Here is a 55,387-nt window from a genome sequence, read left to right as displayed (position 1 = left end):
CTGCGTCCTTGATCTTGCGCAAACTGCAGATCGTCACTCGTGCGGGCGCGAGACGGGGTGAGATGGTACCGGTGCGGTGCGGAACGGTCGGAAGGTGGCCTTCTTGATCCACAGTTTCAGCGCCTGCCAGTGGATCAATGCAACCGCCCGCCGCGCGCCAAACGGGCGTCGCAGCAGCGAACGAAGGATCGCGCCATTGGTGAGAGGTTTCCGGACGCCCGTGAGCGTGGCAATCAAACCGCCCCCGTCGCGGCCGTAGTCGATCCAAACCCCGACCCGGTCCGGGCGCAGGTCGAACCGGAAAGTGTAGGTGCCCTCGATCTTTTGAAACGGCGAGACATGCATCACTTTGGTCGCGGAAATCCGGTCAGAGGGAGCGATCACGTCAAACCCCGGCTTGTGGCAGACATAGCTGTGCCGCGTTCCATGAGTGTTGGTGACCTCGGCCACCACGGCAAACAGTGCGCCTGCGTCATTCAGGCAAAACCAGAAACTGACCGGGTTGAATACGTGGCCCAGCACCCGGGGTTGGGTCAGCAACAGGACCTGCGCGGGTTGGGGGATTTGCATCGCCCGCAGGCTGTCGCGGAGCCACGGGGCACCTCGACCAACACCGGGCTCCCCTCCATGATCGCGGGTCCGCCAGCCGGTGAGGTTGGGTTTATCCACCGAAAACAACGCGGGCGTGTGCGATGCCTGTTCGGGATCCAGCAGGATGTAGTCGACCGAGTAGCGAAAGGCGTTCGCGATCGCACCTTTCCGTCCGTGAAAGGTATGGGCCGGAACGAAGTCGATTTCTGGCATGGGCGGACTGATCTTTTCTAGCGGTCAACATTCTGGATCGGCTGGGTTTTTCAGCGAACATCCATGGTCATGATACGAAAAAAACGCGCGACCGGATCAAAAATCTCGGTCAGGCGTGATCCGACTTGGGTGCGGCAGCGTAATACAGTTATGTTTACCGAGATGGACACCGTTGTTCAGGACGATGTCGCGACCGCCCCGGCGGCGCGGCCGGCTGGGCGCGGAACGAAACGAACCAAGGGATCGTCGGTGAACGGTACGAAGAACAATGGCGCGGCAAAGTGCGAGTGGGTGTCCCACGTCAAACGCATCCGGCAGTCGCAGGATCAGGCGGCATTTGCCGAGCTGTTCCAGCACTTTGCCCCTCGGGTCAAAGCGTTCCTGATCCGGTCGGGTTCGGACGCGACGTTGGCCGAGGAGTGCGCGCAGGAAGTCATGGCCACGTTGTGGCACAAGGCGCATCTGTTTGATCCGTCACGGGCCACCGTGGCGACATGGGTCTTTACGATCGCGCGGAACAAACGCATCGACGCCATTCGCAAACAGCGGCGTCCTGAACCGGAAGAACTGACATGGGGTCCCGAAGCGGAACCCGAACAGGAAGACGTAATCGCGCTGCAACAGGAAACGGCGCATCTGAAGACGGCCCTGCTGCAATTGCCCGAGGCACAGCGGGAACTGATAGAGAAGGCATATTTTGGTGACCTGAGCCATCGCGAGATCGCCTCGCAGACCGGGCTTCCGTTGGGCACCATCAAATCAAGAATACGGCTGGCGCTGGACCGCTTGCGCCACGCGATGAACTGAGATGATAGAGATGAGCCACGAGATCAAACATCACCTGACGGACGACCTGCTGATGGCCTACGCCTCGGGCACACTGCCCGAAGCGTTCGACCTGATGGTCGCGACCCACCTGTCCCTGTGCGACCATTGTCGCGCCCGCGCCGAGAGTTACGACGCGGTGGGCGGACACATGCTTGAGGACCAGGTCGAAGCCGCGCCTTTGTCCGCAGATGCCCTGTCATCAACAATGGCTCTGATCGCGCAGGGTGCGCCGACCCCCAAGCCCGCGCGCGCGAAATGCGACGTGCTGCCGGCCCCGTTGCAGGATTACGTCGGCGGTGACGTGAACAGCATCCGCTGGAAGCCGATTGGCATGGGCGTCAAGCAGGCCATATTGCCAACCTCGCGCGATGCCACGGCGCGCTTGTTGTTCATCCCGGCCGGTGCGGCGGTACCGGACCACGGCCACAAGGGCATGGAACTGACCATGGTTCTGCAAGGCGCGTTTTCCGACGAGGTGGATCATTTCGCCCGCGGCGATGTCGAGATCGCAGACGAGGACCTGGAACACACGCCCGTGGCCGACATGTCCGAAGATTGCATCTGCCTGGCGGTGACCGACGCTCCGCTGAAGTTCAACAGCCTGATCCCACGTTTGGTGCAGCCCTTCCTGCGAATCTGAACGGTCCCTCGGTTGTGCTAGGCTTGGAGCCGGGAATCACCGGGAGGATATGCAGAATGTTGAAACAAGCTCTGGCAGCCCTGTTCATTGCCGTTGTGGCCTTGCCCGCCTTGGCCCAAAGGACAGCCGAGGTGAGATTCCAGCCCGGAAACTTCGGGACGATGGTCAACGGCACCATTACGGGTGATGAATATTCCGACTACGTGCTGGGCGCGAAAGGCGGGCAGGAATTGTTTGCCGAGCTTCAGGTCAGCGATACCAACGGCAGCGGCGTAGTCTATTTCAACATCCTGCCGCCGGGCAGCGACGGGGTTGCGATCTACAATGGCTCGGTCAACGGCAACACAGCCCGCATCACCCTGCCCGAGGACGGAGACTATACCATCCGCGTCTACCTGATGGGCAACGACCGCGATACCGGGAAGACCGTCGGCTACAATCTGGACCTGTCGATCCAGTAGGCCTCAGCCCTCGGACTTGCCCAGCGGCACCACGTTGGCGCGGTCTTCGGGGGCCAGTTCCTCGAAATCGAAATTGTCCAGCCGCTGCGCCCGGCGACCGGCCTTTTCGGCGCTGATCTTGATTTCCGAGATATCCTTGGCCGCCTGCCCGAAATGCCGGTCGAGATTGGCCACCCGGTCGCCCAGACGCTCCACATCCTTGTGCAGCATGCCCAGTTCCTTGCGGATCGCGCCCGCCTGTTCGCGCATCCGCGCGTCCTTGAGGATCGCCCGCATCGTATTCAACGTGGCCATGCAGGTGGTCGGCGAGACGATCCAGACCCGTTTCGAGAAACTCTCCTGCACCAGTTCTGGGAACTTGGCGTGCAGCTCGGCATAGACCGCCTCGGAGGGCAGGAACATCAGCGCCCCGTCGGCGGTTTCGCCGTCCAGGATGTATTTCGTCGAGATGTCGGTGATGTGCTTGCGCACCGTGCTACGGAACATCTGCACGGCCGCCTTCAACTCCATGTCATTGCCCGCGCCCACCAGCGCCTCATAAGCCTCCAGCGGGAACTTGCTGTCGATCACGATAGGCCCCGGCGGGTTGGGCAGGCGGATCAGGCAGTCGGCGCGTCTGCCGTTCGACAAGGTCGCCTGCAGCACATAGCTGTCCGAGGGCAGCGCCTTGGACACGATGTCGTTCAACTGGATCTCGCCGAAGGCGCCGCGGGTCTGCTTGTTCGACAGGATGTCCTGCAGCGACAGCACGTCGCCCGAAAGCTTGGTGATGTTGTCCTGCGCCTTGTCGATGGCGGCCAGCCGTTCCTGCAACTGGGTCAGCGAGGTCGCGGTCTGTTTCGAAGACCCATGCAGGGTTTCCTTCATCCGCTCCTGCATCTCGGCCAGCGCGCGGGCGGATTTCATGGCGTTGTCGGCCAGCCTGTCGTTCATGTGCTGCTGCACCGCCGACAGCCGCGCCTCGACCGTCTGGATCACCTGCACCTGCGCATTGGCCTGCGTGTCCGAGACATGCTGCAACCCGCCGCGCAATTGCTCCTGCCCCTGCCCCAACTGCTGCACATGCTGGCCCAGATAGGCCAGCTGCTGCGCCAGCGGCTCGGCCATCCGGGCCGAGCGGTTGGCCGCGCGCAGGGCCAGAAACAGCAGGACGAGGATCAACAGAACCACCCCCGCCCCGATCAGGGCGGCCATCACCATGGGGTCTTCCAGCGAATATCGGGTGCCTGCAATCTCGATCATCTCAACCTGCGCGTTCTTGTTTTGTTTCTTCTTTTCTACCGCCGACCGGCGGCCGGATCAACTGCGGCCGAACAACCGTTCGATATCGCTCAGCTTCAGCTCCACGTAAGTGGGCCGCCCGTGGTTGCACTGGCCGGAATGGGGCGTGGCCTCCATCTCGCGCAGCAGGGCGTTCATCTCTTCGGCGCGCATCCGGCGGCCCGAGCGGACCGAGCCATGGCAGGCCACCCGGCTGAGGATCGCCTCGATCCGCGCCTGCACCGTCTGGCTTTCGCCCTGATCGGCCAGCTCGTCCAGAATGTCGAGGATCATCGCCCGCGCGCTGACCTCGCCCAGAATGGCTGGGGTCTCGCGCACCGCCACCGCGCCGCCGCCGAAGGGCTCGATGGTCAGGCCCAGGCGCGACAGGTCGTCGGCCACCGCGAGCAGGCGGGCGCAGTCGCCCTCGGACAGTTCGACGATCTCGGGGATCAGCAACGCCTGCGCGGCCACGCCGTTCTCGGCCATCTGTGTCTTGAGTTTCTCATAGACCAGCCGTTCATGCGCGGCGTGCTGGTCCACGATCACCATGCCGTCGGCGGTCTGGGCGATGATGTAGTTTTCATGCACCTGCCCGCGCGCGGCCCCCAGAGGTAGGTGCTCGGGCGGGGTCTGGTCGGGCTGCTCGGCTTCGGCCACGGGCTCGACCACGCTGCCGCTGTAGGCATTGGCCAGATCGGCAAAGCCGGGCGCCTGCGCCTGATAGGCCATGGCCCGCGCCGCGGGCGAGGGCCGGTCCATCTGATAGACCCGCGCGGGTATCGCGGGGGCCGGCTCGGGCCGCATCGCACCCAGCGTTGCGTTGGCCACGGTGGTCGAGGCGCGGTGCCCCGCCTCGGCCAGCGCGTGCCGCAGGCTCGAGACGATCAGCCCGCGCGCCACGCCGGGATCGCGAAACCGCACCTCGGATTTCGCGGGGTGCACGTTCACGTCCACCAAGGTGGACTCGCAGTCGATGAACAGCGCCGCCGCCGGGTGCCGGTCGCGGCTGAGGAAATCGAAATAGGCCGCGCGCAGGGCGCCGGTCAGCATCTTGTCGCGCACCGGTCGGCCGTTGACGAACAGGAACTGCGCCACTGCGGCGCCGCGCGAATAGGTCGGCAACGCGGCATATCCGTACAGCCGGATCCCCTCGCGGGTGGCGTCGATCCGCAAGGCATTCTCGGCAAACTCGCGCCCCAGGATGCGGGCCAGCCGGGCGTGCAGCGCGTCGAACAGGTCTCCGTTCTCGCGGTCGGCGCGGAACACCACGCGCCCCTCGCCCCCACCCGAGACATCGCGCAGGGTGAAGGTGATGGAGGGTTCCGCCATGGCCAGCCGCTTGACCGTGTCCGAGATCGCCTGAGCCTCGGCCCGGTCGGTGCGCATGAATTTCAGCCGCGCGGGCGTGGCATAGAACAGGTCGCGCAGCTCGACTACGGTGCCGGCGCGCAGGGCGGCGGGCTTCACCGGTTCCATCTTGCCGCCGGCCACGCGGATCTGGGCCGCCTCGGCCCCCGGCGCGCGGCTGGTGATGGTTAGACGCCCCACCGCGCCCAGCGAGGGCAACGCCTCGCCCCGGAACCCGAAGGTGTGGATGTTGAGCAGGTCCGACCCGTCGATCTTGGAGGTCGCGTGGCGCGACAGGGCCAGCGGCAGATCCTCGGGCGCGATACCGCATCCATCGTCGGTGACGCGAATCAAGGTCTTGCCGCCATCGGCGATGTCGATGGCGATCCGGGTCGCGCCGGCGTCGATCGCGTTCTCCACCAGTTCCTTGACGGCGGAAGCGGGGCGTTCGACCACTTCACCGGCGGCGATGCGGTTGATCGCGGCCTCGTCGAGTTGCCGGATTACCGGGCGATTTTCGCTGATATTGGGGTTTGCCTGCGCCATACCGCTAGACCTAGCACAATCGCACGCGATTCTGCCACCGGTTTACGCTGCTTTGGTATAGGGGGTCGGATCGCCCGGCCAATCGAGATGCACAACCCGAATTGGTTGCCATAAGTTTCACGATTGCCCGGACGATCCGTGGTGAGTGGAGGTCATTAACGATGTAATGGCGCGGTGTCTAACACGGTGCGTTGGACAAATCTGCTTAAGGTTCGCTTGCCCCGTTTGGTGGGCAAAGTTTGGCCGATCACCGACCGGACCGGGTGGCGGGAACACGCCGGATCAGCCCGGACCCGGCGCTGCTGCGCGCATCCGGCAGGGGCCAAACACGGCCGCGAAAGCCAGAATCAGGCCGGACATGGTGGCAATCATCCCGGCCGCACTGACGGCGTCCGACCCGCCCAACCACAGCGGGCCATATCCAGCCAGGATATAGCCGGACACGGCGGATAGGATGGCGAAGACAACACTCCAGGCAATCTGGGTCTCAAGCCGGTCGGTCATCATCCGGGCGGCGGCCGGCGGGCAGATGAACATTGCGATCACGATGATCGAGCCGACGGCATCAAACGCGGCCACGGCTGCAATCGCCGCCGCAATCACCAGCGCCATTCCCAGCGCCCCGGTTCGAATTCCGATCGTCCGGGCAAAGCCTTCGTCGAAGGTCGAGATCTTGAGCGGCCGCCAGAACAGCCAGACGAACAGGCTGACACCCACCAATGTCAGGGCGATCCGAGCAAGCTCGGGCGGCAGACCGGCCAGCGCGACCGGATCCAGCAGCGAGGACCAGCCAGTCGCGTCAAGCCAGATCAGGCTTTCCAGGCTGCCATAGAGTGCGTGTTCGACATCCAGATGAACGCTCGAGGTGTCGGTCTGCTCCAACAGCAGCACCCCTCCGGCGAACATGGTGGTGAACACGACGCCCATTGCGGCGCCCGGTTCGATCTGGCCCAGCCTCCGGATGGTCTCGATCAGCACAACGGCGACAACCGCCGCGCCGGCGGCGCCCAGCATCATCGGCCAGGTTGAGATCGCGCCGGTGACAAGAAAGGCCACGACGATCCCGGGCAGAACCACATGGCTGATGGCGTCGCCGATCAGTGCCTGTTTGCGGAGCACAAGGAAATTTCCTGGCAAGGCGCAGGCGATGGCCGCGAAGGTCCCGATCAGCAGCGGCGTCAGGGACAAGGGAACGAATTCTTCACCGCTCATGGGCGAACCTCCCGTGGTCTGCCGATGCGGCGGTCGATGTCGTCGATCTGGTCCCGGGTCAGAACCGTTTCGATGTCGCGTAACCCGTCATACAGGGCGGCGGCTGCCTCGTGCGCATTGTCGGCGCGTACGATTTCCCAGCGTTTCTCGTCGCGCAACGCCTTGGCCGCCTGCGCTCTGCCGGCGTCCGTAGCCACCCCGTCGGGCCGGGCAAGTCCGGCCTGACGCAGCAGGCGCAATGTGTAGGGCTCATAGATGTTCTGGCCTTGTGCAAGCGCCAGCAACCCCTGTCGGATGTGAACCCGCCGCTGGAACCGCAGATGCCGCACGATTGCGGCCAATACGCCGCGCACCGGAGCCAGAAACAGCGATACGACAAAAAAGCCAAAGCTGAACAGGACGATGATCGGTCCGGTCGGCAAGTTGGGCGCCGAGGCGGACACCGCCGCACCCAGATAGCCCGACAACCCACCAATGACCCCCGACAACAGCACCACATGGTCGGACCGGTCCGACCAGAACCGCGCCGTGACGGCGGGTATGATCAGCAAAGCCACGATCAGGATCAATCCGACGATCTTCAGCCCGACAACCGTGACCGCCATGACAAGTCCCATCATCGCAAGGTCGATGCGATGCACTGGCAGCCCCAAGGCGGCCGCATATTCGGAATCGAACGCCACCATCATCATGGGGCGGCGGATGATCATGACGAGCAGCAGCGTTGCAGCGCCGCCGATCGCGATGATCAGAGCGTCAGACCACAGCATCCCGGCCGTCGACCCCAGCAAGAACCCCTCAAGCCCGGCCTGTCGGCCCACTCCCATGGTCTGGATGATTGTCAGCAGAACGATACCAAAGCCGAAGAAGACTGACAGGACCGCCCCGATCGCTGCGTCCTCGGCCAGACGGGTGCGGCGGATCAGCCAATTCATGCACAAAAGGCCCACGGCGGCCGAAATCGCGGAACCGGACAGCAGTCCGATCAGGTTTCGCCCGGTTCCGCCCAGCGCCACTAAAACCATAAAGGCGATGCAGACGCCCGGAAGCGTCGCGTGACTGATGGCGTCACTGACCAGCGCCCTCTTGCGCAGAAACAGAAAGGTGCCTGTCACGCCAGCCGAAAAACCAAGCAGCGTGGCCCCGATGGCAACCAAGGTGGCGTTGTACCCCAATTGCAGGGTCAGAGCGTCCCACAGCATGTGTCAGCCCGCAGTGCCCGAGATCTGGTTGATCTGGGCGGTGGCAAGCCGCCCCCCGTAGGCGGCCTGAAGAGTCTCGGCGGTAAAGGCCTGCTCGACCGGGCCCTCGGCGACCTTGCGGGTATTGATCAGGAACACGTGGTCGAAATAATCTGCGACCGTGGCAAGGTCATGGTGGACCACGACCACCGTTTTGCCGGCTTCCTTTAGGGATTTGAGGACCGAGATGATGGCTTTTTCGGTGGCGGCATCGACCCCGGCAAACGGTTCATCCAGCAGGTACAGATCGGCATCCTGAGCAAGTGCGCGCGCCAGGAACACCCGTTGCTGCTGACCACCCGAAAGCTGGCCGATCTGGCGGTCCGCAAACTCATGCATCCCGACCCGATGCAGACACTCCATCGCGTGGGCCATGTGTCGCATCCGGACCCGGCCCAGCAAGCCCAGTTCCCGCGACAGGCCCATCAGGACCACATCGATGACCCGCGTCGGGAAATCCCAATCGACGCTGGCGCGCTGCGGCACATAGGCGATACGGGCCCGCTGCCGGTCCAACGCCTTGCCGAACACCAGCACCTGACCCGACAGCGGCTTGACGATGCCCAGCGCCGCCTTGAGCAGCGTCGATTTGCCCGCGCCGTTCGGTCCGATGATGGCCGTCATGGCCCCAGGCTGCACCGTCATATCTACCGAGAAAATGGCCGGTTTCTGGCCGTAGGATACCGTCATCCCCCGGATCACAAGCGGGCTGTCCTGCACCGTCAGGTCCCCGTTTGATGACGATTTTCCAGCCGCAAGCTCCAACATGGTCAGAGCCCCGCCGACAGCTTGCCGGACATGCCGCGTTCGGGCACATCCGCACCCAGGCCTCGCGCGATAACCGTGATGTTGTGATCCAGCATCCCGATATAGGTGCCCTCATAGGTGCCCGGCTCGCCCATGGCGTCCGAATACAACTCACCCCCGACCGAGACGGTATGACCCTTCGCCGACGCACCCTCGATCAACGCCCGCATCGACCGATCCGAGACCGAGCTTTCGACGAAGACGGCGGTCAGGTCGCGCGCGACCAAAGTGTTGACCAATTCTCCGATCCGGTTCAGCCCCGCCTCGGACTGGGTCGAGATACCCTGGATCCCCAACACTTCGAACCCGAATTCCTCGCCGAAATAGGCAAAGGCGTCATGGGCGGTGACCAGCACCCGGTTGTCTTCGGGCACCTGGGCCAGCACCTTTTTCCCATAAGCGTCCAACTGGTCGATTTCAGCCAGAAAACGCTGGGCGTTGGCGGCGAAGTAAGCGGCGGAGTCCGGCCGCACGTCGGTCAGCGCCTTTTGCACCTCGACCACGACGTCTTTCCACAGAACCGGGCTCATCCACACATGCGGATCGTATTTGTCGGCATAGTCGGCATGTGCACGCAGTTTAGACTTGTCGATGGCATCCGCCACGGCAACGACTTTGCGTTTGCGCCCGAGGTCGTGGAAGAAGTCCTCCATCTGCGCCTCAAGATACAAGCCGTGCCACAAGACCAGGTCGGCCCTTGTCGCGGCAACGATATCGCTGCGGGTCTGGCGATAACCGTGCGGGTCGACTCCGGGCCCCATCAGCCCTTTGACTTCGACCTGATCACCGCCGACCTGCTGCACGGCGTCCGCAATCATTCCGGTTGTCGCCACGACCTTCAGCGGCGCCTCGGCCCACGCCGCCAAGGGCAGCGCGGCACCAAGAGCAAGGGCAAAAAGAAAACTGCGGCGAATCATATGTGACCTCGTTCCGAGTACCAGTTGAGAATGAATATGCGAACCATTCGCAACTAAGTCAACCGTGTTGCGAATTACTCGCAAGAAAAAGCCGGATTTGTCCATTTGGTCAAAAAAGTGGCCAAAGGCGTCCAGTTTGCCTTTCCTTTGGCCGTTTCCCGTGCGATTTTGGCGCAAACCTCCCAAAGGACGTGACAATGGATACGCAGAGCTCAGAAAGCCCCGTGCGCACCGCGCATCTGCCGCAAGTGACCGAGCCCCGAAACCCCGGCATGGATCTGGACCTGGACTGGGTGCGCGCCGTGCAGGCCAACACCTCGGCCATTGAACGCCGGGCCGCGACCCTGCCCGGGCGCCGGTCGGTCAAGAAAGAGCATCAGGCCGCCTGGCTGCTGAAGGCGATCACCATGATCGACCTGACCACCCTGTCGGGCGATGACACCGAGGGCCGCGTGCGCCGCCTGTGCGCCAAGGCCCGCCAGCCCGTGTCACCCGCCCTGCTGAGGGCGCTTGACATGCCGCCGATTACCACCGGCGCGGTCTGCGTCTATCACGACATGATCGAAACGGCGGTGGATGCGCTGACAGGCACCGGCATTCCGGTCGCGGCCGTATCCACCGGGTTTCCGGCGGGCCTGTCGCCCTTTCACCTGCGCGTGGCCGAGATTGAGGAGAGCGTGAAGGCCGGGGCCGAGGAGATCGACATCGTGATCTCGCGCCGCCATGTGCTGCAGGACAACTGGCAGGCGCTGTATGACGAGATGAAGGCGTTCCGCGCAGCCTGCGGCGAGGCGCATGTAAAGGCCATCCTCGCCACCGGCGAGCTGGGCAGCCTGCGCAACGTGGCGCGTGCCTCGCTGATCTGCATGATGGCGGGGGCCGATTTCATCAAAACCTCGACCGGCAAGGAAAGCGTCAACGCCACCCTGCCCGTGTCGCTGGTCATGATCCGCGCGATCCGTGACTACTATGACCGCACCGGCTATCGCGTGGGCTACAAGCCCGCCGGCGGGATTTCCAAGGCCAAGGATGCGCTGGTCTACCTGTCGCTGATCAAGGACGAACTGGGCGACCGCTGGCTGCAACCCGACCTGTTCCGGTTCGGCGCGTCGTCCCTGCTGGGCGATATCGAGCGGCAGTTGGAACATTTCGTCACCGGGGCATACTCGGCCGGTTACCGGCACCCGATGGGCTGAGGACAGGAACAATGACAGTCAAAGAGATTTTCGAGACCATGGAATACGGACCCGCCCCGGAAAGTGCCGCCGAGGCCCTGGCATGGCTGGTCGATCAGGGCGACAAGTTCGGCCATTTCATCGACGGCGCCTTCACCAAGCCCGGCAAAGGGTTTGAAAGCCGCAACCCGGCCACGGGCGAGGTTCTGGCCAAGCTGACCCAGGCCACGCAGGCCGATGTGGACGCCGCCGTCGCCGCCGCTCGCAAGGCGCAACCCAAATGGGAAAAGCTGGGCGGCCCCGCCCGCGCCCGATACCTATATGCAATCGCGCGGCTGATCCAGAAACACGCCCGCCTGTTCGCGGTGCTGGAGACGCTCGACAACGGCAAGCCGATCCGGGAATCGCGCGACATCGACATTCCACTGGTGCAGCGGCATTTCTACTATCACGCGGGTATGGCCCAGCTGATGGAAACCGAGCTGCCCGACGCACAGGCGCTGGGGGTCTGCGGCCAGATCATCCCGTGGAACTTCCCGCTGCTGATGCTGGCGTGGAAGGTGGCCCCGGCGCTGGCCATGGGCAACACGGTGGTGTTGAAGCCTGCCGAATACACTTCGCTGACGGCGCTGCTGTTTGCCGATATCTGCATGCAGGCCGGTCTGCCCAAGGGCGTGGTCAACATCGTCACCGGCGACGGCGCGGTGGGCGAGATGATCGTGAAGGCAGACGTGGACAAGATCGCCTTTACCGGCTCGACGATCGTGGGGCGCCGCATCCGCGAGGCCACCGCCGGGTCGGGCAAGGCCCTCACGCTCGAGCTGGGCGGCAAGTCGCCCTACATCGTCTTTGACGATGCCGACATCGACAGTGCCATCGAAGGTCTGGTCGATGCGATCTGGTTCAACCAGGGCCAGGTCTGCTGCGCGGGCTCGCGCCTGCTGGTGCAGGAGGGCATCGCCGAGCGGTTCTATGCCAAGCTGCGCGCCCGCATGGACACGCTGCGCATCGGCAACCCGCTGGACAAATGCATCGACGTGGGCGCCGTGGTGGACCCGGTGCAGCTGCAGACCATCAAGTCGATGGTCGAGGGCAACGCGGTAGGCCAGGTTTACCAACCCGCCTGTGAGTTGCCCGCGAACGGCTGCTACTACCCGCCAACGCTGATCACCGGACTCGAGACCTCGGACCCGCTGATGCAGGAGGAGATATTCGGTCCGGTTCTGGTCTCATCAACCTTCCGCACCCCGGCCGAGGCGGTCGAGCTGGCCAACAACACCCGTTACGGGCTGGCGGCCACGGTCTGGACCGAGAACGTCAACCTTGCGCTGGACATCGCACCCAAGCTGGTCGCGGGCGTGGTCTGGGTCAATGCCACCAACCTGTTCGACGCGGCCGCGGGCTTTGGCGGCGTGCGCGAAAGCGGCTTTGGCCGTGAAGGCGGCTGGGAAGGGCTGAGCGCCTATTCCAAGCCCAAGGGCAAAGCCAAGCCGCTGGCCAAGATCGAACCTATTGTGGGCGAAGGCGGCCCAGTCGATCCGGTCGACCGCACGGCCAAACTGTATGTCGGCGGCAAGCAGGCGCGGCCCGATGGCGGCTATTCCCGCTCGGTCTGGGGCAAGGCGGGGCTGCTGGGCCATGTGGGTCTAGCCAACCGCAAGGACGTGCGCAACGCGGTCGAGGCCGCGGCCGGCGCGGCGGGCTGGTCGAAAACCACCGGCCATCTGCGGGCGCAGATCCTGTATTACATCGGTGAGAACCTCTCGGCCCGCGCCGATGAGTTCGCGCATCGCATCGACGCGATGACCGGCCGCAAGGACGGTACGAAAGAGGTCGACGCCGCAATCCAGCGCCTGTTCACCGCAGCCGCCTGGGCCGACAAGTATGACGGCCAGGTGCATGGCGTTCCGATCCGGGGCGTGGCGATTGCGATGAAGGAACCGGTGGGCGTGATCGGCGCGCTTTGCGCTGACGAAGCGCCGCTGCTGGGTCTGGTCTCGGCCATGGCCCCGGCGATCGCGATGGGCAACCGGGTGGTTCTGGTGGCGTCCGAGCCCTATCCGCTGGCGGCGACCGATTTCTATCAGGTACTGGACACCTCGGACGTGCCCGCAGGCGTGGTCAACATCCTGACCGGCAGTCATGAGGAACTGGCCAAACCGCTGGCCTCGCATCTGAACGTGGATGCGGTCTGGTCCTTCTCGTCGTCGGACCTGTCAGCACAGATCGAGGTCGTCTCGGCCGGGAACCTGAAACGGACCTGGGTCAATAACGCGACGGCATTCGATTGGGGCATGGACCACACCCGCCGCTTCCTGCAGGCTGCGACCGAGATCAAGAACATCTGGGTGCCCTACGGCGAGTAGGGCCCCTCCAAAGCGGGAGGCTCTACATGGACTTTGCAGGAAAGACGGTCATCGTCATCGGCGGGACCAGCGGTATCAATAGGGGCATCGCCGAGGCCTTCGCGGCCTCGGGCGCCAAACTGGCCGTGGCCAGCCGCTCGCAGGAGAAGGTGGACGACACCATCGCCGCGCTGAAGGCAGCCGGCGCGGCCGAGACCATCGGCGCGGCCTTCGACGTGCGTGATGCCGAGGCGGTCGCCGCGGGGCTGGAACAGTTCCACGCGGCGCTCGGTGATTTCGACGTGCTGGTTTCGGGGGCGGCGGGCAACTTCCCGGCGCTGATGGCGGAGATGTCGGTCAACGCCTTCCGCACCGTGGTCGAGATCGACCTGATGGGTACTGTGCATGTGCTGAAAGGCGCCTATCCCTATCTGAAACGGCCCGGCGGCAACATCATCAACATCTCGGCCCCGCAATCCTATCTGCCCTACGAGGGCCAGGCCCATGTCTGCGCGGCCAAAGCGGGGGTCGATCAGATCACCCGCACCCTGTCGATGGAATGGGGCGTGGAAGGCATCCGGGTGAACTCGGTGGTGCCGGGTTTCATCGAAGGCACCGAGGGCGCCAAGCGTCTGGCCCCCACCCCCGACGCGGGCGAGCAGCTGCGCCGAGACGTGCCGTTGGGCCGCTGGGGCACGCCTCAGGACGTGGCCAACGCCTGCCTGTTCCTGGCCTCGGACATGGCCAGCTATATAAGCGGCACGGTTCTGGCCGTGGACGGGGCGCTGTACCAGCGCGGCTCGGGTCAGTTCGGCCAGATGATGGGGCAGATGCTGCGCAGCATGAAAAAGGGGTGATCCGCGTCCGACAGGCTCGGCCGGCCTTGCCGAACACAGGCAGGGCTGTAGCCGCTTGGCAAACCGCCCCTACTGCAACTGCAGGATATCCGGGATGCAGAGCTTTCTTTGTGCCGGCATCTGGTCTGCACCATCCGACCGCTTCAGCCTTTTCGGGCCGTCCTTGACTTTGACCTTGGGCTCAGCGAGCGCGCCCTTCAGTGTCACTGGCCACGGGCTGCGCGCAAGTGGCTCGCCAATCTTTCTTGGCTGGATGTTCAGGTCCAACACCTTGTCCGTCAGGTCGACAGCGCCAAAGACAACGACCTGAACATGATCTGTTTCCAGCGTCGTCTGTTTCGTCTCAATTTTTCCGTTGGAAATGCTGATCGGAGCGCGCAGGCACACGATTGGCGCCACTTTCTGTTTTTCCTTGGTAAATACCCACGGAAGAATACCCAGCCCGGCCAGATCCAGAAGCTGGGTTTCGATCGAACCGTCGCGCATTGAAACCGTGGCATTGCCACTCATGCTGCCGACGAATTGCTTGACGGTATCCGTGCCCCCCGTAACCGAGAAATCTGCGTACACCGTGCCGCTGGCGCCTTTCTTGAAGTTCAGGTTTTGCAGAAGGTCATCCAACTGCCATCCGCCCGCCTTTCCGGTCAGGGTCAGCAGATGTGCCTCATTCGAAAGATCCATTTGCCCGCTGACGTCGAAATGACCACCTCCGTATTCAAACTTCAGAGGTCCGGCCCGTAGCTCGTTTTCGTCCAGAGTCAGTTCGCTCTGCAGGCTGCTGATGCCCTTTGCACCCTCAATGTGACGCAGGTCTATGTCGACATCTACATTCACACCCGACAGCAAAATGGCCCGCCCGATGGGTTTGAGGGTCACATCCCTCAACGGACCTGTGTCACCGTCGCCTTGCTCGGCATCTTCCTGCTCCGGCGGTGAACCACCTATCTTGCGCAGTTGGGCGGCCGCCTGAACGATGGTCCGGATTTGATCGATTTTTATCAGATCGCTCTCGATCGACCCCTGCAGCACGGGATCGCTTTTTGCGTCATCAAGATCCGCCGCGATTTTCAAGACCGACTCGGAAACCTCGACATTGGCGTTGGCATTCCAATCGGTGCCTTCACTTACCAGGTCGATTTCAAGATGGGCCCGACCGGTGTCCACCGGCTCCAGCGACAAGGCCTTCAGAAGATCTGCGCCCGACGGAACATCCACGTCGATTGCCAGATCCAGATTCTCGAACTTGAGGACATTTTCTACGGTTCCGTGCACCTCCAGGCTCCAGACCTCGGTTTCGCTTGTCTGACCATCCAGATTGGTCAAAGCAAGCTGTTCGATGTTTCCGTTCAAATGAAAGTCTCCCGAAAACCTGCCCAGCTGGTCATCGGGGCCCAGCAGTTCGGGCGAGATCAGACTGCTTGCCGGAATATCAATCAAACCCTCGGCGGATACGCCCTGCAACTGCAACGCATCCTCGACCGAACCGGTCAGAATGATAAAAGGATCGGCGGGGTTTCCGATCCTCAAATTGATGTTGCCCACGCTCAGGGCACCTTCGGGCGTTCTGGCAAGCTCGGAGAATTTGATCGGCGGCGGGCCCTCACCAGAGGTGTCCAGCGTGAAACCGTTCGTCTTGATGACCATCTGCCGTTGCGGGACCTGTCCCGGGACACTGTCGATGACCATATCCACGGCAATAAGCTTGAGGTCATACCGCGAGGCAGCCGGAGCCGGCTCGGCATCCTCAGGATACAGGCGAATGCGGGTCGTCAGAGAAACATCTTCCGGATTGCCCAATTTCCCGATTTGTCCGGTGACGGAAAGGCTTTGGCCACCATCCAGCTCGGCCAGAACAGACAGGTCATCAACCCGTGCGACGCCGTCTGCCAGTTTGAATGTTGCACCAACATTGCCCGAACCCTCCAACACGCGGTTTAGTTTCAAGACATCGAGCAGTTGACCCAACTGATCGACCTCGAGGGTCGCCTTGACCTGAAGGCCGGTCTCCACAGGAATCTGTTGGGCTTCGACCGAAATCTGATCAAAGTTCAATGCCACTTGGAACGGGTCCTGGGGCGGGAACGTGCCCTTCAAGTCAAAACTCTGACCGTTGAGCGACCCCGTTCCGACCGCCGAGGCAACACCGGTTTCGGCATCGCGCTGCAAAACCAGTTCTGGAAGCTGCAAGTCCAGTCCAATGCCGTTCAGGTCGTTCTGATAGAGTACGGTGACATCCTTCAGGTCGATCGTACGATCCGTCAGAATTCCGGCCAAAGGCTGGGTCGGACGTTCCGAAGTCTTGTCGGTTTCGGTCCCGGTGCGCGAAAAGGACTGCCAGTTGGTCACGCCTTCTTCGTCTGTGATCAGGTTCAGATGAACCCCAGACACTGAAAGATTGCTCACCGACAGCTTGCTGTTCCACAGGTCCCGTGCAGATACTTCGAACTCGATCTGATCGATCGCCGCCAGATCCGCCTCGGCCTTGGGCGTAGCGGGCAATACCAGTCCAGCTGCTGATACCTGCAACTGACGGCCAAGGCCCAAACGCACCTCATCCTCAATCAACACCTGCTGACCCAGCTTCTTTGAGATCAGGTTCTCAACGAAACTGGTCCGCACCGACGAAAACAAAGCGGAAGACAGAAACAACCAAGCCGCGGCAAAAACCACAAGCGCGACCGCGCAACAGATCAAGACACCTTTGACAATTATTCGCACGTTATCCCTCAGCGTCCCGATTCAGCATGTGATTACCCTAGAGCATTTATCCATCATGTTAATGGAATACATGTTTCGCGCGCCTTCTGAGGCCACGAGATTGCCGTTGCCCGGGCCAACTCACCCTTTGGATTCACACAATCATCCAATTACTGCTATACGTGAATTCTTTTGCGAATGAGGGCATGATGAATTCACTGACCAGAATAACGCGTGGGATAGGTGTCGCTTTCAAGGACGGCAGAGTGAAAGGCATACTCGCCTTCACCGTCGGAATGATCCTTTGGGCGTCCGTGTTCTACCATTTTGTCGAAGGGTGGAGCTGGTTGGACTCCGTCTATTTTTCCGTAGTGACGATCTCGACCGTGGGTTTTGGCGACTTTTCTCCCGAAACCGCTGCGGGCAAGATCTTTACGATGGCGTACATAATCGTCGGTCTGGGTATCTTCGTCACCGCCGCGACGACCGTGGCCGACACGATCCTGTCCCAGGAGGATGAGACCCCGAAAAAATAGGCTCTGGCAAGGTGAGCCACTGCGTGCTTTGCGCCCCACGATCCGCTTGCAAATTTGGGGCTGAGTCAACCATCGCACTGCTGGGCATCCCCTAAAAGCTCAAAAAATATACATATTTGCTTTTTTGAGTGTAACATACGGAAAAACATACCAGGGGGATGGAATGGAAAAGACTCAGGACGCAAAGATTGTCGACCTTGCGATAAGGTTACTGTTTCTCGGGCTGTTTCTCTACAGCGCCTTGGTCATGGTTGCCCCGCTTGCAAGCGTCGTCATCTGGGCCACAATTCTCTGCGTCGCGCTTTATCCCGCCTTCGATTGGCTTCAGTCCAAGCTGGGAGGACGGAAGAAGCTGGCAACGACGATCCTGGTTTTGCTGGGTCTGGTTCTCACATTGGGGCCGGTAGCAACGGCGGTATCTGGGGCTGCGGAACTGGGGTCCGAGTTTGCCGAGCAAGCTGACAAGGGCGAGTTGAAGATACCGCCGGCGCCGGAAGGCCTGAAGGATCTGCCTCTGGTCGGTGCCAAGCTTGCCGATGCCTGGGGCATGTTTGAACGGAACTTGGATGGTGCGCTTGCAAAATACGGCCCGCAAATCCTCGAGATCACCAAATCGCTCTTTGGCAAAGTCCTGGGGATCGGAATCGGGCTTCTCGGCCTTGCGCTGTCGGTGTTGATCATGGGCGCCCTGTTCAGCCCCGGACCGGATCTGGTGCAGGGCCTTCAGCGCTTTGCCAACCGCGTCTTTGCGCCACGCGGCGGCGAATTCGTCACTCTGGCTGGGGCCACGATCCGGAACGTCACCAAGGGAGTAATCGGGGTTGCCGCCATTCAGGCCGTCGTTGTCTGGGTCCTGTTGGCGCTGTTCGGGATATCCTCGGCCGCGACGCTGGCGTTCATCTGCCTGATACTCTCGATCATCCAGATCGGCCCCGGCCTCGTTCTTCTGCCGCTGGTCATCTATGCATGGAGTTCCATGTCCGGCGGTGCGGCGCTGATCTTCACCGTTCTGGCCATTCCCGTCAGCATAATGGACAGCTTCCTGCGGCCGGTTTTCATTTCAAAAGGCCTGGAGACCCCGATGCTCGTGATCCTCATCGGGGTGCTGGGCGGGATGATGGCCTATGGCCTGATCGGCATCTTCATGGGTCCGGTCTTGTTCGCCGTCTTCTACGAGTTGTTCAAGGTCTGGATCGACGCCTCACCAGCGACCGATGACACCGCCGAGGGAGCCGCAAAATGAGGAAGACGATCTGGACGACACTGGCCGTCATTCTCATCTTCCTCATCTGGTATCTGGTTGCCGACCGCAAGACGCCGTTCACCGGGAACGCACGGGTAAAGGCCGTGGCGACCCAAATCGTTCCGCAGGTCACGGGAACCGTGATCGAGGTATTGGTAGAAAACGGGCAGGTCGTCTCGGCCGGCGATCTGCTGGTTCGGATCGACCCGAGACCCTACGAGATTGATCGCGACAGAGCCCAGGCCGACCTTGAGGCGGCCACTCAGGAGGTCGGCGCATCCTCGGCCGAGGTAAGTGCGGCGCAAGCCAAGTTGGCCCGCGCGCAGAGCGATCTGGATACGATGCGCATTCAGACGGAGCGGGTCTTCGCGCTCGAGAAGAAAGGGCTGATTGCCATCTCGAAAGCCGACGATGCCCGAGGCCAGCTGGCCGAGTCCGAGGCGAACTATGAAAACGCCAAAGCAGATCTGGAGAAGGCCAAGCAAAGGCTTGGGGACGAAGGGAATGAGAATCCCAAAATCCAACGTGCCTTGGCGGCTTTGGCCGATGCCGAGCTCAATCTGGAATGGACCGAACTGCGCGCGCCGGCTACGGGCGTCATATCCAACTTGTTGATTGCACCCGGCACATACGCCCGGTCCGGCCAGGATCTGCTGACGTTTCTTGATGCGACGGACGTGTGGATCGAGGCGTATTTCACCGAGAACAATCTGGGGCGCGCCACCGTCGGGTCTCCGGTGGATGTCGTGCTGGATATGCACCCCGGTCAGATCATCCCGGGCAAAATCGAAAGCTTCAGCGCGGCGGTCTCGCTGAGTGGCGGCGACACACCCGGACAATTGGCAAGCCCGCCGAGCACCAAAGGCTTTCTGCGCGAACCTGAACGGTTTCCCGTGCGCATCATACTGCCGGGCTACGAGGCCGGAAGCGCGGAAGACGACCTGAGGTTTCAGTTGAACGGTCAGGCGGATGTCATCATGTACCTCAGCGACAACGGGATACTGAACGCGGTCGGTCGGACATACATTCGTTTGGTTTCGATCTTTTCTTATGCGTACTGAGGACAGACACGCCGTTTACAGACTTGCACTGGGTGTGACCGGCGTCTTTTCTCTGGGGCTTTTCCTTGGGTGGCCATTGGCGGTTGTTGGCGCGGTGTTCACCGCGCTCTTCCTTCAGGCACCTACCGCGTTGCCCCTGGCCGCGTTTGCGAAACTGTTCGTTTTCTCGATTGCGTTGATGTTCGTTTCTTTCCTGCTCTCATCGGTTTTCGCGCCCTATCCGGTCGTGTTTCTGATACTGGTGGCGATCGGGATAATCCTGTCCTTCATATGGTCCGTGTCAGGCGCCGGTGTCCTGCCGGGCGTCATCGCCCTGATGGGGGCGCTGATGATCCCCAACCTCGTTCTGCAATCTCCGGATCTGGCGCTGGTGCTTGTATTCTGGATCCCGCTGAACCTGTTGTTTGCCGGTTTCGTATCGACGTTGATGTTCACGCTTATTCCGGCCGCCCCCCAGAACGCCACGCAGGGCAAAGCCGGATCCGCCGCTGACTTTGACAAGCATCGGCGCATCGTCAGAATGTCTCTTGTCACGGTTCCTTTCGCCCTGGCATTTTTTGTGTCTGGGGCGTCTGCCCTGCTGGTTCTGTTCTTTGTGGCTCTTCTCAGCCAGCAGCTCGCTGCGATGCCTGCCGCCGGCAAAGCCGTGGCCAAGGCGATGCTGACGGCAAACCTGCTCGGCGCAGCTGCGTCCATCATCTGCTACGAAGTCAACGTCATCGCGCCGGTCATTCTCACGCCGATCCTGCTGTGCTTTTTCGCCTGTGTGACGCTTGGCGCGCTCGGCAAATCCCAGATCCCGCTGGCCGCCGCCGCCGGATCGGCCCTGACGACGGTCCTGATTGTCTACGGCGGGTCGATTTCACCGTTTTCGGACGAGGCCGATGTCAAAAGCATCACTCGCGTTCTGCAAGTCGCAAGCGCGGCCCTGTTCGTCATCATAGCCTACGTGGTCGTGGATGAGTTCTGGCCGGAAAAGAAACGCGAAAACCCGGTGAATGCATGACGCAGCCGCCAACTTTGGCGCCCGAGGCAAATTGGACTGGCGTCAAAGTTGCAGGGGCGGCCCCAGAAACTCGATCTGCCATTTCTCGGAGAATGCATTCAGCACGTCCCGGTCGGGAACTCCGTCTGCCATGATGTCTCCCAGCCCGTTGAAGAAGGCGACCGTGTCGAAGGATGGCAGTATCATGACCAGTTGCCGCGCTGGCCCGTCGGAAAGATTGCGAAATGCGTGCGCGGCGCCCCCGGGGATCGTTACGACGTCGCCTGTTTCTGCAACAAAACGCTTTCCATCGCACTCGTAGAGATACCGCCCGTCCAAAACGCGAAAGATCTCAGTTTGTGGGTGACGGTGCAGAGGCGGGCCAGACCCCGGTTCATTTATTGTCTCTATGACCGAGATATTATCGTCGGTGGTGTCGTACGGTATCCGGACAAACTACTGCAGTCCGATCGCCGGGACGTGGATGGGAGGGTCGGTCAACTTCGAATGCCAGAACTGATAGGGCAACAAGGACCCCTCCTTCCTTACCCGCGAAAATAGTTCCGCTTCATGATGACATTTGTCCATCAAGTGAAACAAGCCCGACGGCGGACCCGCATGACCGTGAAGGCCATGCGGGTTTCACGGAACAGATGCCGGATACGCGGACGATCCAGAGGTTGCGGACGCTTCCGGTTCAAGGGACCCGGGGCGAGCGGCGCTGAATGATTGCTCGTCGGGAGTTCTGCAAAACGCCTGCCGACTGCCGGCCCTTCGCGTCAGTTCGTGGTCTCAAGCCCCTCGGGTTTGCCCACAACCACGAAATGCAGCCCGTCCGGGTCCAGCAGCTCGGCCGCGACGCGGTTCACCTCGTCCAGCGTAACCGCGTTCACCTTGTCGTTTCGGGTCGCGATGTAGTCGATCGGAAGCTCTTCCATCTGCATGCCCACCATGATGCCCGCTATCTGGGCATTGCCGTCAAAGCGCAACGGATAAGCGCCGGTCAGATAGGTCTTGGCGTCGTCCAGCTCTTTCTGGGTTACGCCTTCGGTCGCCGCGCGCCGCCATTCGTCGCGAATTACCTCGATAGCCTGCCCGATCCGGTCATTGGCCGAGGATACCGACCCCAGATAGACCGAGGCCAGATCCTTGGGCACCAGATAGGTCCCGACGCCATAGGTCAGGCCGCGTTTTTCGCGCACTTCCTGCATCAGGCGGCTTTCAAAGCCGCCGCCGCCGAGGATGTGGTTCAGGATGTAGGCTGCAAAGAAATCCGGATCGTCGCGGTCGATACCCTTCTGGCCGAACAGCGCCACCGATTGCGGCGTGTCGAACTCGACCACCGTGACGCCACCGGGAATCGTCACCTCTGCATTCCCGGGAATCGGTTTGCCCGTTTCGGACAGGTCCGACAGCAGATTGTCCAGCAACGCACCCAACTCTTCGGGTGTGATGTCGCCCACTGCGCCCACATACAGACGGTCCTTGGCGAAGACGCCTTTGTATGCGTCGATGATGTCGTCACGGGTCAGGGCCGATACGCTGTCGATCGAGCCTTTGCCGTTGGATCCATACGGATGATCGCCATAGGCCATTTTGGCGAATGCCTCACCCGCGATGTCATTGGGGTCGGTCTGTTCCGAGCGCAGCCCGGACAGGACCTGCGCCCGAACCCGGTCGATCGCGTCCTGATCAAAGCGTGGTTGCTGGATTGTGGTGCGCAGCAGGTCAACGGCGTCGTCCCGGTTTTCAGTCAGGAACTGGGCCGAGATCGCAACACTGTCATCGGTGGCCCTGTATCCGATCGACGCCGCCAGGGATTCCAGCGCCCGCGCATAGGTGCGAGAATCCATGTCGCCCGCGCCTTCTTCGAGAAGGCCGCTCATCAGATAGACCGCGCCGCGTTTGTCGGGATCGTCCAGTGACGTGCCCCCGCGGAACCGCAGTTCCAGCGCAGTGAACGGGATCGAGTGATCCTCGACCAGCCAGGCCCGGATGCCGCCGGGAGAGGTGACCTCCTGAATCTTGATCTCGGCCCAGGCAGGCAGAGCGATCAGCAGGGCGATCAAGGGGGCAAGGAAACGGATCATTGGGTCACCTCGTCATCACGCATCAGCCAGCCGGTGACAGACGCTTCGGGCTGAAGCACCTCGCGCGCGGCGGCGATGATTTCTTCGCCGGTGACGGCCTGCAAGATGTCGGGCCAGGCCTGCACGTCCTCGACCGTCAGGCCGCTGGTCAGCGCCCGACCATAGCGGTTGCCGATTCCATCGACGTTGTCTCGGGCATAGACCTGTGCGGCGCGTAGCTGCATCTTGATCCGGTCCAGATCATCCGGGTTGACGCCTTCTGCGATGAAATCGACCACCGCCTGATCCATCGCATCCTCGGCCTCTTGCAGCGACACGCCTTCAGCCGGAACAACGATCAGATCAAAGGTCGTGTCATCCAACGACACCCCACGATAAAACGCCCCGGCATATACAGCCAGTTTCTGCTCAAGCTGCAGTTTCTCGTTCAGGTAGGACGTGGTGCTGCCGCCCAGCAGTTCGGCCAGCAAGAACAACGCGGCAGCCTTTTCCTGTGCACCGGCATCACGCTCGGGCGCGAGGTAGCTGCGCTGAACATATGGTTGCGAAACCCGCGCATCCTTGAAGGTCAGACGCCGCTCGGCGGTCTGCGGCGGTTCCTGCGATCGGACCCGTTCAGGCAGGTCCGGGTTGGCGGGGATCACGCCATAATACGTCTCGGCCAAGGCTTTGACCTCGTCCGGGTCCACATCGCCGGTCACCACCAGGATCGCATTGTTGGGCGCATAATAGGTCTGGTAGAAGGACAGCGCGTCCTCCATGTCCAAGGTCTCCATCTCGTGCTTCCAGCCGATCACCGGAACGCCGTAGCGGTGGTTGAGATACTGCGCCGCGCTCATCTGTTCGCCGAACAGGGCACGGGGGTTGTTCTCGGTGCGCTGGTTGCGTTCCTCCAGGATCACGTCGCGCTCGGTGGCGATGTCGCTCTCGGTCAGCCGGATGTTGCGCATCCGGTCGGCCTCCATCTTCATCATCAACTCCAGCCGGTCGGCCGCGACGCGCTGGAAATAGGCTGTGTAGTCATACGAGGTGAAAGCGTTGTCGTTGCCCCCATTGGCCGCAACGGTGGCCGAAAGCTCGCCCGCCGCCATCGTATCGGTGGCCTTGAACAAAAGATGCTCGAGGAAATGCGCCACACCTGACGACCCGATCGGCTCGTCCGCCGATCCGGCCCGATACCAGACCATATGCTGAACCACGGGCGCACGGTGATCTTCGACCACGACGACATCCATGCCGTTGTCCAGGGTAAAGGTAGTGACGGCCTCGTGCCCGGTTTCGGCCAAAACCGGGGTTGCGGTCATCAAAGCGGCGCAAAACGCCAAGGCCCGAGCCATGGGGCATCCTCCGTTTCGTTACGGTGTTCAAACTACGGTGACGCCGAACGGGTTCAAGAGCGATGACGGAAAGTTAAGAATTATTCATCCGGCGGCGACGAGGGTGTTTCCACGCCCTGTCTGCGCAAAGCTTCGGTCTGCACCTGGGGATCGATGGAATTGCGCTTGTAGACCTGCGAATAGCGGTCCACCTTGAACAGGCGCAACCGCGTCCACCGGCTTTGACGCTTGCGGAAATCCGCATCTTCCTGCGCCAGAACCTGGCGGGTGTTGGGGGAAACGCCATAGCGGCTGGAAGCCGTCACCAGCGCCCCGTCCGACGACGGAATACCAGTGCCGGGGTTCAGCGCCCCGGGATTGCCACCCAACGCAGCCACGGCATCGGCATTCGGGTTCGGGTCGGTCAGGTTCGCGCCACCCGGCGTCGGCGCGGGCAGGAACGCATAATCTTTGGGCTGGGTCAGTGGCTTGACCGGCATGACCGAAAACTCGTCAGGCCCGGGCCCTGGCGCTTCGAGATGGCGCAGGCCGATATCGGAACATCCTGCGACCGCAGCAGCAAGTGTCAGAGCAATAATGGCGCGCGGCATCCGCATCTTGGTCTCCAGCCTGTTTCAGGCGCTTTTATCGCATAACATCCGGCGCGTCACGAGGGCTTTTTGCCTTCGAACAGCACCAACCCGAGGGCACCCGCGAAAATGAACACGTCGGCGAGGTTGAAGACGAACGGGTTGTTGATGCCACAGCAGGACATGTTCAGGAAATCCAGAACGTATCCATAAAGCACCCGGTCAACCACGTTCCCCAACGCTCCGCCGATCAGCAATCCGCCGAAAACCAGCATCCGCCTTGATGCGGCCGTACGCCAGAGCCAGACGAAAACGCCGATGCTGATGGCCAGCGAAATAGCGATGAGAAACCAGCGCGCGGCTTCGGAATTGCCCTGAAACAGGCCGAAATTGATGCCGCGGTTCTCGCCGTACCGAAAGGTCAGCAGCGGCGGCAGCACGTCGATGCCGCCGGGCTGGTCGGCCACGCGCAACACGTGGACCACCAGGTACTTGCTGAGCTGGTCGATCACAAATGCGGCCAGCCCGGCCCAGAGCAGAACCCGGGTCCGCATCAGTGACGGAAATGCCGCATGCCGGTGAACACCATGGCCAGACCGGCTTCGTCGGCGGCGGCGATCACCTCGTCATCGCGCATCGACCCGCCCGGCTGGATCACGCAGGTCGCGCCTGCGGCGGCGGCCTCCATCAGCCCGTCGGGGAAGGGAAAGAACGCGTCCGAGGCTACGGCCGACCCGATGGTCAGCGGCTCGGGCAGGCCCAGACTTTCAGCCATACGCTCGGCCTTTTTGGCGGCGATCAGGGCGGAGTCCACTCGACTCATCTGACCGGCGCCGACGCCCACCGTGGCCTCGTTCTTGACGTAGACGATGGCGTTCGACTTGACGTGCTTGGCCACTTTCCAGGCAAACAGCAGATCGCGCATCTGCTCAGGCGTGGGGGCCAGCTTGGTTACGACCTTGAGGTCATCCATCTCGATATGCCCGTTGTCTTTGTCCTGCACCAGCAGCCCGCCGGCCACCTGGCGCACGGTCTTGCCGCCGGCGCGCACGTCGGGCAGCGCTTCGGTGGTCAGCAGGCGCAGGTTCTTTTTGGCGGCAAAGATCGCCTTGGCCTCGTCGGTGGCGCCGGGGGCGATCACGACCTCGGTGAAGATGCCGGTGATTTCGCGCGCGGTTTCCGCGTCCAGCGGCCGGTTCAGCGCCACGATCCCGCCAAAGGCCGAGGTCCGGTCGCAGTCGAACGCCGCCTTGTATGCCTCGAGCAACGTGGCGCCCGTTGCAACGCCGCAGGGATTCGCGTGCTTGATGATAGCGCAGGCGGCGCTGTCACGCGGGTCGAACTCGGCCACCAGTTCAAAGGCGGCGTCGGTGTCGTTGATGTTGTTGTAGCTCAGCTCCTTGCCCTGATGCTGAACGGCTGTGGCGACACCGGGACGGCCCGAGCCATCGACATAGAACGCCGCCTGCTGGTGGCTGTTCTCGCCATAGCGCAGGGGTTGTTTCAGCTCGCCTGCGAACACGCGGCGCTTGGGGGTGTCGATTTGCAGTGCATCGGCCAGCCAGCTGGACACGGCCGCGTCATAGGCTCCGGTGCGGGCATAAGCCTTCTGCGCCAGCCACTGGCGGAAGCCCAGCGACGTCTTGCCGTAGTTTTCCTCGAGCTGATCCAGCAGGGCCGAGTAGTCTTCGACATCCACCACCACGTTGACGAAGGTGTGGTTCTTGGCCGCGGCGCGGATCATCGCGGGACCGCCGATGTCGATGTTTTCGATGCATTCGTCATAGCCCGCGCCCTTGGCCACCGTTTCCTCGAACGGGTAGAGGTTGACCACCAGCAGGTCGATCGGGCCGATGCCATGCTCCTGCATCGCCGCCACATGGGCGTCATTGTCGCGCAGCGCCAGCAGGCCACCATGCACCATCGGGTGCAGCGTCTTGACCCGGCCATCCATCATCTCGGGGAACCCCGTGACCTCGCTGACATCCTTGACCGCAAGCCCCGCATTACGCAGCGCCTTGGCGGTGCCGCCGGTCGACAGCAGCTCGACCCCGCGGTCGGCCAGGGCCTTGCCCAGATCGATCAATCCGGTCTTGTCGGAAACGGAAAGCAACGCGCGGCGCACGGGGTGAAGGTCGGTCATGGGTCCAAAGATCCTTTTGGCTCAGTCGAAATCGGGCTCGTCCCGGTGCACGTCGCGCACGGCATAGGCTGTATCCTGCGCCTTGCTCAGCGTCCACCGGATGCGCGTCGCATACTCGATTGCGCGGCCGGATAGAACGATCTGTTTTGTCGCGCGGGGCTTCAGACGGCCTTTTTCCAGATAAACGCTTGGCTCAAGAGACAATTTTCCGGCGCCGTCATGGCGAAAAACCCAGATCTCGCCGCTTTTGAGCGCCATCGACACCGCAGACCCCCCCAGATCCAGCGCTGCGTCCACGTCCGGATGCAGGTGAAACCGGATGTCAAAACCGATCCCTGACAGCTTGGATGCGTCAACCGCCCGGTCGAACTGGCGTTTTGCCTTGTCGGTGGCCGTCAGAAGGATGTCTTCACCTGTTACCTCGCGCCCGTCAAAGCGCAGCTCGATCGTACGGGCATGGGTAAGTCCGAACACCTTGGCGTACCCATCATGGCCCGCCATCACGCGCGCGCCTTCGAACGAATCCTCGAACTCTACCGGCACCTCGCTCGGGCCATCCACCAGCGCTTCGTTCGCGGTTCCCTTGGTCGGGGCAGCCAACCGGGCGCTGGAGTATCCATCCAGGCAAAGGGTCGAGTGCGAAGGCGTGGCCCGCCCGGCCCGGCGCCACTCCAACCCGAAGCTTTCGCCCGAACCGCAGTTGACGATCAATGGCCGACGACCCGAGGTCAGCTCGAAAGCCAGCGTCGAGGCGTGCGCCATGTACGAGGCCGCCCCTTTGGCCGGGGGTGCTGCGTCGATGATCACCGTGGTGCGGGCGGCGGCCAGACGGGCATAGCCCATGGTCAGACCTTTGACGGGTTTGGGCTTGACCCCGCTTTGGGCCAGCGCCTGTTCCAACCGGCCTTCTATACCGCGGCCACCGCCGTGAAACCGGGCCAACCCGCCGTCTGCATGACGCAGGCTGCGCAGGGTCGGGGCAATCCGTTTGATTGCTGCCGTCTGAGCGGCGGGCGTACCGCGCCCCACTTCGCTGAGCGCGGCGGATGTCCAGGCCAGTAGGGTAAAGACCTCGAGCAGTTCCTCCGGATTCCGCGTGGGAATGCCGCCTTGGGCGTCGATCTGAGCCTCGCATTCCCGCGCCAAAGCCCGAACGGCCGGGTCCGAGATGTCTTCCATTCCCTCCAGCGCCAAACCGGCCTGAACCAGGCCGGCCAGCGCCTCGAAACGGGGCAGCCCCGGTGTCGCCGCGTGCCAGCGTTTGGACAGGAACCAGGTCTGTTGTGACAGAGACCGGAAAAACAGGCGGCTATGGGCCTCGTCCATACCGCGCAGCAGGAACAGCGCGTGATTGATCCAGCGGATCAGGCGGCGTCCGGTCAGGTCCGGAGCCCAGCCCGGACCCTGCCCCTTGCCGTGGGTTTCGATCCAGCCCCAGACCCAGCGTTGCGCCTTTTCCCGTGCCGCGGCATCACCCACCGCGGCCAGATCGTCCAGCCAGGCAAACCCGTGGCGTTCAGCATCGAATGCGGCGTTGGGGGCCACGACCTCCCACAAGCCCGTGTCCGGGGCTTCGACAAGGTAACCGGCAAACAATAGATTTCCCGCCACCAGTTGCCGCCCGCGCGCAAATGAACCGACGGTGCGCGGCTCGGGCTGACCGACAAAGCCGCTGACGGGTTTCCGGCGCTGGCTGAGGCGCGCGTAGAGACGGTTCTGAAACCGCACCCATCGGTTGGCCATGGTGTCCGAATTCGACATGACGTGTGTTGCTCTGCCCCTGCCGCTCTGCTGGCGTTTGAACCAACGATAGCCGGGCCGGTTCGTCAAGTCATCGAAAAGCGACCGGTCAGGCCGATTTGTTCAGGCAGGCGATATAAAACCCGTCCATTCCGCCCAGATCGGCCCAAAAATCGGGACGCAGGCGCAGCCCGCCTTCCTCGGTCAGCCAGTCGGGCTGAACGCCGGGCACCTGCAGCGCGGCGCGGTCCACCTGCATGTCGGGATGTTGCGGCAGAGCCTCTTCGATCTGCACTTCGCCTTCGTCGGGCAGCAGCGAGCAGGTGCAATAGACCAACCGCCCGCCGGGTTCCAGCAGGGTCCAGGCATGGGCCAGCATCCGGGCCTGCAACTCGATCAGCCCACCGAATTCGGAGCCGTCCTTGGCAAAGGGCAGATCCGGGTGACGCCGGATGGTGCCGGTCGCCGAACAGGGAGCGTCCAGCAGGATCGCGTCGTACTGGCCCTGGTGGTCCAGCGCGTCACCGGCGACCACCCGGGCCGACAGACCGGTCCGTTCGAGGTTTTCCCGCACCCGCGCCAGCCGGCCTTCGGAAATGTCCAGCGCGGTGACCTCAGCCCCCTCCGCCGCCAGTTGCAGCGTCTTGCCGCCGGGCGCGGCGCACATGTCCAGAACCCGCTCGCCGGTCCGGGGCGCCAGAATCCGCGCTGGCAGGGCGGCGGCGGCATCCTGCACCCACCAGTCTCCGGCCGCATAGCCCGGCAGGGCCGAGACCTGACCCGCGTCAGTAACCCTCACCGAGCCGGTCGGCAGTTCGGTGCCCATTGGGATCGCTGCGCCGGGTTTTGGCGTCAGGTCCAGCGGTGCGCCGGCGAAATGGGCCTGCTCCATGCCCTTGACCGCCTCCGCGCCCCAGGCGGCGATCAGCGGCTCGCGCAGCCAGTCCGGCAGGCGCGGCACCCGCATCTTCGGCCAGGCCTCGGGGCCTTCGGCGGCGATCTTGCGCAGAACCGCGTTGACCAGCCCCTTGAGCCGCCCGTGCTTGCGCGAGCGGCCGACGATCTCGACCATCGCGTTCACGACGCCATGCGCAGCCTCGCCCTGGCACAGTTCGACCGTTCCCAGACGCAGCGCGTTTTGGACGGTCAGCGCCGGTGCGCGCCGCAGATGCCCCTCCAGCAGGCGGTCTGCGCGTTCAAGCCCGCGCAGGGTCTCCAGCGTCAAGCGCTGCGCCCGGGCGCGGTCTTCGGGGGCCAGGCGGTCCAGCGCCCCGGCCGCGAGGCATTCGGACAGCAAGCGCCCCTCGCCCAGGATCTGATCCAGCAGATAGATGGCGCTGCGCCGCGCCGCAGTCGGGGTGTTGGTCATGAAACCGCCTTTGCAATGTTTTCGCCCGCATTGCCATCAGCGGACGAGGGCGTATATCAAGGCCATGCACGGAAAGGAACCCGATGTCATGAGCGACGACCGCACAGACCTGCCGCCCGCCGCCCGGCGCGCCCTGGCCGAGGCCGAAGAGCGCCGGCGCAAGGCTGAAGCCGAGGCCAAACCCCTGCCCAAGGAGCTGGGCGGACGCGACGGCCTCGATCCCGCGCGCTATGGCGATTGGGAGAAGAAGGGCATCGCGATCGATTTCTGACCGCTCAGACCGCCGCGCGCAGGGCCTGCAGGAAATCGCCGATCAGGGCCTGCTGCTTTTTCGACTGCGCCCGGTCCCGCGGCCAGGTCAGCCAGTATCCGTCGCGGGTTTTCAAATCGGGACGCCCCAGCCGGATCAGACGGCCCGAGGCCAGATCTGCCGAGGCCAGAGCGACCGACCCCAAGGCGACCCCCAGCCCCTGCCGCGCCGCGCCAAGGGCGTGTTCCATCGAATCAAAGCTCAGACCGGTGCGTGGCAGATCCGTGTCGCCCGTCTTCTGCATCCAGTCCTGCCAGCCGGGCCGTTCGCCGCGTAGGTCGATCACCGGCGCGCCCCAGCTGACGCCCGGCGCCGCCATCGGGGTCAGAACCTCGGGCGCGATCAGGTCGGCGGTGCGCCCCGGCCAGCTGCCGCGCCCATAGCGGATCTGAAGCCAGGTCCGCTCGTCCTCCAGCGAGGACCGCCGCGCCACCGAATCCGTGGTGACCTGCACCTCGGGCCGCAGGGCGCGAAAGGCCCCCAGGCTGGGCAGCACGAGTGCCTGGATATGCGAAGACAGCCCGGCCACCCGCAACGCGCGCGGGGCGGTGCCGAACAGATCCTCGGTGTTGCGTTCCAACGCCCGCAGGCTGTCCTGCACCAGCGGCAGATAGCTTTCGCCCTCGACCGTCAGCGACACGCCGCGCGCTTCGCGCACGAACAGGGACCGGCCCAGCCAGGATTCCAGATTGGCGATGCGCTGGCTGACTGCCGCCTGGGTCAGGCCGAACTCGCGCGCCGCGGCCGAAAATCCGCCCAGCCGCCCGGCCGCCTCGAACACTCGCAGCCAGTCCAGCGGGGGCAGGCCGACCTTTTTCTTGCTCATTAGATTTTCCAACTCTCAGATGGAACAAGCCTTAATTGTCGTAATGACATATCCCGCGTATCTCCTCAATCAAAGCCCGCGCTGAACAGGAGAGCCCCATGCTGCGCCACGCCACCCATGACCCGGCGGTCGTTTCGGTTGAGTTCGAAGACGGCACACGCGCCCGTTTCCACGCCATCTGGCTGCGCGACAATGCGCTGGACCCGCAGACGCGCGACCCCGGCAACGGCCAGCGTCTGATCACGATCGGCGACATTCCGGCGGGGATCGCGATCCAGGCGGCCGAGGTGGCGGGCGGCGACCTGCAGGTGACCTTCGCCCCCGAAGACAAGACCGTCACCTTCCCCGCAAACTGGTTGGCCGCGCATGTCTATGATCGGGACCAGACCCGCCAGATGGGCTGGCTGTCGCCGGGTATCACCACCTGGGACGGCGGGTTCGCAGCCCCGGCTGGCGACTGGACGCAGGTGCATGAAAACCCCGCCGCCAAGCGCGACTGGCTGGCGGCGGTCGCCGAATACGGCTTTGCCATGCTGACCGGCGGCCCGACCGAGTCCGGTTCGCTGCTGAAGGTCGCCGATCTGTTCGGGTATGTGCGCGAGACCAACTATGGCCCCTATTTCGAGGTGCGGACCGAGGTGAACCCGACCAACCTAGCCTATACCGGCCTTGGCCTGCAGGCGCACACCGACAACCCCTATCGCGACCCGGTCCCCACGCTGCAGATCCTCTATTGCCTGGAAAACAGCGCCGAGGGCGGGGAGTCGATCGTGGTCGACGGCTTTCGCGCGGCCCAGCGCCTGCGCGACGAAAACCCCGAGGGCTTTGCCCTGCTGGCCGGCTATCCCGCGCGGTTCGAATACCGCGGTTCGGACGGGGTCTGCCTGCGCGCGCGCCGCCCGATGATCGAGCTGTCGCCCGATGGCGAATTGATCGGCATCCGCTTCAACAACCGGTCCTCGGCCCCGTTCGTTGATGTGCCCTTCGACCGGATGGAGGCCTATTACGCCGCCTACCGCCGTTTGGGCGAGATCATCGACGACCCGACCTTGGGCGTGGCGTTCAAGCTGGAACCGGGCGAAAGCTTCATCGTCGACAACACCCGCGTCCTGCATGCGCGTCTGGGATATTCGGGTGCCGGGTCGCGCTGGCTGCAGGGATGCTATGCCGACAAGGACGGGCTGCTGTCGACTCTGGCCGCGATGCGGATGGCGCAACCGGAGGCGGCGGAATGAAACCCGATTTCCAGACCCTGACCCGCGACAACATCGTGGCCTTCATCGCCGATATCTTCGACCGGCGCGGAGGCGAGGAATACCTGGGCGAGCCGGTCACCATGGCCCAGCACATGCTGCAGGGCGCCACCATCGCCGAGCAGAACGGCATGCCCGAAGAGATCATCGTGGGCGCTCTGCTGCACGATATCGGGCATTTCACCTCGGAATTCGGCACCTACCACCCCGACGACACCGAGGACCGCCACCACGAGGATGCCGGCGCCGAGGTGCTGGAGCGGTTCTTTCCGTCGGTCATCACCGATTGCTGCCGCTATCACGTCGCGGCCAAGCGGTACCTGTGCGCAACCAGGCCCGAGTATTTCAACCGCCTGTCGGCGGCCTCGGTCCATACGCTGGAATTGCAGGGCGGCCCGATGAGCGCCGAGGAAGTCGCCGCATTCGAGGCCAACCCGAACCTGAAGGAAATCATCCAGGTCCGGTATCTGGACGAGGCAGGCAAACGGCCCGACATGGACACCCCCGGCTTCGACCATTTCGCACCGATGGTTCAGCGCATGGTCGACCGGCATCTGGGCGAGGGTTAAAGCCCCAGCACATCCACCATGTCATATTGGCCGGGGGCCTTGCCCTGCCCCCACAGCGCCGCCTTCAGCGCGCCTCGGGCAAAGATCGCCCGGTCGGTCGCCACGTGGCGCAGCACGATCCGTTCGCCCGGCGCCGCGAACAGCACGTCGTGTTCGCCAACGATGTCGCCACCGCGGATGGCGTGGAAGCCGATATGGCCCCGCTGCCGGGCGCCGGTGATCCCGTCGCGGCCCCGGTCAGCGACATCGGCCAGTTGCACGCCCCGCCCCTCGGCCGCGGCCTCGCCCAGCATCAGCGCCGTGCCCGAGGGCGCATCGACCTTGTGATGGTGATGCGCCTCGATCACCTCGATGTCGAAATCCTCGTCCAGCGCGGCGGCGACCTTCTTGGTCAGCTGCACCAGCAGGTTCACGCCCAGGCTCATGTTTCCGGCCCGCACGATCACCGCATGGCGCGCGGCGGGTTCCAGCGCGGCGATCTGTTCGTCGCTCATGCCGGTGGTGCCGATCACATGCACGCAGCGCGCCTGCGCCGCCAGCGCGGCGAACTCCAGCGTCGCCTCGGGCGCGGTGAAGTCGATCACCGCCTGGGCCTGGGCAAAAGCCTCGAGCGGATCGTCGGTGACGGTCACGCCCAGCGGCTGGCCGCCCATCGCGGTGCCTACGTCCTCGCCGATCCAGTCATGGCCCGTGCGCTCGACCGCACCGACCAGCCGCGCCTGTTCGCTGTCGGTGATGGTCTTGATCAGCATCTGCCCCATCCGGCCCGAAGCCCCGGTCACGACGATTCCCGGAATATGCGTCATTGCGCTGGTCCTTCTTCTGAAATTCGGCTCAAAGCCTCCTACCCGGTTCGGGGCCGCTTGGCAAAGCCCCGCTTTGCGCTTAGATCGGGGACATGGCTAAGAACAAATTCCACGACGGCCCCGGCCCCTCGCAACGGCAGCTTCGCGTCGGCGAACTGATCCGCCGCACCCTGTCCGAGGTGCTGGCGCGCGGCGACGTGCACGACCCCGACCTGAACCGCCTGTCGATCACCGTGGGCGAAGTGCGCACCTCGCCCGACCTCAAGATCGCCACCGCCTACGTGCTGCCGCTGGGCGGCAAGGGGCAGGACACCGTGATCGAGCTGCTGGCCCGCAACAAGGGCGAGCTGCGCCGCATGGTCGGCAAGAAGGTCGGCCTGAAATTCGCCCCCGACCTGCGCTTCCGGCTGGACGAAACGTTCGACCGCATGGACGACACACGCCGGATGTTCGAACAGGACGCCGTGCGCCGGGACCTGGACGAGTGATCCGCAGGACCGCCGCTTTGATCGCATTGCTCTGGGCCGGACAGGCCGGTGCGGTGACCTGCGAGCGCGTGGCACACGAAGACCGGCGCTATACCGTGTGCGAGGTCGACGCCACCACCGAGGACCTGCGCCTGTTCCTGTATGACGAAGCGGGCCAAGTGCTGGGCCACTTCTCGTCGGTGAACGAGGAACTGGCCGATGCGGGCCAACGCCTGAGCTTTGCGATGAATGCCGGCATGTATCACGAGGACCGCTCGCCCGTGGGCCACTATGTCGAAGACGGGCAGGAACTCATGCGCGTGATTCCCAACGCCGGACCCGGCAATTTCGGCCTGCTGCCCAACGGGGTGTTCTGCATCCGCGAAGGCCGTGCCGACGTGTTCGAGACGCTGGACTATCTAGATCGCAAGCCCGACTGCCGCTTTGCCACCCAATCCGGCCCGATGCTGGTGATCGACGGCGAATTGCATCCGCGGTTTCTAAAGGATTCGACCTCGCGCTATGTGCGCAACGGGGTGGGCACCAGCGCCGATGGCAGCCGTGCGGTATTCGTGATTTCCGAAGATTACGTCACCTTCCACGAGTTCGGCCGCCTGTTCCGCGACGTTCTGAACACGCCCAACGCGCTATTTTTCGACGGCAACATCTCGCGCATGTATGATCGGGCGGCGAACCGATCGGACGTGGGATTCTCGCTGGGGCCGATCGTCGGCGTGGTCGAGGACATCCCGGCAAATTGACAGCGCCGGACCGATCCGCTAGGTCGCGCGCCTCAGCAGAATTCTAGGTGCATCATGGGACGCAAACGCAAGGGTCGTGACATTTCCGGTTGGCTGGTGGTCGACAAGCCGGCAGGCATGACCTCGACCGCCGTGGTCAACAAGGTCCGCTGGGCGCTGGACGCCAAAAAGGCGGGCCATGCCGGCACGCTCGACCCCGAAGCCACCGGCGTTCTGGCCGTCGCTTTGGGCGAGGCCACCAAGACCGTTCCCTACATCACCGATGCGCTCAAGGCCTATACCTTTACCGTGCGGCTGGGTCAGGCCACCAATACCGACGATGCCGAGGGCGAAGTGATCGCGGAAAGCGACCTGCGCCCCACCGATGACGAGATCAAGCAGGCTCTGCTGCCCTTCGTGGGCGAGATCATGCAGGTGCCGCCCAAGTTCTCGGCGGTCAAGATCGACGGTCAGCGCGCCTACAAGCTGGCCCGCGAAGGCGAGGATGTCGAACTGGCCGCCCGGCCCCTGTGGGTCGAGGAACTGGTGCTGGTCGACCGGCCCGACCCCGACCATGTCGTGCTGGAAATGACCTGCGGCAAGGGTGGCTATGTCCGCTCGATCGCGCGCGACCTGGGTGCGGCGCTGGACTGCCATGGCCACGTCAAGGAGCTGCGCCGGATCTGGTCCGGCCCGTTCGAGGCCGAGGACGGCCTGAGCATCGAGCAGATCGACGAGATGGCGAAAACCCCGGCGCTGGATGAGCACCTGCGCCCGCTGGAAGAAGGGCTGGCCGACCTGCCCGAGCTGAAATGCACCCCCGAAGGCGCCACCCGCCTACGCAACGGCAACCCCGGCATGGTTCTAGCCGGCGACGTGGAATACGGCGACGAGGCCTGGGCATCGTTCGACGGCAAGGCCGTGGCGGTGGGGGTCTACAAATCCGGTGAACTGCACCCCAGCCGGGTGTTCGCCGGTTAGGTCCCGTGCTAAGCGAAGGCGCATGATCACCCGGTCCCACACCAAGGGCGACGCGCCCTCGACAGCCGTCTATTCCGACTGCGAACGCTATCGCTACAGCCTGACCCGCATCTGGGATCCGGCCGGGCGCCGGGCGCTGTTCGTGATGCTGAACCCTTCGACCGCGACCGAGGTGCAGAATGACCCGACCGTCGAGCGTTGCGAGCGGCGCGCGCGGGCCTTGGGGTTCGGGGCGTTCCAGGTGACCAACATCTTTGCCTGGCGCGACACCGACCCGCGCAAGATGCGCGCGGCGGCCGACCCGGTGGGGCCCGAGAACGACGCTGCCATTCTGGCCGGCGTGGACTGGGCCGATCAGGTGATCGCCGCCTGGGGCACCCATGGCGCGCATCTGGATCGCGGCCCGGCGGTCGAGCGCCTGCTGCGCGGCACCGGCCAGCCGCTGTTCCACCTGGGGCTCAGCAAGGCAGGCCACCCCAAGCATCCGCTCTACATCGCGTATACCCAGCAACCCGAACCGTGGAACCGGTGACAAAGGGTTAACCACAGACTCAGGTTGGCTTTGACCAACCCTCTGGCGACATGGGATATTTTACACTCGGGGCGGCACGCTTTCGGAGGGTTTCCATGTTTCTGCTCGGATTGTTCGGCCTGGCCGCAATGGGCGGCGCAGCATACGCGATCAGCGACGTATTCTCGGGGGATGAGGACGAGGACAACGACGATGTCATCGAAGAAGATGCCGTCGAAGACATTCCCGAAGGAAATCTGCTTGAGATTGACGATTCTTTCGAAGACCCGGCCGAGGCCGAGGATGCGTCCACCGGAACCATACTTTCGGACGTAGACGGAAACCTGGTCATCGCCGGCGGACCGGGCGTGGACAATCTGAGCGGGGTCGAGGGCAACGATCAGATCAACGGCTATGACGGCGATGACATTATCGATGGTGGCGCCGGAAATGATACGTTGTTCGGCGCTGACGGGGATGACACGCTGAACGGAAACACTGGCAATGATGTTCTGCACGGTGGCAACGGTCACGATGACCTCTCGGGGAATGCCGGTGACGACATATTGTACGGCCATGCCGGCGACGACCAGTTGGTTGGTGGCGAAGGCGATGACGATCTGTACGGCGGTCAGGGCAACGATGACCTTGCCGGGGGTGAGGGCGAAGACGCGCTGCAAGGCGGCGACGGCGAAGACATGCTCGCCGGCGGCGCAGGGGCAGACACGCTGTTCGGCGGTGATGGCGACGACACTCTGACCGGCCGGGACGATGGCGAGACGCCCGCCAGCGATTTTCTGAACGGCGGCGCGGGGGACGACACGATCCGGGCCGGTGCCGGAGATGTCGTCACCGGCGGTCAGGGAGCGGACCAGATCGCCATCGATGGAACGGGCACCGGGAAGGAAGTCAGCATCGTGGATTTCACCCCCGGAGAAGACAAGCTGCTGATCGAATGGAACGGCCCTGACGCGCCCGAAATCGGGATCGAACAAGACGCGGACAACGCCGATCTGACGCGCGTTCTGGTCAACGGGCGTGAGGTGGCCTATCTGTTCGGCGCCCAAGGTCTTGGGCCCGAGGATATTCAACTGACTCCGGGTCTGGACCCGACCCTGACCAGCCCCATGGGCTGAGATACGCAGAATCCCTTTGCCATTTATTCCAATTGCGCCTATACGCGCCCATCCGCATCGGAATCGGTGCGGTTTTCTCCATGGGCCTGCGCTGGACGACATCCCGGCCTGCGCCATCAACTCTAACCTTCGAAGGAGACCCCGATGTCGATCACTGCTGAAGAAAAAGCACGCGTTATGAAAGAATTCGCAACCAAGGACGGCGACACCGGTTCGCCGGAAGTCCAGGTTGCTATCCTGACCTCGCGCATCAACACCCTGACCGAGCACTTCAAGACCCACAAGAAAGACAATCACGGCCGCCGTGGTCTTCTGAAGATGGTCGCCCAGCGCCGCAAGCTGCTGGACTACCTGAAGGGCAAGGAAGAAGCGCGCTACCAGGACCTGATCAAAAAGCTGGGCATCCGCCGCTAAGCGCGGACTACACCGCTTTCAAGTTCGAGACGCCCGCCATATGGCGGGCGTTTTTTGTCAGAGGAGCGCGGTGTTCAATCCAGCGCGTTCTTGTAGACCACACCGTCTTTCATGATCAGGTCGAAGTACTCGCCCGGATTCCCAACCAACTCAAGGTTTTCAAGCGGATTGCCGTCGACGAGGATCAGGTCGGCATAGGCACCCTCTTTGATGACCCCCAGCGGGCCGTCTTGATACGGGTGCCGGGGGCCGCTCAGTTCCAGCAACCGGGCGTTTTCAGAAGTGGCGATTTTCAACACTTCATACGGGGTGAACCATTCGCCCAATCGCACCAGATAAAGGCTTTGTTGATACGCCTTGGAGGCGTCCAGAAGCTGGTCGGTCCCAAAGGCCAGGTTCACCCCCACCTCTTTGGCCATCGGGTACAGGTTCGCAACGGCATCTGTGACCTGCTTGTATTTTGCCGCGCTGACCGGGCTGTCCCAGACCATGTCCTCTTCTTTCATGGTCTGGGGGCTTAGCCATGCCCCTTTTTCTTTCATGAGCTCGAGCGTTTCACGAGACGCGAAGAAACCATGCTCGATGCTCATGACGCCGGCTTCGACTGAGGTGCGAATCCCGCGGTCCGTCATTACATGGGCCAGTACGTAAGTATTGAAGTTCGCAGCTTCTTCGACGACCGCTTCGATCTCATCAACAGAGTATTCGCTCACATCCAGCGGATCATACTGTGAGGATACGCCACCGCCCGTGGTTATTTTGACTTGGGAGGCACCGTACTTGAGAATCTCGCGGGTCCTTTTGCGAACCTCGGGGACCCCATCGGCCACCATCGCCATCATGTTCTTTTCCCAATAACTCAACTCGGAAGTCGAGTTTCTTGGGTTCTCCAACAAACTGTGGAAATCGGCATGACCCGATGTTTGGCTCATGAACGGCCCCGAAGGCAGAATGCGGTGCCCAGGGTATTCGCCGGAATCGATCAGTCTCTTGATTGCAAATGGATTGCCGCCGGGATCGCGCACTGTTGTGAAGCCGCGCATCAGGGTTTCCTTTGCCCCTGTCATCGAACGAATGGCCACTTCCGACATATCGCCTTGATTGAAGATCAAGACGGTTGCTGGGGTATACGCATATGTCGTGTGCCAGTGTACATCGATCAGACCCGGGATCAGGGTGCGTCCACCGCCGTCGATCACCGTTGCTCCTTCGGCCGAGATCGGGTCTGCCGACACAGCTGCAATCAGGTTGCCCTCGATCAGAACATTCGCGTTCTCGATGCGCCCGTCGTTGACGCCATCAAATACATGCACATTGGTGATCAGGGTCTGAGCCGGGTCTTGCTGCGCGGAAACCGAGGTGGCGGCAAGCAGCGCCACCAAAAGATGAATACGCATGAAGTATCTCCTGTCAAACATCGCCATCTTAGCAAATAATCCGATTTGTACATGCGGAATTTTACTCAAAAACATGCATCCTGAACGTATCCTCGAAACAACCCAAAGGCGTACAGAATGATAGCTCTGATCCTCAATGCCTACCGACTGCTGAAGGCGATCGTCCGATCGTGGGATGATCCGCATTTTCGGGGTGGTTTGCTGCTATGCGGGCTTATTCTACTGTCCGGCACGTTGTTCTACAGCAGCGTCGAGGGCTGGCATTGGGTGGACGCGCTGTATTTCAGCGCGACCACATTATCGACGGTCGGGTTCGGCGATCTGTCCCCGGCGACCAAGATCGGCAAGGTCTTCACCGTGATCTACATTTTTGTTGGAGTCGGCGTGTTCATCGCAATGTTCATTCAATTTGCGAAGGCTTTGTTGCGAGATCCTGAATAGAGACTTCCGACCCGGGTCAAACCTTTGGAACTATGACTGGGTCCGGTTAAACCGAAAAAACGCCCGCCGAATGGCGGGCGTTCATTGGCCGTCGAGGGCGGCTCAGATCTTGGCGCGCTCAGACTTCAGCGCCAGCCACAGACAGTAGCACATGATCAGCACCACAAGCGTGAACGGGATGCCGGTTGACACCGCCGCCCCTTGCAGCGCGGCAAGCCCGCCACCCAGCAGCAGCGCGATCGCGACCAGACCTTCCAGCGTGCACCAGAACACACGCTGCACCACCGGGGCGTCCATCTTGCCGCCGGCGGTGATCGTATCGATCACCAGAGACCCCGAGTCGGACGAGGTGACAAAGAAGACCACGATCAGAATCAGCGCGATCGGAGCCACGATGCCGTAGAGCGGAAGCTCTTTCAGGAAGCCGAACAGCGCGCCTTCGGGGGCATAGCTGTCGATCACCGTGGCCTTGACGCCCTCGGCGCCGCCGACGTTCAGCATGTCGATGGCCGCGCCACCAAAGGTGGACATCCACAGCGCACAGACCGCCGTAGGTGCCAGCAACGCGCAGATCACGAATTCACGCACCGTGCGCCCCTTGGAGATGCGGGCGATGAACATGCCCACGAAAGGCGACCACGCGATCCACCAGGCCCAGTAGAAGGTTGTCCAACCGTGGAAGAAGCTGGTGTCTTCCCGCCCGAACGGGTTCGACAAAGCCGGCAGCAGCCTGACGTAGTCGGTCATCACGCTGAAATAGCGCGAGATCGCCGTGCCGATCCCGGTCACTGCGATCACGAACAGGAACAGGCCCACGGCCATGATCATGTTGATCTCGCTGAGCCGCTTCACGCCCGCGTCCATGCCCATCAGCACCGAGCCCAGCGCGATCATCGTGATACCGATGATCAGCAAGACGACGACGGTTGGGCTGGGTTCGATGCCGAACACCTCGTAGAGACCGGCGGCAACCTGTTGCGCGCCCAGCCCCAGCGATGTGGTCAGGCCGAACAGGGTGGCAAACACCGCCAGCGTGTCGATCGCATGGCCCCACCAGCCCCAGACACGCTCGCCCAGCAACGGGTAGAAGGCCGAGCGCAGGGTCAGCGGCAGGCCGAGATTGTAGCTGAAGATCGCGAGGCTCAGGCCCACGGCGGCGTAGACCGCCCAGCCCTCCAGCCCCCAGTGGTGGATGGTACCTACAACACCAATGTATTCATTGCCCGGCACCGCGATGTCGATGCCCAAAGGACGGGCGCCGCCATCCTCGGCGAAATTGTAGTAGACCGGCTCTAACACGCCGAAAAACAGCAATCCGATGCCGATCCCGGCCGCGAACATCATCGCAATCCAGCCGGCATAGGAGTAATCGGGCTTGGCGTCTTTGCCGCCGATGCGCACCTTGCCCACCGGCAGAACGATCAAGGCCAGGCAGAACAGCGTGATTGCATCCACGGACAGGACGAGGAACCAGTCGAAGGTGCTGGTCAGCCACGGCCGCAGCCAACCGAAGAACGTTGCTGCGGCCTCTTGATTGGCGAGAGCGATCAGCACGAAGGCAAAGATCAGGATGCTTGAGATAAGAAAAACCGGGTTGTGAATATCCAGCCCGAATGGGCGAACATTGTCCTGCCCCAGCTCGTATTCCGTTTCGAAATCATAGATCCGCGGATCCGGATCCAGCATTTTCTTGGTCTGAGACATGTGGCCGTCCCTTTCGTTCGCGCGAATTGCAAACGCCAAGGTATTCGGCCGTCGGACGACAGTGAGTAGTCTTACCCCCTTGGCGCCTTTTCGTCGTCTGGACCGCGGGTTCCGTGGTAAGAGGCTACACTGCAATCACTTTTTCACAAAATGCATTCGCCTACGGGAATATGTCTGCGCATGGCCAGCGATGGCCTGACCGAGGTCGAGAGGACGGGGTCGCATTAGTTTCGCGGCTTTCCTACCACCGTCGCAGCCCGGAGTTTCTCTCCAGCCTCTGCCGCGCCGATTTCCGATCTGCATATCCTCGATGACGAGCGATAGTCCTGTTTGCGAGCGGGTGCACGCCAGATGCTATGCGGGCTTACGCATCGGAACGTTCGCGGTGTCGGCTGACGCGAAGGCGAACCACGGCAGATGCAGGACCGTGTGCCTTCTGCGGCCTTATCCCTTTCAATCCGACGCAATCTCATGTATGCGCGCGGTATCTGAGACGTTGTGCCCTGACCCCGGCACTCGAATGGAAGATAAATTGGGGTCGGCGGCAATGGGGCCGCCACGCAAAACGGGAGACCCGCAGGGGCGGGAGTGCTCCCATCTAGGATACGCATATGTTTGATGTAACGAAGAAATCGATGCAGTGGGGCGAGGAAACGCTCACACTGGAAACCGGCAAGGTTGCCCGTCAGGCTGACGGCAGCGTGATTGCCACGCTGGGCGAAACCAGCGTCATGGCCAACGTGACCTTTGCCCGGGAGCAGAAGCCCGGTCAGGACTTTTTCCCGCTGACCGTGCACTATCAGGAAAAATACTATGCCGCCGGCAAGGTGCCGGGTGGCTTCTTCAAGCGCGAGGCCCGTCCGACCGAGAAAGAGACGCTGACCGCGCGCCTGATCGACCGTCCGATCCGTCCGCTGTTCGTTGACGGGTTCAAGAACGAAGTTCTGGTGATGTGCACCGTGCTGAGCCACGATCTTGTCAACGACCCCGATATCGTGGCGATGATCGCCGCATCGGCGGCCCTGACCATCTCGGGCGCGCCCTTCCGCGGACCGATCGCTGGTGCCCGCGTTGGTTTCGTGGATGGCGAGTACGTCCTGAACCCGACCGTTGACGACATGCAGGACCTGCGCCTGAACCCTGAACAGCGTCTGGATCTGGTTGTTGCCGGCACCAAAGACGCCGTGATGATGGTGGAGTCGGAAGCCTACGAGCTGACCGAAGCCGAGATGCTGGGTGCCGTGACCTTCGCACACGAACAGATCCAGCCGGTGATCGACCTGATCATCTCGCTGGCCGAAGACGCCGCGAAAGAGCCCTTTGCCTTCGAAGCCCCCGACTACTCGGAGCTGTACGCTGCCGTGAAAGCTGCCGGTGAAGAGCAGATGCGTGCCGCATTCGCAATCACCGACAAGCAAGAGCGCACCGCAGCCGTCGCTGCCGCGCGCGAGGCCATCAAGGCCGCTCTGACCGAAGAGCAGCTTGAGGACTCGAACCTGGGTTCGGCGATGAAAAAGCTCGAAGCCAGCATCCTGCGCGGCGACGTGGTGAAGGGCGGCAAGCGGATCGACGGTCGTTCGACCACCGACGTGCGCCCGATCGTGGCCGAAACCGGCCTGCTGCCGCGGACCCATGGTTCGGCCCTGTTCACCCGTGGTGAAACCCAGGCGCTGGCCGTGACGACGCTGGGCACTGGTGACGACGAGCAGTTCATCGACGCGCTGCACGGCAACTTCAAATCGAACTTCCTGCTGCACTACAACTTCCCGCCCTACTCGGTCGGCGAAGTGGGCCGCGTTGGTTCGCCCGGTCGCCGCGAAATCGGCCACGGCAAGCTGGCATGGCGCGCCCTGCAGGCGGTTCTGCCGGCTCCGACCGATTTCCCCTACACCATCCGCGTGGTGTCCGAGATCACCGAGTCGAACGGCTCGTCCTCGATGGCATCGGTCTGCGGCGGTTCGCTGTCGATGATGGATGCGGGCGTTCCGCTCAAGGCTCCGGTGGCCGGTGTGGCCATGGGTCTGATCCTGGAAGACGACGGCGACTATGCCGTTCTGACCGACATCCTGGGTGACGAAGACCACCTGGGCGACATGGACTTCAAAGTGGCGGGTACCGAAAACGGCATCACCTCGCTGCAGATGGACATCAAGGTTGCGGGCATCACGCCCGAGATCATGGAGAAAGCCCTGGCTCAGGCCAAGGACGGCCGTCTGCACATCCTGAACGAGATGAGCAAGGCGCTGAGCGAGACTGCCGAGTTCTCGATCCACGCACCGCGCATCGAGACCATGCAGATCCCGACCGACAAGATCCGCGAAGTGATCGGCTCGGGCGGCAAGGTGATCCGCGAGATCGTGGAAACCAGCGGCGCCAAGGTCGACATCAACGATGACGGCATCATCAAGATCGCATCGCCCGATGGTGAGTCGATCAAGAAAGCCTACGAGATGATCCACTCGATCGTGGCTGAGCCGGAAGAAGGTCAGATCTATACCGGCAAGGTCGTGAAAATCGTCGATTTCGGCGCCTTCGTGAACTTCTTCGGCAAGCGTGACGGTCTGGTCCACGTGTCTCAGATCGAAAACCGTCGCCTGAACCACCCTTCGGACGTTCTGAAGGAAGGCCAGGAAGTGAAGGTCAAACTTCTGGGCTTCGACGATCGCGGCAAGGTCCGCCTGTCGATGAAATGCGTCGATCAGGAAACCGGCGAAGAGATCGTGCCCGAGAAGAAAGAAAAGAAAGAGGAAGGCGCGGAATAATCCGCCCTGCCCCTTGCTTGATCCAAGACCCCGGTTCCGGCCGGGGTCTTTTTTGTTTTACCGAGGCCTTTCCCGGGCGGCGCCCCTGTTCTATGCACGACACCATGCGATCCTTCGTCATCCATATGTCCTCCAGCACCGCGCGCCGACCCAATGCCGAGCAGCTCTGCGCCGACCTGCCCAATGCCGAACTGATCGAAGCGGTCAACGGGCGCGATCCGGCGCAGATTGCTGGGGTCACGCTGCACCCGGGCAACCTGCATCGCCCACGCTACCCGTTCACCCTGCGCCCGGCCGAGATCGGCGTGTTCGAAAGCCACCGCCGGATCTGGCGCAAGATGGTCGACGAGGGGATCGATCTGGCGATCACCGCCGAGGATGACCTGCGCGTCGATCCCGATCGGATGAACGCTGCACTGGATCTGTTGCGCCCGATCGCGACCCCTGACCACTATATCCGCATCCCGGTCAAGCAGCGCGAAACCGCAGCCCAGACCCTCGCTGAGCATGACGGCCTTCGTCTGATCCTGCCCAAGGTCATCGGACTGCAATGCGTCTGCCAGGTGGTGGGCCGGAAGGCGGCGGAACGTCTGCTGGCGGCCACCGACCGCATTGACCGCCCGGTGGACACGTTCCTGCAGATGCACTGGATCACGGGCCAGCCCGTCCACGCGCTGTTGGGCAGCGGCAACCAGGAAGTGGCCGGTGAAATCGGCGGCTCGACGATCCAGACGAAACCGCCGTTGACCGATAAGCTGACCCGCGAGTTCAAGCGCGCCGCCTATCGCGCGCAACTGCACCTGCATCCGCAGCGCCCCGCCTAGTCGGGCACCGCATCGCCCAGTTCCTCGACCAAGAAATCCATCGCCCGGCGCACCCGCAGCGGCAGATGACGCCGTTCAGGATAGACGATCCAACTCGCGCGGCTTGGATCTTCGTACCCCTGCAGTATCGGCTCCAGCTCAGGGGGGCGCTTCGCGCCCAGAAAAATCTCGGGCGCGTACATGACCCCCAGACCTTGCCGCGCGGCAGAAAGAACGGCGTGCGGGTTGTTGGCCTGCCACCGGCCATGCACCCGAACCTCGATCGGATCGCCCGAGCCGGGGTCGCGGAATACCCACCGGTCATTGTTGGTGATCAGGCACTGATGATGCCGCAGGTCGCCCGGATGGGTCGGCCTCCCGTGCCGGTCGAGATAGCCGCGCGCGGCCACGCAGACCATTCGTCGGGTTGCCAGACGTCGCGCGATCAGCCCGCTTTCGGTCAGCGTGCCGTAGCGGATGGCAAAGTCGAAGCCTTCTTCGGTCAGGTTCAGAAGGCGCGAATTGAAGTCGATGGTGACCGAGAGCTTGGGGTGCAGGCTTGCGAACCGCGCCAAAGCGGGCGCCACGAACTGTTCAGCAAATGGCCCCGCGGCCGAAACGCGAATGCGCCCCGCGATCTGGGCCCGATCCCCTGCCGCCGACTGGTTCGCCTCTTCCAGACCCGCCACAAGCCCGGCCACCCGCGCGTGATAGTCGCGCCCGGCATCGGTCAGGCGCACCACGCGGGTCGAACGCGCCAAAAGCTTGACGCCCAAACGGTCCTCAAGCCGGGCGACCTGCCGCGAGACATGACTGGCCGAAACCCCAAGCCGCCGGGCCGCAGCAGTGAAGCCCCCCGTCTCGACCACCATCAGGAATTCTTCCAGCCCGTCCCACAGCGCCATCTCGCAGCCTCATTATTACCTGTCAGCAATAATGCTTTGCCAAATCCGGCACTAATCAACAAGCGGCAACAGCCATATATCCCGTCACACAAGACACGGGCCGGGTGAACCGGCCGAACGAGGAGAAAACACATGGCTTCGACTGCAAAGAGAATTCTGGTCGTCCTGACATCGCATGACCAGCTGGGCGACACCGGAGAAAAGACCGGGTTCTGGCTCGAGGAGCTGGCCGCTCCGTATTACGTGTTCAAGGATGCCGGGGCCGAATTGACAATGGCCTCGCCCAAAGGTGGCCAGCCGCCGCTGGACCCCAAAAGCAGCGCACCCGACAGCCAGACCGACGACACCCGCCGGTTCGAGGCCGACCCCGAAGCGATGGCGGCATTGGCCAACACGGTCAAACTGTCCGAGGTGAACGCCCAGGACTATGACGCGATCTTCTATCCCGGTGGGCACGGGCCGCTGTGGGACCTTGTGTCAGATGAGAAATCGATTGATCTGATCGAGACGTTCTGGTCGGCGGGGAAACCGGTCAGCGCCGTGTGTCACGCCCCGATCGTTCTGGCGAATGCCAAGGCCGCCGACGGGTCGCCCTTGGTCAAGGGTCGTACCGTCACCGGCTTCACGAATGAAGAAGAAGACGCCGTCGGCCTGACCGAAATCGTGCCCTTGCTGGTCGAGGATACGATGAAAGACAGGGGTGCGCAGTTCAGCAAGGTGGAGCCGTTCCAACCGCATGCCGTGCAGGACGGCAAACTGATTACCGGGCAGAACCCGGCGTCGTCCGCTGCGGTTGCAAGGAAAGTGCTTGAGGCGCTTGAGGCCTGAGGACGTTCAATGCGGTACGGGGCGGGACATGATGTGCCCCGCCCCTTTTGGTGTCAGCTCGGCGCCTTGGTCTTGCGCAGATAGGGGAAGATCGTCTCGAACTCGCCGAACTTCTCCTTGGCTTCGTCATTCGAAACCGACGGCGGGATGATCACGTCTTCGCCCGGCACCCAGTTGGCCGGAGTGGCCACGCCCTTGGCGCTCATCTGCAGGCCGTCCAGCGCGCGCAGAATTTCGGCGAAATTCCGGCCCACGGTCATCGGATAGGTCATCGACAGTTTCAACTGCTTGTCCGGCCCGATGATGAAGACCGAGCGCACCGTGGCGCTGTCCGCCGGGGTTCGGCCGTCGGGCAGATATGCCTCGGCGGGCAGCATGTCGAAGGCCTTGGACACTGCCAGTCCGTCATCGGCGATGATCGGAAAGCCGGGGTTGGCCTTGCCATAGGCCTCGATGTCTTTCTTCCACTTCTTATGGTCCTCGACCCCATCGACCGAAACACCGATCACCTTGGTGTTGCGCTTGGCCCATTCGTCGTTCAACTGCGCCACGGCCGAAAACTCGGTGGTGCAGACTGGAGTGAAATCCTTGGGGTGCGAGAAGAGGATCGCCCAGCTGTCGCCGATCCAGTCGTGGAACTGGATGGTGCCCTGGTCCGTTTCAGCGGTGAAATTGGGGACGGTATCGTTGATGCGCAAACCCATGATGCATCTCCTTTCCTGTGAAAACCCGAGTCGGTTGGTGCAAACCTAATCACTTTGCCCTCAGGTTAAACCATTGATGTGGCACAGGGGCAAAAAACGTGCGATCAATAATTTGATCAAATTTCCAGAATTGCCTTGCCCCAAGGGGGCCGCAGTGACAGAGTGCCCGGGAAAACCGACCGCGCGGTCGAATGAATGCGGATCAAGAGGACACGCCATGATCGAGAAACGCGACTTTTACATCAACGGCCAGTGGGTCGCCCCCAGCCAAGCCAATGATTTCCATGTGATCGACCCCTCGACCGAGGAGCCCTGCACGGTGATTTCTCTGGGCGGTCAGGCCGATACCGACGCGGTCGTGGCGGCGGCCAAGACGGCGCTGCCGGGCTGGATGGCCACGCCGGTCGAAGAGCGCATCGCGCTGGTGGAAAAGCTGATCGAGATCTACCCCACCCGTGCCGAAGACCTCGCGCAGGCGATGTCGATGGAGATGGGCGCACCGATCGACATGTCGCGCACCCAGCAGGTGGGCGCCGGGATATGGCACCTGAAGAATTTCATTCGAGCAGCCAAGAATTTCCAGTTCGAGCGCCCCCTGGGCGACCACGCCCCCAATGATCGGATCATCTACGAGGCAGTCGGCGTCGCCGCGCTGATCACCCCGTGGAACTGGCCGATGAATCAGATCACGCTCAAGGTGGGCGCGGCGGCGATCGCGGGCTGCACCATGGTTCTGAAACCGTCCGAGCAGAGCCCGCTGAACGCGATGATCTTTGCCGAGATGATGCACGAGGCGGGCTTCCCGCCGGGTGTCTTCAACCTGGTGAACGGCGACGGCGTGGGCGTGGGTTCGCAACTGTCGGGGCATCCGGACGTCGACATGGTCAGCTTCACCGGCTCGACCCGTGCGGGCACGGCGATTTCCAAGAACGCCGCCGACACGCTCAAGAAGGTGCATCTGGAACTGGGCGGCAAGGGCGCCAACGTGATCTTTGCCGATGCCGATGACAAGGCGGTCAAGCGCGGCGTGCTGCACATGATGAACAACACCGGCCAGAGCTGCAACGCGCCCAGCCGGATGCTGGTGCAGCGCCCGATCTATGATCAAGCCGTGGAAACCGCGGCCGAGGTCGCCAATAAGGTCACCGTGGGCCCGGCGATGCAGGAAGGCCGCCATATCGGCCCCGTCGTGAACGAGCTGCAATGGACCAAGATCCAGGCCCTGATCACGAAAGGCATCGACGAGGGTGCGCGCCTGGTCGCCGGCGGTCCCGGTCGCCCCGAAGGGTTCAACAAAGGCTATTTCGTGCGCCCCACCGTGTTTGCCGACGCCAACAACCAGATGACCATCGCGCGCGAGGAGATCTTTGGCCCGGTCCTGACGATGATCCCCTTCGACACCGAGGAAGAGGCCATCGAGATCGCCAATGACACGCCATATGGCCTGACCAACTATGTTCAGACACAGGACGGCGCCCGCGCCAACCGCATGGCGCGCAAACTGCGCTCGGGCATGGTCGAGATGAACGGCCAGTCGCGCGCCGCCGGGTCGCCCTTTGGCGGCATGAAACAGTCCGGCAACGGGCGCGAAGGCGGTGTCTGGGGGCTGGAGGACTTTTTGGAGGTCAAGGCCGTCAGCGGCTGGACCCCGGAATAACCCCGGCACAGGAAAGTTCAAAATGCGGGGCAAGGCGCGGACAGGCACCTTGCCCCGTTTGCGTCACGCCGGACGCACCACCAGTTGTGGCTCGCCGTTCGACGTATGGCGAGCTGACCGACCGTCCCAGCCGATCTGACCGCTGACGCGCTGGCGAAAGGCCGAGAAGCTGTCAAAGGTCACCACGTCGACCGGGGTGTCGAACTGCAGGGTGATCCGCCGCTGCGCGCCGTCGCCCAGCATCGTCAGGCCGCGGATTTCCCCGGTGAAGGGCTGGCCCAGATAGGTGCCCCGCACGCGGTCTCCGACCTTCAGGTGCAGCCGGTTTCCGGCCATCGCGTGCAACGTGTTCCAGTCGCGCGCGCCGTGCTGATGGGCGATCATCTCAAGCGATTGCGCATGGCTCAGGGCCACGCCGGCGCCACGCAGTTTCTCGCGCAGGCGTTTGGCCTGCACTTTCAGCTCGCCCACGGGGGCGATGGTTCGGATCTGTGTCATGTCTTGCCTCGTTTCCAGAAACGGGCGCGAGTATTGGACGGGGCTCGCCTTGCCATCCGCGCGCCGGGAAAGGGCAACAGATGTGGTTTGAACCGGGTTTCACCAAAGCCAAAGGGCCGCGAGCGGCAGGAGACCCGAACCTGCGCGCCTTTTGGCAGGCGCGAGACCCCAAGTCAATCAGGCATCGGCCTGCGCCGCCTCGTAGGCCAGCATGGCGCGTTTGACGGGCAACCCCCAGTGATAGCCGCCCAGGCCCCCCGATTTGCGCAGCGCGCGGTGGCAGGGGATCAGCCAACTGACCGGGTTGCGGCCCACCGCCGTGCCCACTGCCCGCACCGCCTGCGGCGTGCCCACGGCCTGCGCGATCTGGGAATAGGTCGTCACCTGGCCCGAGGGGATCTGCATCAGCGCCTCCCACACCTTGATCTGCAAGGGTGAGCCGATCAGGTACAACGGCGTAGGCTCCAGCCGGTCGCTGGCCGCGCCGAAGGCCGACAGGACCCACGGGCGCAGGCGCATCGGATCCTCGACGTATTCCGCCAGGGGCCAGCGCGACAGCATGTCCTGCATCGCGGCCTCTTCGCCGGTCTCGGCGGCAAAGGCCATGCCGCAGATGCCCTTGGCCGTGCCCATCACCAGCGCCGGGCCAAAGGGGCTTTCGAACCAGCCCCAATAGATGGTCAGCCCCGCCCCCTTGCGGGCATATTCGCCGGGGCTCATCGCCTCCCATTTCAGGAACAGGTCATGCAGGCGGCCGCTGCCGGACAGACCGACGCTGTGTGCGGTCTCCAGCGTGGTGAACCGCTCGCGCAGCAGCGCCTTGGCATGGCCCAGCGTCAGATATTGCTGGTAGCGTTTCGGCGACACGCCCGTCCAGCGCGAGAAAAGGCGCTGGAAATGCGCGGGGCTCATGTCCATCTGGCGGGCCAGCTCTTCCAGCGACAGCGACTCACCGCCCTGGTCGATCAGATCGATCGCGCGCCGCATCACGTTGTAGTGGTACCCGGATTCGGATGTCTGGACGTTCATGGCATTCACCTTGCTGTGGCTTGTCCCATCCTAGCCGCGCCGGGCCCGACCGTGCGACCCGAAACTTGCGCATTGGCGGTGCAGCGGGCTTTGGGCTTGTCACCCGGCACCGCGGGCGGCATTAAGGCCCGGATGGCAAAGCAGCTTGATTATCACACGATCCGCGAGATCTTTACCCGGTTCCAGCAGGCCGACCCCGAACCCAAGGGCGAGCTTGAGCACGTGAACGTGTACACGCTTGTCGTCGCCGTGGCGCTGTCGGCGCAGGCGACCGATGCGGGCGTCAACAAGGCCACCCGCGCGCTGTTCAAGATCGCGGACACGCCGCAGAAGATGCTCGACCTCGGCGAAGGGGGGTTGATCGAGCACATCAAGACCATCGGCCTGTTCCGCCAGAAGGCCAAGAACGTCATCAAGATGTCGCGCATCCTGGTCGAGGACTACGGCGGCGAGGTGCCCAATTCGCGCGCGGCGCTGCAATCTCTGCCGGGCGTCGGGCGCAAGACCGCAAACGTCGTTCTGAACATGTGGTGGCGATACCCGGCACAGGCGGTCGACACCCATATCTTTCGCGTCGGCAACCGCACCGGCATCTGCCCCGGCAAGGACGTGGACGCCGTGGAACGCGCCATCGAAGACAATATTCCCGTGGACTTTCAGCTTCACGCCCATCACTGGCTGATCCTGCACGGCCGGTACCACTGCAAGGCGCGCAAGCCGCAATGCGGCACCTGCCTGATCCGCGACCTGTGCCAATTCGAGGACAAGACCCTATGAAAACCTATCACCTGACCGGCATCGGCAACGCCGTTGTGGACGTCATCTCTCAGGCCGACGACAGCTTTCTCGAGATGATGGGAATCGAGAAGGGCATCATGCAGCTGATCGAACGGGAACGCGGCGAGGTGCTGTATGCGGCCATGGAAAACCGGGTGCAGACGCCGGGCGGGTCGGTGGCCAACACCATCGCGGGCGCAGGAGCGCTGGGTCTGGACGCGGCCTTCATCGGGCGGGTGCATGATGATGCGCTGGGCCGGTTCTATGCCGATGCGATGAACGAGGACGGCGTGGATTTCGTGAACCCGCCCGTGCCGGGGGGCGAGCTGCCGACCTCGCGCTCGATGATCTTCGTGTCGCCCGATGGCGAACGGTCGATGAACACCTATCTGGGCATCTCGTCGGAACTGTCCTCGACGGACGTGCCGGCCGAGGTGGCGGGCAACAGCCAGATCATGTTCCTCGAGGGGTATCTGTTCGACAAGGAGAAGGGCAAGACCGCCTTCCTCGAGGCTGCGCGCGACTGTCGCAACGGCGGCGGCAAGACCGGCATCGCCATCTCCGACCCGTTCTGCGTCGAGCGTCATCGCACCGATTTCCTGCTGCTGATCGAACACGAGCTGGATTTCGTGATCGGCAACGAGGCCGAGATCAAATCGCTGTTCGAGACCGACGATTTGGAAGAGGCGCTGCGGCGCACGGCTGCGATCTGCCCGCTGGTGGTCTGCACCCGCTCGGGCGACGGGGTGACGGTTCTGCATGACGGCATCCGCATCGACGTGCCGGTCGAGAAGGTGGTGCCGGTGGACGCCACCGGCGCGGGCGACCAGTTCGCCGCCGGATTCCTGTTCGGCATGGCGACAGGCCGCGACATGGAGACCTGCGCCCGCATCGGCAACGTCTGCGCCCGAGAAGTAATCAGCCATATCGGCCCGCGGCCTGAGGCGAACATGCTGGAACTGCTGCGGGACGAAGGGTTGGTTTGAGCGGGGGCACCCGCTCAAAGGCTCACCGCTTCAAAGGCAGGAACTGGGCAATCAAGCCGTCGGGGTCCCGCCGAATCCAGCAGGTGAGCTTGGGGGTAGTTCGGGTGTTCTCCGGCACCACGCACAGGTTCGCCGTGCTTTGCACACCAAAATTCAGCAACCGGCCATATAGCGCCGGTGGTCGGCCGCCCATTTAACCTGTTCAGTTGAGGGCGCGTGAGTTCCTTACCGGTCTGGCGGGGTCCAGTCCGTCTGGACCGACTCGCGCCGGCTGAGCCGCAGGGCAAGGCCGATGGCCACGCCGACGCCGATGGCCACCGTCAGGTCGATGAAGACGGTCAGCACCATGGTCAGAACCAGCAGCGCCCGGTCGCTGGGTCGGGCGCGGGCGTATTCGCCCCATTTGTGCGGCTCGCTCATGTTCCAGGCCGTGATCATCAGCAGCGCGGCCAATGCCGGCATGGCCAGATAGCCCGCCGCCGGGGCCGCAACCAGCATGATCAGCAGGATCGTCAGCGCGTGGATGATGCCCGCAACCGGCGTCTTGCCGCCCGCCTTGACGTTCGTCGCCGTGCGCGCGATGGCCCCGGTGGCCGGCAACCCTCCGAACAGGGCCGAGGCGATGTTGGCCGCACCCTGCGCCGTCAACTCGGCGTTGGGCCTGTGCTGCCCACCGATCATCCGGTCGGCGACCATGGCCGAAAGCAGCGATTCCACCCCCGCCAGAAAGGCGATCACGACCGCCTAAGGGAACAGCTCGACAAAGCGCGACAGCGAGAGGTCGGGCAGCTGGGGCACAGGCAGGGTCGAGGGCAGATCACCGAACCGCGAATGGATCGTGTCGACCCCCAGCCCCATCAGCGCGACCAGCGCCGAGGCAACGCCGACCGCGATGATCAGCCCCGGAAAACGCGGCGCGATCCGGCGCAGGGCAACGATCAGAACGGCCGCCAGCAGGGCGATTCCCGTGGCCGGCAGGTTCAGCGTGTCGCGCGCGTCCCATAGCGCGGGTACTTTCTCAAGAAATTCGGCGGGCAGATTTTGAATCGACAGGCCGAAGAAATCCTTGATCTGGCTGGTGGCGATGATGACGGCGATGCCGATGGTAAAGCCGTTGACGACGGCCTCGGGCACGAATGAGATCAATCGCCCGGCCCGGAAATAACCCGCGATCAGCAGGATGAACCCTGCCATGAAGGTGGCCATGACCAACCCGTCATATCCGTGTTCGGCAATCACGCCGAACACCACCACGATGAAGGCGCCGGTCGGGCCTCCGATCTGGACCCGGCTGCCCCCCAGCGCCGAAATGACGAACCCCGCGACGATGGCCGTGACCAACCCCTGCGCCGGGTCCGCGCCCGAGGCGATGGCGATCGCCAGGCTCAGCGGCAGGGCCACCATGGCAACCGAAATCCCGGCGATCAGATCCACCGTAAACTGAGCCATGTCATAGGTTTTGAGCGTCGTCAGAATCTTTGGCTGGCGCATGAAATCCACCATCCGCAAAAGGCCGCTACTGCTGCGCGGCCCGGGAAACGCGCCAGATTTGCGCCGATTTATGCACCGGGTCAAGTGCGGCAGGTGTGCGCAGTCGGTGCGCGCGGTCCACCCGGGAACCACCCGCGAAACAGTGTGTTTGTTGACTGTGGCGTTCAGGCAGGCGGCCCACCGATTTTTCTGGCGGGCTTGGCCCGAACGTCGCTATGCTTTGGGCACCAAAAATGGGAGGCTGTCATGAGAGCGCTGCTGTTCACGACGGGATCGCCATTTGCACGGGCGGTCAGGATCGTTCTGGACGAACTTTCGCTGGATTTCGAAAGGCGAGAGGAGATCACCACGCCCAGCGCCGAGCAACGCGCGCAGGCGACTCCGACATTGCAGGTGCCGACATTCTGGGACGGCGATCTCGTGCTGTGGGAAAGCGGCACCATCGTCGAATACCTGCTGGCGACCTATCCGGACAGGCCGGAGGCTGCGCCCAAGCTGGCGCCCTTTGCCTATCGGCCCGGAGACGCGCAGTGGCAGGACAAGCTGGTGTTTTCGACCATCCAGACCTTCGGCAACGCGGCCACGACCATCTCGCAAATGAAATGGTCCGGGGTGAGTGTGGACCAGAACGCGCATCTGCAGCGGTCGGCCGAGAAGCTGGCCCACATCCTGGGATGGCTGGAGGAACGGCTGACCGGGGAGGACGGATTCGTACCCGGCTACCTGTCGATGCAGGACATCTTTCTGGCCGCCCATGTGCGTTTCGTGCAGGCCCGGCCGCTTGGGGTGGATCTGAAGCTGGACCGTTACGGCAAGGTTTCGGCGCTGCTCGACCGGCTGGATGCGCGCGACAGTTTCAAGGCAAACCCGATCTGGTGGTGGGAACCGGGCGTCGTCAGCTATGAGCCCGACAGTACGCCTGTCTATGCAAAACAGAATGCCTGAATCGGGGCCCCGGCGCGGAGTTGCGGCGGCCTGATTTAGCGCAGATACCCACAAAAAGCGTCCATGACGCGCTCGTAGACCTCGCGCTTGAAGGGTACGATCTCGGCGATCAGGTGGTCGGGGTCCTGCCATTTCCAGCGGGTGAACTCGGGGTGGTCGGTCTCGATGTCGATCTGGTCGTCGGTTCCCAGAAACCGCAGCAGGAACCATTTCTGCTCCTGCCCGCGGAAGCGG

At 63.0% G+C, this 55,387-nt stretch carries 52 protein-coding genes and 2 pseudogenes (1 of these 54 cut by a window edge); 27 read left to right on the top strand and 27 right to left on the bottom strand.

The features are described 5' to 3' along the window. Positions 1-33: 33 nt before the first annotated feature. Positions 34-804, bottom strand: a complete 771-nt coding sequence (locus AC2FML_RS11980; RefSeq protein WP_496783287.1) for a DUF1365 domain-containing protein — start codon at positions 802-804, stop codon at positions 34-36. 150 nt (positions 805-954) lie between these two features. Here AC2FML_RS11980 and AC2FML_RS11975 point away from each other — a divergent pair, with 150 nt between their 5' ends. From AC2FML_RS11975 to AC2FML_RS11965, 3 genes are read left to right on the top strand one after another with little or no spacing between them, the layout of a single operon-like run. After that, complete coding sequence (locus AC2FML_RS11975) at positions 955-1,611, top strand: sigma-70 family RNA polymerase sigma factor (protein WP_170444155.1); 657 nt, start codon at positions 955-957, stop codon at positions 1,609-1,611. Positions 1,612-1,621: 10 nt separating this feature from the next. Further along, entirely contained in the window at positions 1,622-2,272 is a 651-nt protein-coding gene (locus AC2FML_RS11970) for a ChrR family anti-sigma-E factor (RefSeq protein ID WP_170596485.1), read from the top strand. A 56-nt stretch (positions 2,273-2,328) separates the two neighbouring features. Next, the gene (locus tag AC2FML_RS11965) at positions 2,329-2,733 is read left to right on the top strand and encodes a hypothetical protein (RefSeq protein ID WP_496783285.1); all 405 of its coding nucleotides are present in this window, start codon (positions 2,329-2,331) and stop codon (positions 2,731-2,733) included. A gap of 3 nt (positions 2,734-2,736) precedes the next feature. Here the strand turns inward: AC2FML_RS11965 and AC2FML_RS11960 are convergent, their stop codons facing one another. The 6 genes from AC2FML_RS11960 to AC2FML_RS11935 form a co-directional block, all read right to left on the bottom strand. After that, on the bottom strand, positions 2,737-3,975 hold the full coding sequence (locus tag AC2FML_RS11960; protein ID WP_170391230.1) for a DNA recombination protein RmuC: 1,239 nt from the start codon (positions 3,973-3,975) through the stop codon (positions 2,737-2,739). A gap of 57 nt (positions 3,976-4,032) precedes the next feature. Continuing rightward, complete coding sequence (gene mutL, locus AC2FML_RS11955; RefSeq protein WP_496783283.1) at positions 4,033-5,889, bottom strand: DNA mismatch repair endonuclease MutL; 1,857 nt, start codon at positions 5,887-5,889, stop codon at positions 4,033-4,035. Positions 5,890-6,171: 282 nt separating this feature from the next. Then, positions 6,172-7,101 (bottom strand): metal ABC transporter permease, encoded by a 930-nt coding sequence (locus AC2FML_RS11950; RefSeq protein WP_170360635.1) that lies wholly within the window; start codon positions 7,099-7,101, stop codon positions 6,172-6,174. Beyond that, positions 7,098-8,303: a metal ABC transporter permease gene (locus AC2FML_RS11945; protein WP_170451516.1), complete on the bottom strand. Its 1,206-nt coding sequence runs from the start codon at positions 8,301-8,303 to the stop codon at positions 7,098-7,100. Before AC2FML_RS11945 ends, AC2FML_RS11950 begins: the two co-directional genes overlap by 4 nt. 3 nt (positions 8,304-8,306) lie before the next feature. Beyond that, the gene (locus tag AC2FML_RS11940) at positions 8,307-9,110 is read right to left on the bottom strand and encodes a metal ABC transporter ATP-binding protein (RefSeq protein ID WP_496783281.1); all 804 of its coding nucleotides are present in this window, start codon (positions 9,108-9,110) and stop codon (positions 8,307-8,309) included. Positions 9,111-9,112: 2 nt separating this feature from the next. Beyond that, positions 9,113-10,066, bottom strand: a complete 954-nt coding sequence (locus AC2FML_RS11935; RefSeq protein ID WP_496783279.1) for a metal ABC transporter solute-binding protein, Zn/Mn family — start codon at positions 10,064-10,066, stop codon at positions 9,113-9,115. A gap of 197 nt (positions 10,067-10,263) precedes the next feature. On the opposite strand from AC2FML_RS11935, the gene deoC reads away from it, so the two are divergent. Genes deoC through AC2FML_RS11920 form a run of 3 tightly spaced genes read left to right on the top strand, consistent with a single transcriptional unit; the run spans position 10,264 to position 14,443 of the window. Continuing rightward, complete coding sequence (gene deoC, locus AC2FML_RS11930) at positions 10,264-11,262, top strand: deoxyribose-phosphate aldolase (RefSeq protein WP_170360628.1); 999 nt, start codon at positions 10,264-10,266, stop codon at positions 11,260-11,262. A gap of 11 nt (positions 11,263-11,273) precedes the next feature. Further along, entirely contained in the window at positions 11,274-13,607 is a 2,334-nt protein-coding gene (locus AC2FML_RS11925; RefSeq protein ID WP_496783277.1) for an aldehyde dehydrogenase family protein, read from the top strand. A gap of 26 nt (positions 13,608-13,633) precedes the next feature. Continuing rightward, positions 13,634-14,443: an SDR family oxidoreductase gene (locus tag AC2FML_RS11920; RefSeq protein WP_170341137.1), complete on the top strand. Its 810-nt coding sequence runs from the start codon at positions 13,634-13,636 to the stop codon at positions 14,441-14,443. Positions 14,444-14,512: 69 nt separating this feature from the next. On the opposite strand, the gene AC2FML_RS11915 is transcribed toward AC2FML_RS11920, so the two are convergent. Beyond that, positions 14,513-17,161 (bottom strand): AsmA family protein, encoded by a 2,649-nt coding sequence (locus AC2FML_RS11915; RefSeq protein ID WP_496783275.1) that lies wholly within the window; start codon positions 17,159-17,161, stop codon positions 14,513-14,515. A 245-nt stretch (positions 17,162-17,406) separates the two neighbouring features. Here AC2FML_RS11915 and AC2FML_RS11910 point away from each other — a divergent pair, with 245 nt between their 5' ends. From AC2FML_RS11910 to AC2FML_RS11895, 4 genes are all read left to right on the top strand, one after another. Next, entirely contained in the window at positions 17,407-17,676 is a 270-nt protein-coding gene (locus tag AC2FML_RS11910; RefSeq protein ID WP_315901678.1) for a potassium channel family protein, read from the top strand. A gap of 163 nt (positions 17,677-17,839) precedes the next feature. Next, positions 17,840-18,919, top strand: a complete 1,080-nt coding sequence (locus tag AC2FML_RS11905; protein ID WP_170360621.1) for an AI-2E family transporter — start codon at positions 17,840-17,842, stop codon at positions 18,917-18,919. Continuing rightward, positions 18,916-19,980: an HlyD family secretion protein gene (locus AC2FML_RS11900; protein ID WP_170364749.1), complete on the top strand. Its 1,065-nt coding sequence runs from the start codon at positions 18,916-18,918 to the stop codon at positions 19,978-19,980. Before AC2FML_RS11905 ends, AC2FML_RS11900 begins: the two co-directional genes overlap by 4 nt. Then, the gene (locus tag AC2FML_RS11895; protein ID WP_496733513.1) at positions 19,970-20,986 is read left to right on the top strand and encodes a DUF2955 domain-containing protein; all 1,017 of its coding nucleotides are present in this window, start codon (positions 19,970-19,972) and stop codon (positions 20,984-20,986) included. Before AC2FML_RS11900 ends, AC2FML_RS11895 begins: the two co-directional genes overlap by 11 nt. Before the next feature lie 42 nt (positions 20,987-21,028). On the opposite strand, the gene AC2FML_RS11890 is transcribed toward AC2FML_RS11895, so the two are convergent. The 9 genes and pseudogenes from AC2FML_RS11890 to AC2FML_RS11850 all read right to left on the bottom strand — a co-directional run bounded on the left by AC2FML_RS11890 (position 21,029) and on the right by AC2FML_RS11850 (position 30,213). After that, a complete protein-coding gene (locus AC2FML_RS11890; protein WP_244952302.1) occupies positions 21,029-21,172 on the bottom strand; it encodes a hypothetical protein in 144 nt (47 codons plus the stop codon). 3 nt (positions 21,173-21,175) lie between these two features. Next, positions 21,176-21,376: pseudogene (locus AC2FML_RS11885) on the bottom strand (cupin domain-containing protein); the annotation flags it as partial. A gap of 368 nt (positions 21,377-21,744) precedes the next feature. After that, the gene (locus tag AC2FML_RS11880) at positions 21,745-23,055 is read right to left on the bottom strand and encodes a M16 family metallopeptidase (protein WP_496733511.1); all 1,311 of its coding nucleotides are present in this window, start codon (positions 23,053-23,055) and stop codon (positions 21,745-21,747) included. Further along, positions 23,052-24,392 carry a M16 family metallopeptidase gene (locus AC2FML_RS11875; protein WP_496783273.1) on the bottom strand — a complete coding sequence of 447 codons (1,341 nt, stop codon included), beginning with the start codon at positions 24,390-24,392 and terminating at the stop codon, positions 23,052-23,054. Before AC2FML_RS11875 ends, AC2FML_RS11880 begins: the two co-directional genes overlap by 4 nt. 80 nt (positions 24,393-24,472) lie before the next feature. Continuing rightward, the gene (locus tag AC2FML_RS11870) at positions 24,473-24,988 is read right to left on the bottom strand and encodes a DUF3035 domain-containing protein (RefSeq protein ID WP_170341119.1); all 516 of its coding nucleotides are present in this window, start codon (positions 24,986-24,988) and stop codon (positions 24,473-24,475) included. Between the two features lie 50 nt (positions 24,989-25,038). Beyond that, complete coding sequence (gene lspA / locus AC2FML_RS11865) at positions 25,039-25,515, bottom strand: signal peptidase II (protein ID WP_496783271.1); 477 nt, start codon at positions 25,513-25,515, stop codon at positions 25,039-25,041. Further along, positions 25,515-27,104: a bifunctional phosphoribosylaminoimidazolecarboxamide formyltransferase/IMP cyclohydrolase gene (gene purH, locus AC2FML_RS11860; protein WP_496783270.1), complete on the bottom strand. Its 1,590-nt coding sequence runs from the start codon at positions 27,102-27,104 to the stop codon at positions 25,515-25,517. Before purH ends, lspA begins: the two co-directional genes overlap by 1 nt. Positions 27,105-27,125: 21 nt before the next feature. Beyond that, complete coding sequence (locus tag AC2FML_RS11855; protein WP_170372912.1) at positions 27,126-28,865, bottom strand: heparinase II/III family protein; 1,740 nt, start codon at positions 28,863-28,865, stop codon at positions 27,126-27,128. Between the two features lie 88 nt (positions 28,866-28,953). Further along, positions 28,954-30,213 (bottom strand): RsmB/NOP family class I SAM-dependent RNA methyltransferase, encoded by a 1,260-nt coding sequence (locus AC2FML_RS11850; RefSeq protein WP_496783269.1) that lies wholly within the window; start codon positions 30,211-30,213, stop codon positions 28,954-28,956. An 88-nt stretch (positions 30,214-30,301) separates the two neighbouring features. On the opposite strand from AC2FML_RS11850, the gene AC2FML_RS11845 reads away from it, so the two are divergent. Continuing rightward, complete coding sequence (locus AC2FML_RS11845; protein WP_170360604.1) at positions 30,302-30,484, top strand: DUF1674 domain-containing protein; 183 nt, start codon at positions 30,302-30,304, stop codon at positions 30,482-30,484. A gap of 4 nt (positions 30,485-30,488) precedes the next feature. On the opposite strand, the gene AC2FML_RS11840 is transcribed toward AC2FML_RS11845, so the two are convergent. Continuing rightward, positions 30,489-31,349: a LysR family transcriptional regulator gene (locus AC2FML_RS11840; RefSeq protein WP_170360602.1), complete on the bottom strand. Its 861-nt coding sequence runs from the start codon at positions 31,347-31,349 to the stop codon at positions 30,489-30,491. A gap of 98 nt (positions 31,350-31,447) precedes the next feature. On the opposite strand from AC2FML_RS11840, the gene tmpA reads away from it, so the two are divergent. Then, positions 31,448-32,584 (top strand): 2-trimethylaminoethylphosphonate dioxygenase, encoded by a 1,137-nt coding sequence (tmpA, locus tag AC2FML_RS11835; RefSeq protein ID WP_496737398.1) that lies wholly within the window; start codon positions 31,448-31,450, stop codon positions 32,582-32,584. Next, positions 32,581-33,171 carry a (R)-1-hydroxy-2-trimethylaminoethylphosphonate oxygenase gene (tmpB, locus tag AC2FML_RS11830; protein ID WP_496783268.1) on the top strand — a complete coding sequence of 197 codons (591 nt, stop codon included), beginning with the start codon at positions 32,581-32,583 and terminating at the stop codon, positions 33,169-33,171. Before tmpA ends, tmpB begins: the two co-directional genes overlap by 4 nt. Here tmpB and dapB read toward each other — a convergent pair. Further along, positions 33,168-33,977: a 4-hydroxy-tetrahydrodipicolinate reductase gene (dapB, locus tag AC2FML_RS11825; protein ID WP_170444100.1), complete on the bottom strand. Its 810-nt coding sequence runs from the start codon at positions 33,975-33,977 to the stop codon at positions 33,168-33,170. The two genes, tmpB and dapB, sit on opposite strands and share 4 nt — an antisense overlap. Positions 33,978-34,069: 92 nt before the next feature. On the opposite strand from dapB, the gene rbfA reads away from it, so the two are divergent. The 6 genes from rbfA to rpsO all read left to right on the top strand — a co-directional run bounded on the left by rbfA (position 34,070) and on the right by rpsO (position 38,226). Then, positions 34,070-34,465 (top strand): 30S ribosome-binding factor RbfA, encoded by a 396-nt coding sequence (gene rbfA, locus AC2FML_RS11820; RefSeq protein ID WP_093964142.1) that lies wholly within the window; start codon positions 34,070-34,072, stop codon positions 34,463-34,465. Next, positions 34,462-35,205 carry a phosphodiester glycosidase family protein gene (locus tag AC2FML_RS11815; RefSeq protein ID WP_170364721.1) on the top strand — a complete coding sequence of 248 codons (744 nt, stop codon included), beginning with the start codon at positions 34,462-34,464 and terminating at the stop codon, positions 35,203-35,205. Before rbfA ends, AC2FML_RS11815 begins: the two co-directional genes overlap by 4 nt. Before the next feature lie 54 nt (positions 35,206-35,259). Continuing rightward, the gene (gene truB / locus AC2FML_RS11810) at positions 35,260-36,165 is read left to right on the top strand and encodes a tRNA pseudouridine(55) synthase TruB (protein ID WP_170444098.1); all 906 of its coding nucleotides are present in this window, start codon (positions 35,260-35,262) and stop codon (positions 36,163-36,165) included. Positions 36,166-36,187: 22 nt separating this feature from the next. Beyond that, positions 36,188-36,697, top strand: coding sequence for a DUF1643 domain-containing protein (locus tag AC2FML_RS11805; RefSeq protein ID WP_170341998.1), 510 nt, complete (start codon positions 36,188-36,190; stop codon positions 36,695-36,697). A 95-nt stretch (positions 36,698-36,792) separates the two neighbouring features. Next, complete coding sequence (locus AC2FML_RS11800) at positions 36,793-37,812, top strand: calcium-binding protein (protein WP_496783265.1); 1,020 nt, start codon at positions 36,793-36,795, stop codon at positions 37,810-37,812. A 144-nt stretch (positions 37,813-37,956) separates the two neighbouring features. Next, positions 37,957-38,226, top strand: coding sequence for a 30S ribosomal protein S15 (gene rpsO / locus AC2FML_RS11795; protein ID WP_005980247.1), 270 nt, complete (start codon positions 37,957-37,959; stop codon positions 38,224-38,226). Positions 38,227-38,300: 74 nt separating this feature from the next. Here the strand turns inward: rpsO and AC2FML_RS11790 are convergent, their stop codons facing one another. Next, positions 38,301-39,692 carry a metal-dependent hydrolase family protein gene (locus AC2FML_RS11790; protein WP_496783264.1) on the bottom strand — a complete coding sequence of 464 codons (1,392 nt, stop codon included), beginning with the start codon at positions 39,690-39,692 and terminating at the stop codon, positions 38,301-38,303. A gap of 48 nt (positions 39,693-39,740) precedes the next feature. Here AC2FML_RS11790 and AC2FML_RS11785 point away from each other — a divergent pair, with 48 nt between their 5' ends. Next, positions 39,741-40,064 carry a potassium channel family protein gene (locus AC2FML_RS11785; protein ID WP_170360586.1) on the top strand — a complete coding sequence of 108 codons (324 nt, stop codon included), beginning with the start codon at positions 39,741-39,743 and terminating at the stop codon, positions 40,062-40,064. A 102-nt stretch (positions 40,065-40,166) separates the two neighbouring features. On the opposite strand, the gene AC2FML_RS11780 is transcribed toward AC2FML_RS11785, so the two are convergent. Beyond that, a complete protein-coding gene (locus AC2FML_RS11780; protein WP_170341096.1) occupies positions 40,167-41,768 on the bottom strand; it encodes a BCCT family transporter in 1,602 nt (533 codons plus the stop codon). Positions 41,769-42,379: 611 nt separating this feature from the next. Between AC2FML_RS11780 and pnp the strand changes: the two genes are divergently transcribed. Together pnp and AC2FML_RS11770 are read left to right on the top strand one after the other, a co-directional pair. Beyond that, positions 42,380-44,530 (top strand): polyribonucleotide nucleotidyltransferase, encoded by a 2,151-nt coding sequence (gene pnp / locus AC2FML_RS11775; protein WP_170341993.1) that lies wholly within the window; start codon positions 42,380-42,382, stop codon positions 44,528-44,530. Positions 44,531-44,622: 92 nt separating this feature from the next. Continuing rightward, the gene (locus tag AC2FML_RS11770; protein ID WP_254430339.1) at positions 44,623-45,354 is read left to right on the top strand and encodes a glycosyltransferase family 25 protein; all 732 of its coding nucleotides are present in this window, start codon (positions 44,623-44,625) and stop codon (positions 45,352-45,354) included. Here AC2FML_RS11770 and AC2FML_RS11765 read toward each other — a convergent pair. Further along, positions 45,351-46,238, bottom strand: coding sequence for a LysR family transcriptional regulator (locus AC2FML_RS11765; protein ID WP_496783261.1), 888 nt, complete (start codon positions 46,236-46,238; stop codon positions 45,351-45,353). The two genes, AC2FML_RS11770 and AC2FML_RS11765, sit on opposite strands and share 4 nt — an antisense overlap. 132 nt (positions 46,239-46,370) lie before the next feature. On the opposite strand from AC2FML_RS11765, the gene AC2FML_RS11760 reads away from it, so the two are divergent. After that, the gene (locus AC2FML_RS11760) at positions 46,371-47,066 is read left to right on the top strand and encodes a type 1 glutamine amidotransferase domain-containing protein (RefSeq protein WP_170360582.1); all 696 of its coding nucleotides are present in this window, start codon (positions 46,371-46,373) and stop codon (positions 47,064-47,066) included. Between the two features lie 53 nt (positions 47,067-47,119). Here AC2FML_RS11760 and AC2FML_RS11755 read toward each other — a convergent pair whose 3' ends face one another. Beyond that, the gene (locus AC2FML_RS11755; RefSeq protein WP_093964131.1) at positions 47,120-47,770 is read right to left on the bottom strand and encodes a peroxiredoxin; all 651 of its coding nucleotides are present in this window, start codon (positions 47,768-47,770) and stop codon (positions 47,120-47,122) included. 217 nt (positions 47,771-47,987) lie between these two features. Between AC2FML_RS11755 and AC2FML_RS11750 the strand changes: the two genes are divergently transcribed. Further along, the gene (locus AC2FML_RS11750) at positions 47,988-49,427 is read left to right on the top strand and encodes an aldehyde dehydrogenase family protein (protein WP_496783259.1); all 1,440 of its coding nucleotides are present in this window, start codon (positions 47,988-47,990) and stop codon (positions 49,425-49,427) included. 63 nt (positions 49,428-49,490) lie between these two features. Here the strand turns inward: AC2FML_RS11750 and AC2FML_RS11745 are convergent, their stop codons facing one another. Next, a complete protein-coding gene (locus tag AC2FML_RS11745) occupies positions 49,491-49,925 on the bottom strand; it encodes a glyoxalase superfamily protein (RefSeq protein ID WP_170341087.1) in 435 nt (144 codons plus the stop codon). Between the two features lie 177 nt (positions 49,926-50,102). Beyond that, positions 50,103-50,954, bottom strand: a complete 852-nt coding sequence (locus AC2FML_RS11740) for a bifunctional helix-turn-helix domain-containing protein/methylated-DNA--[protein]-cysteine S-methyltransferase (protein WP_170364127.1) — start codon at positions 50,952-50,954, stop codon at positions 50,103-50,105. 132 nt (positions 50,955-51,086) lie between these two features. Between AC2FML_RS11740 and nth the strand changes: the two genes are divergently transcribed. Together nth and AC2FML_RS11730 are read left to right on the top strand one after the other, a co-directional pair. Beyond that, positions 51,087-51,731 carry an endonuclease III gene (gene nth / locus AC2FML_RS11735; RefSeq protein ID WP_496783257.1) on the top strand — a complete coding sequence of 215 codons (645 nt, stop codon included), beginning with the start codon at positions 51,087-51,089 and terminating at the stop codon, positions 51,729-51,731. After that, positions 51,728-52,717 carry an adenosine kinase gene (locus AC2FML_RS11730; protein ID WP_170341979.1) on the top strand — a complete coding sequence of 330 codons (990 nt, stop codon included), beginning with the start codon at positions 51,728-51,730 and terminating at the stop codon, positions 52,715-52,717. Before nth ends, AC2FML_RS11730 begins: the two co-directional genes overlap by 4 nt. Positions 52,718-52,942: 225 nt before the next feature. Here AC2FML_RS11730 and AC2FML_RS11725 read toward each other — a convergent pair. Further along, positions 52,943-54,166, bottom strand: a pseudogene (locus tag AC2FML_RS11725) (SulP family inorganic anion transporter). 288 nt (positions 54,167-54,454) lie between these two features. On the opposite strand from AC2FML_RS11725, the gene AC2FML_RS11720 reads away from it, so the two are divergent. Next, on the top strand, positions 54,455-55,153 hold the full coding sequence (locus tag AC2FML_RS11720) for a glutathione S-transferase family protein (protein ID WP_170444082.1): 699 nt from the start codon (positions 54,455-54,457) through the stop codon (positions 55,151-55,153). A 35-nt stretch (positions 55,154-55,188) separates the two neighbouring features. Here the strand turns inward: AC2FML_RS11720 and AC2FML_RS11715 are convergent, their stop codons facing one another. Continuing rightward, positions 55,189-55,387, bottom strand: partial view of an RNA pyrophosphohydrolase gene (locus tag AC2FML_RS11715; protein ID WP_496783256.1) — the end only. It continues 287 nt past the right edge of the window; the window shows 199 of its 486 coding nt (coding positions 288-486); its start codon lies off the right edge, out of view; it ends in the stop codon at positions 55,189-55,191.

Source organism: Ruegeria sp. BHSC029 (assembly GCF_059613085.1).
This window is presented reverse-complemented; position numbering and strand designations above follow the sequence as displayed.

What these genes read in the sequence shown, in the direction of transcription:
- AC2FML_RS11760 (WP_170360582.1), top strand. Translation starts at nt 46,371, where the DNA reads ATGGCTTCGACTGCAAAGAGAATTCTGGTCGTCCTGACATCGCATGAC.
- AC2FML_RS11870 (WP_170341119.1), bottom strand. Translation starts at nt 24,988, where the DNA reads ATGCGGATGCCGCGCGCCATTATTGCTCTGACACTTGCTGCTGCGGTC.
- rbfA (WP_093964142.1), top strand. Translation starts at nt 34,070, where the DNA reads ATGGCTAAGAACAAATTCCACGACGGCCCCGGCCCCTCGCAACGGCAG.
- AC2FML_RS11900 (WP_170364749.1), top strand. Translation starts at nt 18,916, where the DNA reads ATGAGGAAGACGATCTGGACGACACTGGCCGTCATTCTCATCTTCCTC.
- AC2FML_RS11785 (WP_170360586.1), top strand. Translation starts at nt 39,741, where the DNA reads ATGATAGCTCTGATCCTCAATGCCTACCGACTGCTGAAGGCGATCGTC.
- AC2FML_RS11965 (WP_496783285.1), top strand. Translation starts at nt 2,329, where the DNA reads ATGTTGAAACAAGCTCTGGCAGCCCTGTTCATTGCCGTTGTGGCCTTG.
- truB (WP_170444098.1), top strand. Translation starts at nt 35,260, where the DNA reads ATGGGACGCAAACGCAAGGGTCGTGACATTTCCGGTTGGCTGGTGGTC.
- pnp (WP_170341993.1), top strand. Translation starts at nt 42,380, where the DNA reads ATGTTTGATGTAACGAAGAAATCGATGCAGTGGGGCGAGGAAACGCTC.
- AC2FML_RS11745 (WP_170341087.1), bottom strand. Translation starts at nt 49,925, where the DNA reads ATGACACAGATCCGAACCATCGCCCCCGTGGGCGAGCTGAAAGTGCAG.
- AC2FML_RS11765 (WP_496783261.1), bottom strand. Translation starts at nt 46,238, where the DNA reads ATGGCGCTGTGGGACGGGCTGGAAGAATTCCTGATGGTGGTCGAGACG.
- AC2FML_RS11880 (WP_496733511.1), bottom strand. Translation starts at nt 23,055, where the DNA reads ATGATCCGTTTCCTTGCCCCCTTGATCGCCCTGCTGATCGCTCTGCCT.
- AC2FML_RS11875 (WP_496783273.1), bottom strand. Translation starts at nt 24,392, where the DNA reads ATGGCTCGGGCCTTGGCGTTTTGCGCCGCTTTGATGACCGCAACCCCG.
- AC2FML_RS11895 (WP_496733513.1), top strand. Translation starts at nt 19,970, where the DNA reads ATGCGTACTGAGGACAGACACGCCGTTTACAGACTTGCACTGGGTGTG.
- purH (WP_496783270.1), bottom strand. Translation starts at nt 27,104, where the DNA reads ATGACCGACCTTCACCCCGTGCGCCGCGCGTTGCTTTCCGTTTCCGAC.
- tmpA (WP_496737398.1), top strand. Translation starts at nt 31,448, where the DNA reads ATGCTGCGCCACGCCACCCATGACCCGGCGGTCGTTTCGGTTGAGTTC.
- AC2FML_RS11805 (WP_170341998.1), top strand. Translation starts at nt 36,188, where the DNA reads ATGATCACCCGGTCCCACACCAAGGGCGACGCGCCCTCGACAGCCGTC.
- AC2FML_RS11720 (WP_170444082.1), top strand. Translation starts at nt 54,455, where the DNA reads ATGAGAGCGCTGCTGTTCACGACGGGATCGCCATTTGCACGGGCGGTC.
- AC2FML_RS11980 (WP_496783287.1), bottom strand. Translation starts at nt 804, where the DNA reads ATGCCAGAAATCGACTTCGTTCCGGCCCATACCTTTCACGGACGGAAA.
- AC2FML_RS11970 (WP_170596485.1), top strand. Translation starts at nt 1,622, where the DNA reads ATGAGCCACGAGATCAAACATCACCTGACGGACGACCTGCTGATGGCC.
- AC2FML_RS11855 (WP_170372912.1), bottom strand. Translation starts at nt 28,865, where the DNA reads ATGTCGAATTCGGACACCATGGCCAACCGATGGGTGCGGTTTCAGAAC.
- AC2FML_RS11845 (WP_170360604.1), top strand. Translation starts at nt 30,302, where the DNA reads ATGAGCGACGACCGCACAGACCTGCCGCCCGCCGCCCGGCGCGCCCTG.
- AC2FML_RS11850 (WP_496783269.1), bottom strand. Translation starts at nt 30,213, where the DNA reads ATGACCAACACCCCGACTGCGGCGCGGCGCAGCGCCATCTATCTGCTG.
- AC2FML_RS11945 (WP_170451516.1), bottom strand. Translation starts at nt 8,303, where the DNA reads ATGCTGTGGGACGCTCTGACCCTGCAATTGGGGTACAACGCCACCTTG.
- AC2FML_RS11925 (WP_496783277.1), top strand. Translation starts at nt 11,274, where the DNA reads ATGACAGTCAAAGAGATTTTCGAGACCATGGAATACGGACCCGCCCCG.
- mutL (WP_496783283.1), bottom strand. Translation starts at nt 5,889, where the DNA reads ATGGCGCAGGCAAACCCCAATATCAGCGAAAATCGCCCGGTAATCCGG.
- rpsO (WP_005980247.1), top strand. Translation starts at nt 37,957, where the DNA reads ATGTCGATCACTGCTGAAGAAAAAGCACGCGTTATGAAAGAATTCGCA.
- AC2FML_RS11740 (WP_170364127.1), bottom strand. Translation starts at nt 50,954, where the DNA reads ATGAACGTCCAGACATCCGAATCCGGGTACCACTACAACGTGATGCGG.
- AC2FML_RS11960 (WP_170391230.1), bottom strand. Translation starts at nt 3,975, where the DNA reads ATGATCGAGATTGCAGGCACCCGATATTCGCTGGAAGACCCCATGGTG.
- AC2FML_RS11935 (WP_496783279.1), bottom strand. Translation starts at nt 10,066, where the DNA reads ATGATTCGCCGCAGTTTTCTTTTTGCCCTTGCTCTTGGTGCCGCGCTG.
- AC2FML_RS11770 (WP_254430339.1), top strand. Translation starts at nt 44,623, where the DNA reads ATGCACGACACCATGCGATCCTTCGTCATCCATATGTCCTCCAGCACC.
- AC2FML_RS11780 (WP_170341096.1), bottom strand. Translation starts at nt 41,768, where the DNA reads ATGTCTCAGACCAAGAAAATGCTGGATCCGGATCCGCGGATCTATGAT.
- AC2FML_RS11940 (WP_496783281.1), bottom strand. Translation starts at nt 9,110, where the DNA reads ATGTTGGAGCTTGCGGCTGGAAAATCGTCATCAAACGGGGACCTGACG.
- AC2FML_RS11950 (WP_170360635.1), bottom strand. Translation starts at nt 7,101, where the DNA reads ATGAGCGGTGAAGAATTCGTTCCCTTGTCCCTGACGCCGCTGCTGATC.
- tmpB (WP_496783268.1), top strand. Translation starts at nt 32,581, where the DNA reads ATGAAACCCGATTTCCAGACCCTGACCCGCGACAACATCGTGGCCTTC.
- lspA (WP_496783271.1), bottom strand. Translation starts at nt 25,515, where the DNA reads ATGCGGACCCGGGTTCTGCTCTGGGCCGGGCTGGCCGCATTTGTGATC.
- dapB (WP_170444100.1), bottom strand. Translation starts at nt 33,977, where the DNA reads ATGACGCATATTCCGGGAATCGTCGTGACCGGGGCTTCGGGCCGGATG.
- nth (WP_496783257.1), top strand. Translation starts at nt 51,087, where the DNA reads ATGGCAAAGCAGCTTGATTATCACACGATCCGCGAGATCTTTACCCGG.
- AC2FML_RS11755 (WP_093964131.1), bottom strand. Translation starts at nt 47,770, where the DNA reads ATGGGTTTGCGCATCAACGATACCGTCCCCAATTTCACCGCTGAAACG.
- AC2FML_RS11730 (WP_170341979.1), top strand. Translation starts at nt 51,728, where the DNA reads ATGAAAACCTATCACCTGACCGGCATCGGCAACGCCGTTGTGGACGTC.
- AC2FML_RS11750 (WP_496783259.1), top strand. Translation starts at nt 47,988, where the DNA reads ATGATCGAGAAACGCGACTTTTACATCAACGGCCAGTGGGTCGCCCCC.
- AC2FML_RS11920 (WP_170341137.1), top strand. Translation starts at nt 13,634, where the DNA reads ATGGACTTTGCAGGAAAGACGGTCATCGTCATCGGCGGGACCAGCGGT.
- AC2FML_RS11905 (WP_170360621.1), top strand. Translation starts at nt 17,840, where the DNA reads ATGGAAAAGACTCAGGACGCAAAGATTGTCGACCTTGCGATAAGGTTA.
- AC2FML_RS11890 (WP_244952302.1), bottom strand. Translation starts at nt 21,172, where the DNA reads ATGATACTGCCATCCTTCGACACGGTCGCCTTCTTCAACGGGCTGGGA.
- AC2FML_RS11975 (WP_170444155.1), top strand. Translation starts at nt 955, where the DNA reads ATGTTTACCGAGATGGACACCGTTGTTCAGGACGATGTCGCGACCGCC.
- deoC (WP_170360628.1), top strand. Translation starts at nt 10,264, where the DNA reads ATGGATACGCAGAGCTCAGAAAGCCCCGTGCGCACCGCGCATCTGCCG.
- AC2FML_RS11800 (WP_496783265.1), top strand. Translation starts at nt 36,793, where the DNA reads ATGTTTCTGCTCGGATTGTTCGGCCTGGCCGCAATGGGCGGCGCAGCA.
- AC2FML_RS11840 (WP_170360602.1), bottom strand. Translation starts at nt 31,349, where the DNA reads ATGAGCAAGAAAAAGGTCGGCCTGCCCCCGCTGGACTGGCTGCGAGTG.